This is a genomic window from Actinobacillus succinogenes 130Z (assembly GCF_000017245.1).
Lineage (GTDB): Bacteria > Pseudomonadota > Gammaproteobacteria > Enterobacterales > Pasteurellaceae > Exercitatus > Exercitatus succinogenes.
In genome coordinates this window covers 1,384,119-1,441,789 of the sequence record NC_009655.1, presented here as the reverse complement: position 1 = coordinate 1,441,789, position 57,671 = coordinate 1,384,119, and the positions used below count along the sequence as shown (strand labels likewise).

At 45.0% G+C, this 57,671-nt stretch carries 55 protein-coding genes, 1 other RNA gene, 1 pseudogene, 1 CRISPR repeat array and 1 riboswitch (2 of these 59 cut by a window edge); of the genes and pseudogenes, 15 read left to right on the top strand and 42 right to left on the bottom strand.

The window, feature by feature from the left end:
- A protein-coding gene (asnS, locus tag ASUC_RS06775) for an asparagine--tRNA ligase (protein ID WP_012073031.1) crosses the window boundary here: on the top strand, positions 1-44 show its 3' portion. Its footprint begins 1,360 nt before the window's first position; 44 of the gene's 1,404 nt are visible here — the last part of the coding sequence; its start codon lies beyond the left edge, outside the window; the stop codon is at positions 42-44.
- A 137-nt stretch (positions 45-181) separates the two neighbouring features.
- A CRISPR array of direct repeats spans positions 182-881; the repeat unit is 32 nt; unit sequence GTTTCAACACACAGCCGCCTGAAGGCGGCTGC.
- A gap of 191 nt (positions 882-1,072) precedes the next feature.
- Here asnS and cas2 read toward each other — a convergent pair.
- The 4 genes from cas2 to ASUC_RS06755 all read right to left on the bottom strand — a co-directional run bounded on the left by cas2 (position 1,073) and on the right by ASUC_RS06755 (position 3,910).
- On the bottom strand, positions 1,073-1,366 hold the full coding sequence (gene cas2 / locus ASUC_RS06770; protein WP_012073030.1) for a CRISPR-associated endonuclease Cas2: 294 nt from the start codon (positions 1,364-1,366) through the stop codon (positions 1,073-1,075).
- A 39-nt stretch (positions 1,367-1,405) separates the two neighbouring features.
- Positions 1,406-2,419 (bottom strand): type I-C CRISPR-associated endonuclease Cas1c, encoded by a 1,014-nt coding sequence (cas1c, locus tag ASUC_RS06765; protein WP_012073029.1) that lies wholly within the window; start codon positions 2,417-2,419, stop codon positions 1,406-1,408.
- Positions 2,420-2,432: 13 nt separating this feature from the next.
- A complete protein-coding gene (locus ASUC_RS06760; protein ID WP_012073028.1) occupies positions 2,433-3,335 on the bottom strand; it encodes a hypothetical protein in 903 nt (300 codons plus the stop codon).
- 188 nt (positions 3,336-3,523) lie between these two features.
- Positions 3,524-3,910 carry a winged helix-turn-helix transcriptional regulator gene (locus ASUC_RS06755; protein WP_012073027.1) on the bottom strand — a complete coding sequence of 129 codons (387 nt, stop codon included), beginning with the start codon at positions 3,908-3,910 and terminating at the stop codon, positions 3,524-3,526.
- Positions 3,911-4,051: 141 nt separating this feature from the next.
- Here ASUC_RS06755 and ASUC_RS06750 point away from each other — a divergent pair, with 141 nt between their 5' ends.
- Positions 4,052-4,471, top strand: coding sequence for a carboxymuconolactone decarboxylase family protein (locus tag ASUC_RS06750; RefSeq protein WP_198003507.1), 420 nt, complete (start codon positions 4,052-4,054; stop codon positions 4,469-4,471).
- 40 nt (positions 4,472-4,511) lie between these two features.
- Here the strand turns inward: ASUC_RS06750 and cas4 are convergent, their stop codons facing one another.
- The 16 genes from cas4 to ASUC_RS06670 form a co-directional block, all read right to left on the bottom strand.
- Positions 4,512-5,186 carry a CRISPR-associated protein Cas4 gene (gene cas4 / locus ASUC_RS06745; RefSeq protein WP_012073025.1) on the bottom strand — a complete coding sequence of 225 codons (675 nt, stop codon included), beginning with the start codon at positions 5,184-5,186 and terminating at the stop codon, positions 4,512-4,514.
- Positions 5,187-6,026: a type I-C CRISPR-associated protein Cas7/Csd2 gene (cas7c, locus tag ASUC_RS06740; RefSeq protein WP_012073024.1), complete on the bottom strand. Its 840-nt coding sequence runs from the start codon at positions 6,024-6,026 to the stop codon at positions 5,187-5,189. It lies immediately after the preceding gene.
- A gap of 21 nt (positions 6,027-6,047) precedes the next feature.
- Positions 6,048-8,111, bottom strand: a complete 2,064-nt coding sequence (cas8c, locus tag ASUC_RS06735; RefSeq protein WP_012073023.1) for a type I-C CRISPR-associated protein Cas8c/Csd1 — start codon at positions 8,109-8,111, stop codon at positions 6,048-6,050.
- Positions 8,108-8,851 (bottom strand): type I-C CRISPR-associated protein Cas5c, encoded by a 744-nt coding sequence (cas5c, locus tag ASUC_RS06730; RefSeq protein ID WP_012073022.1) that lies wholly within the window; start codon positions 8,849-8,851, stop codon positions 8,108-8,110. The genes cas8c and cas5c overlap by 4 nt, the downstream gene beginning before the upstream one ends.
- A 14-nt stretch (positions 8,852-8,865) precedes the next feature.
- The gene (locus ASUC_RS06725; RefSeq protein WP_012073021.1) at positions 8,866-11,301 is read right to left on the bottom strand and encodes a CRISPR-associated helicase/endonuclease Cas3; all 2,436 of its coding nucleotides are present in this window, start codon (positions 11,299-11,301) and stop codon (positions 8,866-8,868) included.
- A gap of 201 nt (positions 11,302-11,502) precedes the next feature.
- Positions 11,503-11,775, bottom strand: coding sequence for a hydrogenase maturation factor HybG (hybG, locus tag ASUC_RS06720; RefSeq protein ID WP_012073020.1), 273 nt, complete (start codon positions 11,773-11,775; stop codon positions 11,503-11,505).
- Between the two features lie 25 nt (positions 11,776-11,800).
- Positions 11,801-12,307: a hydrogenase-2 assembly chaperone gene (gene hybE / locus ASUC_RS06715; protein ID WP_012073019.1), complete on the bottom strand. Its 507-nt coding sequence runs from the start codon at positions 12,305-12,307 to the stop codon at positions 11,801-11,803.
- 8 nt (positions 12,308-12,315) lie between these two features.
- A complete protein-coding gene (locus ASUC_RS06710) occupies positions 12,316-12,804 on the bottom strand; it encodes a HyaD/HybD family hydrogenase maturation endopeptidase (RefSeq protein ID WP_012073018.1) in 489 nt (162 codons plus the stop codon).
- Positions 12,804-14,513 carry a hydrogenase 2 large subunit gene (gene hybC, locus ASUC_RS06705; protein ID WP_012073017.1) on the bottom strand — a complete coding sequence of 570 codons (1,710 nt, stop codon included), beginning with the start codon at positions 14,511-14,513 and terminating at the stop codon, positions 12,804-12,806. Before hybC ends, ASUC_RS06710 begins: the two co-directional genes overlap by 1 nt.
- Before the next feature lie 15 nt (positions 14,514-14,528).
- Positions 14,529-15,740: a Ni/Fe-hydrogenase cytochrome b subunit gene (hybB, locus tag ASUC_RS06700; RefSeq protein ID WP_012073016.1), complete on the bottom strand. Its 1,212-nt coding sequence runs from the start codon at positions 15,738-15,740 to the stop codon at positions 14,529-14,531.
- Positions 15,733-16,725: a hydrogenase 2 operon protein HybA gene (gene hybA / locus ASUC_RS06695; RefSeq protein WP_012073015.1), complete on the bottom strand. Its 993-nt coding sequence runs from the start codon at positions 16,723-16,725 to the stop codon at positions 15,733-15,735. Before hybA ends, hybB begins: the two co-directional genes overlap by 8 nt.
- Before the next feature lie 19 nt (positions 16,726-16,744).
- On the bottom strand, positions 16,745-17,890 hold the full coding sequence (hybO, locus tag ASUC_RS06690) for a hydrogenase 2 small subunit (RefSeq protein ID WP_012073014.1): 1,146 nt from the start codon (positions 17,888-17,890) through the stop codon (positions 16,745-16,747).
- 238 nt (positions 17,891-18,128) lie between these two features.
- The gene (locus ASUC_RS06685; RefSeq protein ID WP_012073013.1) at positions 18,129-18,977 is read right to left on the bottom strand and encodes an OmpA family protein; all 849 of its coding nucleotides are present in this window, start codon (positions 18,975-18,977) and stop codon (positions 18,129-18,131) included.
- 131 nt (positions 18,978-19,108) lie between these two features.
- Positions 19,109-20,170 (bottom strand): protease SohB, encoded by a 1,062-nt coding sequence (gene sohB / locus ASUC_RS06680; protein ID WP_012073012.1) that lies wholly within the window; start codon positions 20,168-20,170, stop codon positions 19,109-19,111.
- Between the two features lie 78 nt (positions 20,171-20,248).
- Positions 20,249-21,016 (bottom strand): ABC transporter permease, encoded by a 768-nt coding sequence (locus ASUC_RS06675; RefSeq protein ID WP_012073011.1) that lies wholly within the window; start codon positions 21,014-21,016, stop codon positions 20,249-20,251.
- Positions 21,013-21,939 carry an ABC transporter ATP-binding protein gene (locus tag ASUC_RS06670; RefSeq protein WP_012073010.1) on the bottom strand — a complete coding sequence of 309 codons (927 nt, stop codon included), beginning with the start codon at positions 21,937-21,939 and terminating at the stop codon, positions 21,013-21,015. Before ASUC_RS06670 ends, ASUC_RS06675 begins: the two co-directional genes overlap by 4 nt.
- Positions 21,940-22,236: 297 nt before the next feature.
- Here ASUC_RS06670 and trpE point away from each other — a divergent pair.
- From trpE to trpCF, 4 genes and pseudogenes are all read left to right on the top strand, one after another.
- Positions 22,237-23,712, top strand: a pseudogene (trpE, locus tag ASUC_RS06665) (anthranilate synthase component I); the annotation flags it as partial.
- Between the two features lie 10 nt (positions 23,713-23,722).
- Complete coding sequence (locus ASUC_RS06660) at positions 23,723-24,310, top strand: aminodeoxychorismate/anthranilate synthase component II (protein ID WP_012073008.1); 588 nt, start codon at positions 23,723-23,725, stop codon at positions 24,308-24,310.
- Positions 24,311-24,360: 50 nt separating this feature from the next.
- Positions 24,361-25,362 carry an anthranilate phosphoribosyltransferase gene (gene trpD / locus ASUC_RS06655; protein WP_012073007.1) on the top strand — a complete coding sequence of 334 codons (1,002 nt, stop codon included), beginning with the start codon at positions 24,361-24,363 and terminating at the stop codon, positions 25,360-25,362.
- Between the two features lie 22 nt (positions 25,363-25,384).
- Entirely contained in the window at positions 25,385-26,827 is a 1,443-nt protein-coding gene (gene trpCF, locus ASUC_RS06650) for a bifunctional indole-3-glycerol-phosphate synthase TrpC/phosphoribosylanthranilate isomerase TrpF (protein ID WP_012073006.1), read from the top strand.
- A 69-nt stretch (positions 26,828-26,896) separates the two neighbouring features.
- Here trpCF and uvrD read toward each other — a convergent pair whose 3' ends face one another.
- Positions 26,897-29,092 carry a DNA helicase II gene (gene uvrD / locus ASUC_RS06645; RefSeq protein ID WP_012073005.1) on the bottom strand — a complete coding sequence of 732 codons (2,196 nt, stop codon included), beginning with the start codon at positions 29,090-29,092 and terminating at the stop codon, positions 26,897-26,899.
- 109 nt (positions 29,093-29,201) lie between these two features.
- Positions 29,202-29,295: riboswitch (TPP riboswitch) on the top strand.
- Between the two features lie 55 nt (positions 29,296-29,350).
- Here uvrD and ASUC_RS06640 point away from each other — a divergent pair.
- Positions 29,351-30,400, top strand: coding sequence for an ABC transporter substrate-binding protein (locus ASUC_RS06640; protein ID WP_012073004.1), 1,050 nt, complete (start codon positions 29,351-29,353; stop codon positions 30,398-30,400).
- Positions 30,401-30,500: 100 nt separating this feature from the next.
- Here ASUC_RS06640 and fdhD read toward each other — a convergent pair whose 3' ends face one another.
- Positions 30,501-31,319 (bottom strand): formate dehydrogenase accessory sulfurtransferase FdhD, encoded by an 819-nt coding sequence (gene fdhD, locus ASUC_RS06635; RefSeq protein ID WP_012073003.1) that lies wholly within the window; start codon positions 31,317-31,319, stop codon positions 30,501-30,503.
- A 303-nt stretch (positions 31,320-31,622) separates the two neighbouring features.
- Between fdhD and fdnG the strand changes: the two genes are divergently transcribed.
- The 8 genes from fdnG to ASUC_RS06595 all read left to right on the top strand — a co-directional run bounded on the left by fdnG (position 31,623) and on the right by ASUC_RS06595 (position 40,591).
- A complete protein-coding gene (gene fdnG, locus ASUC_RS06625; RefSeq protein ID WP_083757690.1) occupies positions 31,623-34,685 on the top strand; it encodes a formate dehydrogenase-N subunit alpha in 3,063 nt (1,020 codons plus the stop codon).
- Positions 34,685-35,629: a formate dehydrogenase subunit beta gene (gene fdxH, locus ASUC_RS06620; protein WP_012073000.1), complete on the top strand. Its 945-nt coding sequence runs from the start codon at positions 34,685-34,687 to the stop codon at positions 35,627-35,629. The genes fdnG and fdxH overlap by 1 nt, the downstream gene beginning before the upstream one ends.
- Complete coding sequence (locus ASUC_RS06615) at positions 35,622-36,308, top strand: formate dehydrogenase subunit gamma (RefSeq protein ID WP_012072999.1); 687 nt, start codon at positions 35,622-35,624, stop codon at positions 36,306-36,308. Before fdxH ends, ASUC_RS06615 begins: the two co-directional genes overlap by 8 nt.
- 230 nt (positions 36,309-36,538) lie before the next feature.
- Positions 36,539-37,438, top strand: a complete 900-nt coding sequence (gene fdhE / locus ASUC_RS06610) for a formate dehydrogenase accessory protein FdhE (protein WP_012072998.1) — start codon at positions 36,539-36,541, stop codon at positions 37,436-37,438.
- 114 nt (positions 37,439-37,552) lie between these two features.
- The gene (locus ASUC_RS06605) at positions 37,553-38,368 is read left to right on the top strand and encodes a pyridoxal phosphatase (RefSeq protein WP_012072997.1); all 816 of its coding nucleotides are present in this window, start codon (positions 37,553-37,555) and stop codon (positions 38,366-38,368) included.
- Positions 38,369-38,377: 9 nt separating this feature from the next.
- Positions 38,378-38,701: an HI1450 family dsDNA-mimic protein gene (locus tag ASUC_RS06600; RefSeq protein WP_012072996.1), complete on the top strand. Its 324-nt coding sequence runs from the start codon at positions 38,378-38,380 to the stop codon at positions 38,699-38,701.
- 61 nt (positions 38,702-38,762) lie between these two features.
- Positions 38,763-39,129, top strand: a transfer-messenger RNA (tmRNA) gene (gene ssrA / locus ASUC_RS11140).
- 178 nt (positions 39,130-39,307) lie between these two features.
- Positions 39,308-40,591 carry a tyrosine-type recombinase/integrase gene (locus ASUC_RS06595; protein WP_012072995.1) on the top strand — a complete coding sequence of 428 codons (1,284 nt, stop codon included), beginning with the start codon at positions 39,308-39,310 and terminating at the stop codon, positions 40,589-40,591.
- A 37-nt stretch (positions 40,592-40,628) separates the two neighbouring features.
- On the opposite strand, the gene ASUC_RS06590 is transcribed toward ASUC_RS06595, so the two are convergent.
- The 20 genes from ASUC_RS06590 to ASUC_RS06495 form a co-directional block, all read right to left on the bottom strand.
- A complete protein-coding gene (locus ASUC_RS06590) occupies positions 40,629-40,967 on the bottom strand; it encodes a hypothetical protein (RefSeq protein WP_012072994.1) in 339 nt (112 codons plus the stop codon).
- Positions 40,968-40,979: 12 nt separating this feature from the next.
- Positions 40,980-41,975 (bottom strand): hypothetical protein, encoded by a 996-nt coding sequence (locus ASUC_RS06585; RefSeq protein ID WP_041834639.1) that lies wholly within the window; start codon positions 41,973-41,975, stop codon positions 40,980-40,982.
- Position 41,976: 1 nt separating this feature from the next.
- Entirely contained in the window at positions 41,977-42,258 is a 282-nt protein-coding gene (locus ASUC_RS06580; RefSeq protein WP_012072992.1) for a hypothetical protein, read from the bottom strand.
- A complete protein-coding gene (locus tag ASUC_RS06575; RefSeq protein ID WP_012072991.1) occupies positions 42,255-46,226 on the bottom strand; it encodes a host specificity protein J in 3,972 nt (1,323 codons plus the stop codon). Before ASUC_RS06575 ends, ASUC_RS06580 begins: the two co-directional genes overlap by 4 nt.
- Before the next feature lie 70 nt (positions 46,227-46,296).
- A complete protein-coding gene (locus tag ASUC_RS06570; RefSeq protein WP_012072990.1) occupies positions 46,297-46,905 on the bottom strand; it encodes a tail assembly protein in 609 nt (202 codons plus the stop codon).
- The gene (locus tag ASUC_RS06565; RefSeq protein ID WP_012072989.1) at positions 46,839-47,618 is read right to left on the bottom strand and encodes a C40 family peptidase; all 780 of its coding nucleotides are present in this window, start codon (positions 47,616-47,618) and stop codon (positions 46,839-46,841) included. The genes ASUC_RS06570 and ASUC_RS06565 overlap by 67 nt, the downstream gene beginning before the upstream one ends.
- A 1-nt stretch (position 47,619) precedes the next feature.
- The gene (locus ASUC_RS06560; RefSeq protein ID WP_012072988.1) at positions 47,620-48,357 is read right to left on the bottom strand and encodes a phage minor tail protein L; all 738 of its coding nucleotides are present in this window, start codon (positions 48,355-48,357) and stop codon (positions 47,620-47,622) included.
- Positions 48,357-48,692 (bottom strand): phage tail protein, encoded by a 336-nt coding sequence (locus tag ASUC_RS06555; protein WP_012072987.1) that lies wholly within the window; start codon positions 48,690-48,692, stop codon positions 48,357-48,359. Before ASUC_RS06555 ends, ASUC_RS06560 begins: the two co-directional genes overlap by 1 nt.
- 9 nt (positions 48,693-48,701) lie before the next feature.
- Positions 48,702-51,998 (bottom strand): tape measure protein, encoded by a 3,297-nt coding sequence (locus tag ASUC_RS06550; RefSeq protein WP_012072986.1) that lies wholly within the window; start codon positions 51,996-51,998, stop codon positions 48,702-48,704.
- A 56-nt stretch (positions 51,999-52,054) separates the two neighbouring features.
- Positions 52,055-52,312: a hypothetical protein gene (locus ASUC_RS06545; RefSeq protein WP_012072985.1), complete on the bottom strand. Its 258-nt coding sequence runs from the start codon at positions 52,310-52,312 to the stop codon at positions 52,055-52,057.
- A gap of 44 nt (positions 52,313-52,356) precedes the next feature.
- Complete coding sequence (locus ASUC_RS06540) at positions 52,357-52,623, bottom strand: DUF4035 domain-containing protein (RefSeq protein WP_012072984.1); 267 nt, start codon at positions 52,621-52,623, stop codon at positions 52,357-52,359.
- A gap of 8 nt (positions 52,624-52,631) precedes the next feature.
- Positions 52,632-53,039: a hypothetical protein gene (locus ASUC_RS06535; RefSeq protein WP_012072983.1), complete on the bottom strand. Its 408-nt coding sequence runs from the start codon at positions 53,037-53,039 to the stop codon at positions 52,632-52,634.
- Between the two features lie 60 nt (positions 53,040-53,099).
- Positions 53,100-53,756 (bottom strand): hypothetical protein, encoded by a 657-nt coding sequence (locus ASUC_RS06530; protein WP_012072982.1) that lies wholly within the window; start codon positions 53,754-53,756, stop codon positions 53,100-53,102.
- Positions 53,757-53,759: 3 nt separating this feature from the next.
- Complete coding sequence (locus ASUC_RS06525; RefSeq protein WP_012072981.1) at positions 53,760-54,104, bottom strand: DUF3168 domain-containing protein; 345 nt, start codon at positions 54,102-54,104, stop codon at positions 53,760-53,762.
- 1 nt (position 54,105) lies between these two features.
- Positions 54,106-54,588 (bottom strand): HK97-gp10 family putative phage morphogenesis protein, encoded by a 483-nt coding sequence (locus ASUC_RS06520; protein WP_012072980.1) that lies wholly within the window; start codon positions 54,586-54,588, stop codon positions 54,106-54,108.
- Positions 54,588-54,905 (bottom strand): phage head closure protein, encoded by a 318-nt coding sequence (locus ASUC_RS06515; protein WP_012072979.1) that lies wholly within the window; start codon positions 54,903-54,905, stop codon positions 54,588-54,590. The genes ASUC_RS06520 and ASUC_RS06515 overlap by 1 nt, the downstream gene beginning before the upstream one ends.
- Positions 54,902-55,225: a head-tail connector protein gene (locus ASUC_RS06510; protein WP_318248748.1), complete on the bottom strand. Its 324-nt coding sequence runs from the start codon at positions 55,223-55,225 to the stop codon at positions 54,902-54,904. Before ASUC_RS06510 ends, ASUC_RS06515 begins: the two co-directional genes overlap by 4 nt.
- Before the next feature lie 45 nt (positions 55,226-55,270).
- Positions 55,271-56,497, bottom strand: coding sequence for a phage major capsid protein (locus tag ASUC_RS06505; RefSeq protein WP_012072977.1), 1,227 nt, complete (start codon positions 56,495-56,497; stop codon positions 55,271-55,273).
- Positions 56,498-56,561: 64 nt separating this feature from the next.
- Positions 56,562-57,164 (bottom strand): HK97 family phage prohead protease, encoded by a 603-nt coding sequence (locus tag ASUC_RS06500; RefSeq protein WP_012072976.1) that lies wholly within the window; start codon positions 57,162-57,164, stop codon positions 56,562-56,564.
- On the bottom strand, positions 57,157-57,671 hold the 3' portion of the coding sequence (locus tag ASUC_RS06495) for a phage portal protein (RefSeq protein WP_012072975.1). It continues 706 nt past the right edge of the window; 515 of the gene's 1,221 nt are visible here — the last part of the coding sequence; its start codon lies beyond the right edge, outside the window — the gene reads right to left on this strand; the stop codon is at positions 57,157-57,159. The genes ASUC_RS06500 and ASUC_RS06495 overlap by 8 nt, the downstream gene beginning before the upstream one ends.

The window sequence follows — 57,671 nt, the reverse complement described above, 5'->3', positions numbered from 1 at the left end:
ACGTAATCCCATTCCCTCGTTCACCGCGTAACGCAAATTTCTAAGTCCATAACCCATAAATAGAAACGCCCTGCTGACACAGGGCGTTTTATTTTGACGCTAACCAAAATCATAGTAAGCAACACAGCCGCCCGAAGGCGGCTGCATACCGCTATTAATATCCGCACCTTCAACGCTTGATGTTTCAACACACAGCCGCCTGAAGGCGGCTGCACCTCCTCGTTTTTCCCGGCGTAAACTATACTTGCGTTTCAACACACAGCCGCCCGAAGGCGGCTGCCTAAAAACTAAACAAGCAAATCATGCTAACGCGCTGTTTCAACACACAGCCGCCTGAAGGCGGCTGCTTACCCTTGCTTTGCCGGCGGAAACCGATAACGCGTTTCAACACACAGCCGCCTGAAGGCGGCTGCCAAATACAATTTTTTAAGCATGGTTGATTTCGCGTTTCAACACACAGCCGCCTGAAGGCGGCTGCTTTAATGTTGTTGCAGTGTTAAACTGCGCTTTAACGTTTCAACACACAGCCGCCTGAAGGCGGCTGCCGCCAAAGAGGCCGCCGGCATCACCATCCCGGCGGGTTTCAACACACAGCCGCCTGAAGGCGGCTGCTGCCGAAACCCTCGGATTTCGGTACGATGGTGAATTGGTTTCAACACACAGCCGCCTGAAGGCGGCTGCTTTTCGGCTGCGGTTGGGACTACGCGTGATGCATCAGTTTCAACACACAGCCGCCTGAAGGCGGCTGCTTATTTGCTCAACTGCTTGTTCAACACAACGCTGTTTCAACACACAGCCGCCTGAAGGCGGCTGCGCATAGAGCGCGGCTAATTGATCGCCGAAAACGGCGTTTCAACACACAGCCGCCTGAAGGCGGCTGCTCCCTATGGTTTGAAGCTTTGCAGGGTAAGGCTTGGCGGCCTGTAATTCGCTAAACTTCCGCATAGGGAGTGATTTGCAGTATAGCACAGCATGAATTTTTATACTGCATTTTTATAATATCCTGATTTTTAAAGAACTTTTTACCATCGCTAACCTGCCCGCATTTTGATGAGAACCACAGGTTAGCGAATTATAAAATTAGCGTATCCTTAAATATATCCACCGCCGGTTTGGCGCCGTGATGCTCCACTTTTCTGCGCCATTTACTGCCCAAATGGTAAAACCGCAAACTGTCGCATTCGGGGTCGTAAGTTTCCAGCAGTTTCGCTTTCAGCCTCACCCACTGATCTGGCGTCACATCACATTCAAACACTGAATATTGCGTCCGCACACCGTAATCTAGGCAATGTTTTGCAATCCTGCGCAGACGTTTCTGCCCACCGGGGTCGTCAAACGAAATATCGTAAGTAATCAACATCAGCATGGGTAAAATTTCCTTAAAAAACGACCGCTTGCAAGCCGTCTACCGCATCAGAAACGGCGGATATTCCGCCAAATCGCCACGCAGATGGCGGGCGAGCAGCATCGACTGAATATAGGGCAACAGACCGATTTCCACCTCTTCACCCAAAAATGGATGGGTAATTTTCTCCTGCTTTTTCGCTTGCAGGGTTTGAAAAATCAGCTTTCTCACGTCCGGCTTGATATTCACTGCCCCGCCTGCCTCCTGCGTAAAATCATCGGGCTTGATTTGCCCGCGGTTAATCAGCGAAAGCACCATTCTGTCTACCCACCAAGCACGGAATTCTTCCAAAATATCCTGCGCCAGGCTGTCGCGTCCGGGGCGGTCGGCATGCAAAAAGCCCACCTGAGGATCTAATCCTACGCCCTGCAACGCACCGCTAATGTCTTTACCCAAGATACTGTAGAGAAACGACAGCAAGGCATTCACTCCGTCGCGCGGCGGGCGGCGGTTGCGGCCGTCGAACACAAAACCGCTTTCCGCCTTGAGCAACTGCCCGAACACCCCGAAGTAACGCGATGCCGCGTCCCCTTCAATGCCGCGAATCAGCTCCAGATTTTCCGCCTTTTTCAACTGCATCAGTGATGAATTTAATGCCGAAACCGCCGTCTGAATCTCCGCATTGTCGCCGTGGTTGCGAATCTGCCGCTGCAACACCCGTTTCGACGCCTGAATTTTGGCGGCGATAATATTGCGCGCAATCGATACGGGATTGCTTTCCGACCGCTGATACTGCGCCCGCCTGAGCAGCACATTCCCGCTCTGCCGCCCCTGCAAACGCCCGAGAAACCGCCCGTTTTCGGTAAAAAACGCCAGATTGACGTTATTCTCCCCACAAAACCCCATTAAAAACGGCGACACCAGCACATTGCCGAAACAGAAAATATGCCCGATAGAATGCACCGGCAACTGCGCCACTTTTTTACGATCTTGCTCCACCACCAGCGTTTCCCGTTCTTTGTGAAGGTAAGAGCCTTGCGTGGTGATATAGAGGGTGTTTTGGAGTTTGCGCATATAATAAAATTCCTTATTTCAAATACCGCATCTCTAAATAAGGCAGACCTTCAAGCATAAAATTTATATACTTTTGTGAATGATTTAAAGCAGGAGTATCTGCCAAGATAAAGACAGTTCTAGGCCATTTTTTAGTTACTAACTCATCCATTTTTTCACTGCTGAACTTTTGATAAGCAGAGTTATCAATCCACTGTTTGGGAATGAAAAAAGAAGGGCGAACTTCTCCTTTCTCAAGGGATGAATCATATAATTTATTATTAAATACTATTCGATAGTCACCATTAGCTCCCTTGTTTATCCAAGCCTTTCCATAAAAAATCCGCCAACAATTTTGTTCGAGATCTGATAAATTCTGCTCATCGATTTTAATAAAAACATCTTTCAGAAATATTGTTTCCTGATACGGCTTAGGTAACGTTATTTGAAAATTTTCATTATTTAAGAAAGATGAAATCAATACAGACAATGTTTTCGTATGGTTGATTGAGACCTTTTCTTTTTTGGAATCTGAAGATTGAGTAGTTCTTGAAAAGCTGCCTTTTTTAACCTCAGAAGCACCTAAAATATTTTGTTTTTTAGGTGAAGGCTCTGCCAAATTTACTAAAATCTCACCTGAAGCGACATTTTCATACAAACTTCTTTGATCAGTTCCTTGCAATTTTATGCATCTTTCCTCTTCTGCGAACGGGCAGTTTGGTTTATGGTATTCAACTGATTTAAAATAAGGTTCTACTTTTCTTTTATGTTTAGGACGTTCCAAATTTGCACAAGTAACTGCGATACCGCATAACTGATGGGGACATCGAAAATTTTTTTGACTGCTAATCAAACCAGCCTGATAAGCAATATCCGCCTCTTTCGCATTAACTTTTTTCCCAAGATCTAAAGAATACGCTTGCTGTAAACTCATCATTTTTTCCTTATATTCAATGATAAATTAACTTTATATCAAAACAATAACACATTTCATTTTCGTAAAATTTCAGCTAATTCCCGACTGCCTGTATACCCTAAACGCCTAAAACCTCAACCGCACTTTTCACCTCACTCCACAATTCCTACACCTAAAAAGCTTCACCGTATCCCACCCAAAGCAGATAGCTAATCTACATTTCCCTGCAAAGATAGAGATGACGTATCCTGTTCGTTTTTAGCGAAGCAGATTTCCACTCGGTTACCGTGGCGGCTGTCGTAATCGCGGCTCCAGTCGCACAACATTCTGAGAGCCGGCTCCAACCCCGCACCTTCGTCGGTAAGGCGGTATTCCACCCGTGGCGGAACTTCCGAATAAACCCGCCGTGCAATCAGGCCGTCGCCTTCGAGCTGGCGCAGTTGTTCGGTCAGCACTTTTTGGCTGATGCCCTCCAGCAGTTGCAGTAAGTCGCGGGGGCGTTTGTCGCCGCAATATAAATGGTAAAGAATCAAACATTTCCATTTCCCACCCACCAGTTTCATTGCTAAATCAATCGCTGAAATTTTTTTCATCATCTAAGCCTGTGTTTTTACATAAAAATTACCAGAAAGTAAGTATCGAACCTATAAGTGCCTTATTTTAAAGGTATATTTTCTGCATTATACTGAATCCGCAACTTTAGTTTAAGCACACTTTAATAAATTCTAGGAGATTTTATGAAAAAACTAATGATCGCGTTAACCTTGTTCGGTTGTATTACGGCTGCCCATGCGCAAAGAAACGAACAAAACACTACCGACCGGCTTGCTGCCCAAGCACCGACACAAGTGACTATCGGTCGTGAGCGATTGGGCAAATTCGCCCCCAAGTTCGCCGAGATTAATGACGACCTCGTATACGGTCAGATCTGGTCGCGAACTAATGAGCTACCGCTTCGAGAGCGTGCTATGATTACCATCGCCGCCATGATTGCCGCCGGTGATTTCGACCAATTGGAATTTCAAATGCAGCGCGCCAAAGAATACGGCGTTACTAAGCAGGAAATGTCCGAACTGATTACCCATTTGGCGTTTTACAGCGGTGGCCCGAAAGCATGGTCCGCCTTTCAGAGAGCCATCAAGGTTTATGGTGAGTAAAAGAAAAATCGGGCAGGCGGATAGTCCGCCTGATTTCAAGTTAATATTCCCCAAACAACCCCTTCACATACCTCCCCGACTTGTCTTTTTCCAATAACTTCGGCTGGCAAATTTCCACCAGCGAGCAGGCTTTGCAGTGTTTGCCGTAGCGGGGCGGTGGGGTTCGGCCGCTTTCCAGTAACGCCCGCACTTGTTCGATTACCGCCAGCGTTTGCGCCCTGAGTTCATCAGAAAAAGCGACGGGAATGCGACGGCGGGTTTGCATATACCACAGCGCGCCTTCTTCTATGGTTTGCCCCGTCATTTCTTCCAGACACAGGGCTTGGGCGCAGAGTTGGATTTCGTCCATCGCGGTGGGTTTGGGCTTACCGCGTTTGTACTCGACAGGTTTCAGACGGCCTGTCGCCAAATCACGTTCCACCATATCGGCAATGCCGCTAATGCCCAAACGCTGCGCCGATAAATGCATGCTGCGTTCAAACCGCACGCCCTTGCGGGTTTCAGGCTCGCCGCCGTCCACCCGTTCGTGCAACACCCTGCCTTGTGCGGTGAGAAAATTCTCCGCCCACGCCTGTTCGTTATGGATTAACGCACACTGGCGCGGGCAAAAAGCGTAATGTTGCAGGGCGGAAAGGGGAATCGGGCGGCTTTCCCCCACCCCGTTTCGCCCTGCAAGCGGTGGTTTTTGGGGGAAATTTTGCAAATTTTCTGTCATTTAGAAACCGTCTATTTCTTCAGGTTTTAATCCATCAAGATTATCCAGCTGATAGCTGCCGTCGGTATTGACTTTCAGGCTGCCGTGCACTTTGGCGGACGAATATTGTCCAGATTTGCAGTTGTGTTCCCACCAGATCAGTTTCAAGACTTGCATCGAGCCTTCAGGACGGGCGGAAGAAGCGTCGCCTTCAAACAGTTTGGTAAGCACGGCTTTGATTTTGTCGGCATCTTCGTCGGAAAAGCCGGTGCGTTCGGCAAGTTGCGGCGACATAGCACCGAAGGCAACGTAAATGCCGCTGTCCACGCGGTGTTTCATGCCCATGGTATCCGAGCCTCTTTTCGTGCCGTCGCCTTCGCCGCTGACGCTTTTCGTAATTTGCGTGCTGGTGATATTAACCGGTTCGACGCTAAATGCAGATTGAATAGTTACCGGACCGCGCACGGCGATAGATACGCCCGCACCGTCGTCGCTTTTGCCGAAAGCAAATACCTGCCCGAAACTGCGCACGTCCAGCCATTTTGCACAGGCAGCTTTGGCGGTTTCGTCTTTATTGGCTTTTTTGCCGAACGCTTCCGCCCCCAAGCCGACATCTTTGTCTTTAGCACGATTGGCAAGGCTGGTCATACCGTCGGTTTTCTTTTCGTCAGATTGCACGAAAATGCTTTCACCGTTGCTTTGCAAGCGGTCGCGGATTTTGCGTTTTAAACAAACATCGGTCATTTCACCGATTCCGGCAAAATCGGTACGCGGGCGGTTGCCGTTTAAGGGATCGCCGTTGGGATTCGCGTTGGTTACTTTAAGAATTAGGGCGAAATCGATTTTTTTAGTTAAAGACATTTTATTCATCTCCATAAGGGGTTAATGGGTTTCGGTTGTTTTTGTTTTAGCTGCGACACGTTCGGAAATTTCTCGGGCAATCGCCATTTTTTGGCAGTGATAGCCAAGCAGGAATTCTCCGCTTAATTTACCGTCATCAACAAACTCCTCCCAGGCAAATAATTCCATAATCTCGCTTATTGCTTGGCTACCTGTATCTTTACCATTATTACGCAAACGTTCTTGATAAGGTTTTAAAGCCAACTCAATATTCCGCCAAGTTGAAAACGGACGTTCAGCAAATTGCTGCATATAACGCTCTGCGGTCGGAGCACGTTTTTCACCCGCTAAATATAGGGCGTAAGATTCAATGTTGTCTGCCACTGCCAATAATCTGCCAAACAGATAATCGCGCGAGCGGTTTTCTTTGTCTAAACTCATAAGGTAAGTTCTCCGTTGTGATAAATCGTGATGACGGGCACGCCAGCCTTTATATAAGGCACAGGCGACACCGATATTGCGTTGCCACTCCCAATTTTCGAAGCCGTGCGGGTTGCAGGCCGTCTGAAAGCTTTTCTGTACCAAATCATAAGGGATCGGCACTTGTCTGCCGCCGGCAATCACAGGTAATAATCGGGCGTAAAGCTGTTTTTTCAGGGTATCGCTCAAAGCCTTACCGTAAACGGCGTGACCGATGTCAAAAGGCGAAGGCGGCAGTTCCGGCCAAAGGGTTTGTTTGTCGTTTTTTTTGCCATTTTTCTTTTCGATGCTGCGGCGTTGATACCAGGCAAAATCGTCTACCCATGCGTCCAGATTGTCAAAGTAGTCAGCAGGCAGAAATTCTTGGTAGTAGGTCAATGCCATGCGACCCGGTGTGGCGGAATCCAGCATCAGCAGGGAAATTTGCTCATACTCCTTCAATTCCGCTTGATAGCCCCGCCATTTTTTCTTAATAATAGCGGCAGCCTGTCGCCCGATATTGGCCGACCAATCAATACCGTTATTTTCGTTTTCAGACGGCATTTTGATTTCTTCATTATTTTCAACCGCACTTGTGTCCAGATTATCCCAGTCGATTTCATCAAAGGTATCTTTCATCGGTGAGGGAATTTCTTTACCGCTGATTGCCCAAGCAACGGTCACTTGATCGCCGTTGCGGATACCTTGACGGGCGATCAGCCAGCGTAAAACCGCGTGCGCTTTATGAGAGACTTCTGCTGAAATACTACTAGCCTGGTTAGATGTTTCAAAGCGCCCCCTAAAGGTATATCCATCTTTATCGTTTGCAGAGATTAACTTGGCTTTATCACCTGTATAAGTCAGTTTGGCAGGATGACTTTCGCGTATTTGTCGTTCTTCACCTGTCATCATACAAAATTGGCTATCTAGTGTACTTTGGTAATATATCCCCCAGTTTTGTTGAACTTCTTTATCCTTCCAAGTTGCAGAAGATTCATCTCCCGGAATTTCAACAGCCCAAACCACCAGTGCTTTACGGATTTCAAATTTCCCCTGTTCTTTAGCTAACACAGTGAATAATTCAGGTTTTGAACGTTCTTTATTATCTTTTTCAATCCAGTTATCTAACAAAGTGCCTTGCTCGTTTGTCGGTACAACTTTGACTTTAATTAAATCTGCCAAAACCGTGCCTTTATGGACATATTTTTGTATAGCCAAAATCTTTTTGTTATCGGTCTTGGCGCACCATTTATCTAATTGTTCTACATATAGGTTAAAAATCAAATCTTCTTGCTTGATTTTCGTTTTTTTCTTCTTGTCGTTTTTCCCTTCTATTTCGGTAATAACTTCTTTTTGATAAGTTAGCCCCAAATCCTTGGCAACATATTGCAGACTATCTGCCAGAGCATGAGGAGCCAAACCGCTTGTTCGTCCTTCCGAACTTTCAGTGACAGGCAGCATAATAATCGGCTTATCGACTAACACTTTAGCAGAGATAAAATTTCCAGCACCATCCAATGTGATTTGAATATGTGCAGTTTGCGGACTATGCCACAGCGGAGCTAATGCCTCTTTATCAGTATCTGATAGATCAGAACGCATCTCTACTTCGTTATATGTCCGATACAGTTTCTGCATCCAGCTCATAATCCCAACTCCTTAGCCTCGTCTTCCACAGGTTTCACGTTTTCACCGCGTTTAAACGGTTTTTCGGGTTTCATTTTTCGGATAAAGCGGGTTTTCAGGCTGCCCGAAACGTCATTCACGCTTGGGAACTCAATCTTGCCGCGCTGCATACCGGCATTCCAAAAGCGGCTGATCAGCTCATGTTTGCCCGTTTCTTCCGGATAGCCGAAGCTGTGGAACATCAACCCGAAATCCAGATTGTCGATTTCATCGTAAAAGCCTTTACCTGAACCGAATTCACACGGTTCGACATAGCCCTGACAATCGCGGGTGCCGAGGAAAATATCCTGCCGACCACCACGATGGAGCATTCGTTCGGCAATCGCGGTATGTTTGCCTTCATTACGGTCGCCTTTGAGTTCTTCCCAGTTTTCGTTCCAGGTAAAATGCGCTTCTACCTGATATTCCACGTCTTGCAGAAAGGTGTAAATCGCCAGTGTGTTGCCGCCGTTCCAATCCAGCGGTTTGGTGGATTTGCTTTGGGTGCGGATAGGTTTCATCACCCGCACGCGGTCGATGTGCCAAATCAGGGTCGGTTTCCAGTAAATGCTTTTTAAAATGCCTTTAAGTGCCTCGTAAGTCGGCACTTGATAACTGAATTTTTCACCGCCGATTTTGGTGACGGGGTCGGTAAACAAGGCCTGCCGCCCCCAGACACGGAAGCAGAACGGTTTACTGCGGAATGTATTTTTGTTGTTCATCACATTTCCTTAAATCACAGTTCATAAAAAGTCATCGCACCGACTTCATCGACGGACAAGCCGTATTCGTCGCTGTAATAACGTTCTTTTAAATAATAAATACCCAAACCGGCCTGCACTTCCTGCACGGCTTGTTCTTTTTCCAGCTTTTCCCATACATTCGGAAATACGTTCACGCTGTAACGCTGCACTTTGCTCAAAATGCGGTACATTTCTTTCGGATTCCATACGCCGCACAGTTCGGCGATTAAATCTTTACCTTTACTATAGGGCACGATCACAGCGCGGGTCGGTGCGTCAATCGCCTGAAAGGCTCTCCCCGCACTTTTGAACGACTGCATCAGCAACGGTAATTTAGGGCGGCGTTTGTCGTTTTTAGCAGCATAGACATTCAAACGATTATCAGAAAGCCAGTCTAACAGGCTACCTGAAGTGCTGCCTTTAACCGTATAGCTCATATCGTTGCTGCGGTTATAAAAATAGTATTCAAAATACTGCCGCATAGCGGCAGGCTGTAAAATATCCTGTTCGGCGAATTCGCGCAGTACGCGTTCGGCATTTTGCTGCCCTTGGTCAATATCGGGTAACACCCGTGCCAAATTCGGTTCTTGTAGGTTCAGCACATACACCTGCCCTTTGCCCACTTTCTCGCCATGACGGTTACAACGCCCTGCCGCTTGGGCAATGCTGTCCAGCCCACCTAAAGCTCGAATCACGCAACTCATAGAAATATCCACCCCCGCTTCAATCAGCTGGGTGCTAATGCAGATCACGGGTTGTTTGTTTTTTAGACGGCCTTTGATTTCATCAAAGATGGCTTTGCGGTGTACCGAACATTGATTAGTGCTGAGGTGAAATAAGGCTTCCGGCGGTACATCCTGCCGCTGGCAATATTGATACAGCTCCTGCGCCCATTTTTTGGTATTGACGATAAACAGGCAGCTTGAGGCCGTCTGAAACTGTTCCAGCAAGAACGCACCGGCTTCATCCGCCGACCAGCCGCCCGCCTTTGGCTTATAGTGAATTTCCACGCGCGATAAATCATCAAATAATTGATTCAGTGTTTTATTCTGCCCCATAATTTCCGAATTCTCCGCCAACTTTAATTCGCCAAATTCGGATTTCGGCAAATTATCCAACAACGGTTGAGTTGCCGTGCACAACACCGCACTGGATTTACCGAATTGCGTCAGCCAGTTCAGCACATTGCAAAACAGATGCACACATTTCACTGGCAAGGTTTGGATTTCGTCAAAAATCAGTACGCTTTTTGTCATCGGGTGGATATGCCTTACCCCACGAGTACCACCGCCGAACCAGGCATCTAAAAACTGCACCATCGTCGTGAAAACAATCGGTTTATCCCAATTTTCAGATAACAATTTGTCTTGCCAATTTTGCTGTTCTGGTTCAAGGTTGGAATGGTGTTCCAGCACCCAGTCTTCGCCCAGAATCTCACGCACGGCTGAAGCGTTCTGGTCAATAATAGATGTGTAGGGAATAATGTAGATAATGCGGTCAAGATTGTGCTTATGTGCATGATGAAGGGCATAACGCAGGCTGGCTAATGTTTTACCGCCGCCAGTCGGCACAGTCAGCGTATAAATACCTTGAGGATCATTCGCACGCTTCAGGCAAGTGGAGGAAATCTCACGACGGATTTCGTCAATCGGATAACGGATTTCAAAATTTGCCAAATGTGTTTCCAATTTATCAATAGCTTGCTGCCAATCAGGGGATTGATTCAGGCGGCGTAAGTCTTTCTGCTCCTCTCGTTCAAAATCAGCACTGTTGATGCGGTCGGCATCAATCAGACAACTAAACAGGAAACGGGTTAAACAGCCGAGATAGAATTCTTTGATTTTGTCATTACTGTCAGGGTTCTTAAAAATGGCGGCAAGCAGCTTTAATAGCGATTTCACCAAATTTTCGCCTGCCAGCTCTTCCGCCCGTATTTTTACCGCCTTATCAGCACGTTGTTCACATTCGCTTAAATGGGTCAGTTCGTCTTCTTTATCAAAGCGTTTTTGCCACACCGCTTCGCCGTTCATGTTTAAACAGTCGATCAAGCCTTCGCCGTGATGCGAAGCAATACACAAGCCCAATATCTGCCCGACCAATTCGCCGATACCATTTTGCAAACCGAATTTTTTCAAACGGCGGTAAACCCACTGCGCCCCGGCGGTGGAATGGTCGATTTTCTTACCGTTCGGCAGAACGTAATCATTATCCGCATCCGGATCTTGGCCGGTTACCGCCCTGATATATTCCTGAAACGCCGTAGAATACTTGCCGAAATCGTGCATGAGTCCCAGCAATTCACCCGCTTCGGACAAATCTAATTTAACTGCAAACATGCTAGCTATAACAGCTGTTTCTAATAAATGTACTTGAACAGATTGTCGTTGTTTATCAACTTCTCGGATATGCGCAATGAAAGATTCATTCATCCAGCCGCCTCTATACATAAATAACCGTAAAATTACTTAATTTAATATAATTGTAGTGTAAATTTATGTATATAAAGTAAATAAAATATTTATTAATTTAGATCAATTCCAGTAGTAACCTGACGATTTATTAAACACTCTTTACAAAAAGTGCGGCCGAAAATTAACCAGATTTTCGACCGCACTTGCTTAGTAAGATTATTATTGATTCAGTCCAAGGAAATCACCGACTTCATGTTCTAACCGGCTCATGGCTATTAACGCTTTCTGAGTTTGTTTTGCCTCGTCTTCGTCAATAATGCTCATAGCGAACCCCACATGAACCAGTACCCATTTTCCTAAAAGCTGTTGCGGGTTTTCGTCGCAAATGAGAGAAATATTCACGTCCCGCTTCACACCGCATACATCGACGGTGGCAAGCTGGAAGACGTCATCTCCAATGGCGACGATTTGCCCCGGTACACCTAAACACATAAATTTATCCTTAATTTTAGCGGCATTACTTTACCATCGACCGAAAAATATTTCGGCGTTTTAAATCGGGTTGAGGCTGATTTAACGGGAAAGATAACGCCATTTTCAGGCAATCGTCGGCAAGTTGAACGCCTTGTTCCGCTGTCAGTTTCCGCGCCAACGGTGAAGCCAGCGAATGGCTGAGATAGCAAGGAATCCCTTCCAGTTGGCTGACAGTAAACATTAACGTTTTGTACGGTAATGCGACACCAAGTTTGTCGCCTAACGGTCTGGTTTCCCATTCCTGATTCGGCCCGGGCAAAATCACTAGACTGAGCATCCATGGGGTGAGCACCGTGCCGATCCATTGGTTGTCGAGCAAAATAAACGGCGGGCAATAGCACGGAATATTCTCGCGAAAGAACGGAAGCGAACGCATATTAGGGCGTGTGCGTTCCATTTCCGTTTGCAAAAGCAGCGCCGGATTTTCTGAAAAACCGACTACGCCTGAAAGTGCGGTCGGATTTTCCGATATTTTTTTGTGTCGATACATAATGAATTTTAATTATCCAAAGTCGGCAAACCGTATTCGGTTAAAATACGATTAAGCCGGATAAAAATAGCCGGCATAACCTTTTCCATGGTTTCGGTCAGCCCGATCCGGGGTGCCAGCGAATCCGGCTGAATGCCGATTAAACAAAGATTTTTGGGGTATTCGTCCGTCAATTTGAGGGCGGACAGCACATCGCATAATCCCAGCTGATGCGGAGAAATTTTCCGCGAAAAAAAGACGGGAACCTGTTCGTCTTTCAATACCACGATTTCACCCGGTTCTTTACCGGCCAGTACGGCGTCAATTACGATAATATAATCACGATTCGCCAGCGTATCCAACAGTTCCATGCCGCAGGTACCGCCGTCCACTATATCGAATTGTTCGAAAACGTACGGTGAAATTTCCGCACGTTTTTCCAAAGCCTGAACCACTCGTACGCCAACTCCTTCATCAGACAATAAAATATTACCGATACCTAGAATTAACGGTTTCATTACAATACCTTCACTTCTGTGATTTCACCGTTTTCGGTGTTCACCACATGTACGGCACAGGACATACACGGGTCGAAAGAATGAATGGTACGCACCACTTCCAACGGTTTGGCGGGATCCGCAACCGGTGTACCGATAAGTGATTGTTCGTAAGGTCCCAGTTCGTCGTTATGATTGCGCGGACCGGAATTCCAAGTGGACGGAACAACCGCTTGATAATTTTCGATTTTACCGTCTTTGATCACCACCCAGTGAGACAACATACCGCGCGGCACTTCACCGAAACCGACACCTTTGAATTCACCGCTTTCCGGAATTGCGCATTTTAAATACGCCACAGTGTCGCCTTTGCCGATATTTTCAATCAGCAACTGCCATTGTTGAACTAAAATGTCGTTCAATACGGCACAATGCACGGTACGGCCGATGATTCGCCCCAGAGTCGAATGTAGATGTTCTACGCCTAAATTAGTGCCGGTAACGGTATCATACAAACCTTTTAATTGGTTAAAATGAGCGGTAGTTAACGCATTTTTCGCCGCGAGATTGGTTAATAAATAGGCTAACGGACCGACTTCCACCACTTTGTCATAAAATGACGGCGCTTTCACCCAAGAATACTTACCGTTTTCATCCCAGCCGGTATATTTCGGTCGGGTTAACCCTTCCCAGGGCTCGAGCGGTTCGTCATCTTCATACCAAGCGTGTTTGCCGCTTTCTTTAATCCCTTTTATTACAAAATCGCTCTTTTGCCCGTCGATTTGGCGGAAAGCGCTCATGTCGCCGTTTTCAATATAACCGCCGTTCAATATGAACTTAGAATTATCGGCGTCAATCGGAAATTCCGGCATGGCTAAATAATTACGTGACGTTTTACCGTAACTCAGCCATTCCGGATAGTAACCCGCGATTACCGCCGTATCCACTTTGTATACTTGATTGATGAAATCAGTGAGGCGATCTATGCAGGCTTTTACGTACATTAAACGTTCCATATTCAATACGGCGGCAGAATCCATATTAATCGGATTAGCAACCCCGCCAATCGCCAGGTTTTGAATATGCGGCGTTTTTCCGCCCAATAATGCCACTACGCGGTTTGCATCTCGCTGACATTCCAATGCCTGTAGATAATGCGCAACGGCGATAAGGTTTACTTCCGGCGGCAGTTTCATTGCCGGATGCCCGAAATAACCGTTGGCAAAGATACCTAATTGTCCGCTATCCACCAATTTTTGAATTTTCTTCTGTACGTTGCGGAATTCGTTTTCGCTGTTCAGCGACCAGGTCGAAACGCCTTTCAGCATTTCATTGGCTTTCGCCGGATCCGCCTTCAATGCGGCGGTAATATCCACCCAGTCCATAGCCGAAAGTTGGTAAAAATGTACGATATGATCGTGAATATTGTGCGCCGCTAAAATCATGTTACGGATATATTGGGCATTTACCGGCACTTTAGCGCCGATAGCGTCTTCTACCGCCCGCACGCTTACAATGGCGTGCACCGTGGTACATACCCCGCAGATTCGCTGCATAATCATCCATGCATCACGGGGATCCGCGCCTTTTACGATATTTTCCATCCCGCGCCACATGGTTCCTGTCGACCAGGCATTAGTCACGACTCCGTTTTCAATTTCGCAGCCAATGCGTAAATGCCCTTCAATGCGGGTAATAGGGTCAATAGTAATACGTTTTTTCTCACTCATTTTTATATTCTCTTATTAGCGGCTTAATTGTTCGCTACGTGCGATTTTTTGTGCCATAGCCTGTTGTGATTTTTCTTTTCTTGCTTCTTTTAATACCGGAAGCACCGGGAACAGACGGATAATTAAAATATATGCACAAATTTCAATAGACACGAAACCGATTGAAATTAATAATTCCTGTGCTGACGGGAAGTATTTATAACCGTTACCCGGATCGTACATGATTAATGAATAATCCATACGCCATAAGGCTGCACCCAGCAACATACTCAATGCGGAAACGAATAACCAACGTCCGTCGGAGCGTTTTTCCCCGAGAAACAAGGTCAGTAGCGGTAAAGTCATTAACCAGACTTCCGCCCAAAACATCCAGGCTTCGAATTTAAATAATCCGATGACATATTGCAGTTTGCGGTGATAAATCAGTTCTCCGAAGCGACAAAGTAAAAATACCGCAATTAAAACCGCACTTACACGAGCCAGTTTGGTAAACAGATGACGTTCGTCCGGCGTTTTACCGGCCAAACCTGCGCGAACCAAAGACCCCTCGAAAATCACAATGGAAAATCCCATAATAAATGCCGTCAGCAAAGAGAATATCGGCAACATTTCATAACTTTGCCAAGCGGGATGAACTTTATGTCCGGCAACGATCATCAACGAGCCCATCGAAGACTGGTGCATCATCGGCAATAACGCTCCAAGGGCAATCACGAAAAACATGATTTTATTCAACTTATTAAACAATTTTTTGAAGCCGAAGAAACCTAGCCAAACGGGTGCGAATTCAAGTGTCACGACCAGAATATAAATTGTCATACAGACCGCAGTTTCAAACAAAACGGAATTGGTATTAAATTGTCCCGGCAAATAAAAATACGGTAAGTGCCAGTAACGCCCCATATCGATAGTGATAGAAAAACCGCCCAGACTGTAACCGAATAAGCTGGCAAGTAATGCCGGACGAACGAGCGCATGATATTTCCCTTTATTGAAAATATAAACGGCCCAGGCTAAAGCCCAACCGCCACAAGCAAAACCGGTTCCTACAAGCAGGTCGAAAGCAATCCATAAGCCCCAAGGATACCCGCCATTTAGTGCCGTTACCGAGCCGATACCGAAAAACATCCGTTTTACGATAAGTATCAAACAAATTAATGCCAACGGAGAAAAAAAGAGGATTGATGCCGTAATTAATTTTCCACCGACAGGACGAACATTATTCATGACGCGCCCCCTTGTGTTTTTCTTTATGTTCTCCCCTCATATTGCGATAGGTAACAAATGTCAATCCGGCTAATGCCGCCAACGGCAACACCATACCGCGATAAAGAGTATGCTGTAAATGAGCGGCTCGCGTACCGGTGGCTTCATTATCCAACGCCGGCAGTCCCAAATTTTCCTGCGGAACGCCGCTGATAACCAAAACTTGAGTACCGCCGCCTTCAAATTCGCCATACACATGCCGAACATATTCCGGCACGACCGTTGTGTTTTTATCTTGACTGTGAATATGCTGACGCGGATAACCGTATTTTTCACCCGCTTTCAAAGATAGTCGGCGTTTAGCTTCCGCCAATAAATCCTCTCGGGAACCGAAAATTACCGCACCTGTCGGACAAACATTGCAGCATCCCGGCAGTTTTCCCTGATCAATACGTTCTACGCCTTTTTGGTTGCATAATTCACATTTGCTGATTTCGCCCAACGGATTATTGTAATCATATTGAGGTACGGTAAACGGGCAAGCCACCATACAGTAACGACACCCTGTGCAAATATCCGGATCATACTGTACAATGCCGGTAATCGGATTTTTGGTCAGCGCCTGAACCGGGCAAACGCTGACGCAGTTCGGTTCTACGCAATGCATACATTGCTTTTTAATGTAGGAGTAACCGTTTTCCGCTTTATCTTTCTGCGAACCGTCACCGCCAGACCAAATCTGGATTACATTACGGGTAAACGGTGATAATTTGTCGTTATTAGACCACTGCTGTTCGCCATCGGGATTAACTGCCGTACCGTTAATCTTTTGGCATTCCGCCACGCAAGCCTGGCAACCGATACAAAGCGTAGCGTCGTAAAGCATACCCAACGCATTGGGAATTACCTTGCTTTCAGGTATTTCAGCCGCCTGAACGTTCACAACGGGAATTGAAGCCCCTATTCCGCCAAGCAAGCTGTTTTTTATAAATTTACGTCTATTCATTTTTCTACCTGCTTGGTTTTTATTCATGTTTAGCGTTTTTTCGTTGTTCTTCATGCCCACGGGCTTTAGCTTTACGCTGATTACTCAACTCTTTTAACGTCACCACACTCACGCCGGCTAAAATCGCAGCGGCACCGCCTAATAACGCGACTGCCGTCATAGAAGCCGTATTACCCTCTTGATTGCCCACATCGGGTTTATTTACACGAGGCGTCGGATTTTCAACCGAAGACAGTTCAAAAATACCTTTGGTAAAACCTATACCTTTTTCATTACAACCATAACAAGGATGACCTATTCCCACCGGCCAGTTATTACCGCCTACATCGCAAAAATCCAGGCTTGAGCAGTTACCGTAAGTTTCCGGGCCTTTACAGCCGAGATGATACAGACACCAGCCGTGACGATGACCGTAGTCGCCGTACTCTTTAGCAAAACGCCCTGCGTCAAAGTGCGGACGACGATAACAGTTTTCGTGAATAAGCCGATCATAAGCAAATAAAGGACGATTTAATTTGTCCGTTTCAGGTAATTTTTTATAGGTTATAATATAGGCCACGGTTGCCAGAAAATTATGCGGATTCGGCGGACAGCCCGGAATATTAATCACCGGTACACCCGGTAATACGCCGGATAAACTGGTGGCGCCCGTCGGATTTCCGCCGCTGGAAGGTACACCGCCCCAAGCAGAACAGGAACCGATAGCAATGACTGCCGCCGCATGTTTTGCGGCCTCTTTGATGTGTTCGATGATAGGTTTTCCGGCAACCATACAATAGATTCCACCGTCTTTAACAGGAATGGAACCGTCCACGACCAAAATATATTTTCCTTTATATTGTTCTAGTGCTCGGTGTTTGTTTTCTTCCGCTTGTTCGCCAAATGCGGCGGATAGTACTTCATGGTATTCCAATGAAATAACATCAAGAACCAGATTCTCGATAGTCGGATGAGTGGCTCGAAGAAGGGACTCGGTACAACCCGTACATTCCTGTGCGCCAATCCAAATAACCGGCGGACGTTGCGGATTCGTGAGTGCGTTAGTCATTTCAGCACCCGCTTTTGAACTTAACCCCATTGTCGCCGCAAGTGCGGTACATAATTTCATGAAATCCCGACGGGATACCGAATTTAGCGCAGATACAAATCCGTCATGTCGTTGCATATATCACTCCTATTCACGTATAAAAGACGTGGTTAATGAAATGTATGCTACGCTTTTAGAAGGAAAATACGTTGATTTAAGTCAAAATATAACAACTTTTTTACATAAATATATTACTTTTTATAACCTATAATTATAAATGAGAACTATTTTTATTTAATTAAAGAAAAATAAAAAAAACGCATCTGATAATTTCGGTTATCAGATGCGTGATCATTAAAAACAAGAAAATAGCTAATTATTTGTTATAAAGCGGTTTGGGCCCCATTTTACCACCGTTCGTTTGGCCGCCAATGGCTTGTTTCAGCACCGTACCGGAGGATTTAATTTCAACGCGACGGTTAGGATGAAGACAATTTATTAAAGCTTGTCCGCGCTCACCTTCACAGGCTTTAACTTGATTAGCTTTGCCATAACCTGTAGCTGTGATTTGTGCGCTCACACCTTGTTCAATCAAACGATTCTTAACACGATCCGCACGCCGCTGTGATAAATCCAAGTTGTACGCATCGGATCCTAAACGGTCGGTATAACCCGCAACGGAAACCTCTTTAGCTTCGGAAGACTTCAATTGTGAAGCCACATTATCAACCACTTTTTTACCTTCGGTTGTTAATGTATCTTTATCGAAATCAAATAAGAAATCACCGCTTAAATGAAATGACGAATAACCGTTACAGCCGTTCGGATACCAAAAGAAACTTTGTGCATTCATATTTTTGTCGAATAATACTTTGTATTGACAAATTTTATGTACTCCGTTTTCACGGTAATTAAAGGCATAATCCCATTCACGAACGCCGTATAACCCCTCGGAAAAATGCGGGCGTCCCAATAAATTGGCGATTTGATCTTTATTCATACCGCGTTCAACCATACGGACATTATCCCAGTTAGGCCAAGAACCAAATTGAGAACCGTCATGATTAAAACGGGCGTCATCAATTTTCGGCCATACTAAATTAGCCATTGCCTGTTCCGGCGTATCACCGGCCGGTAAGCCGTCTTCCGTGATATCGCTCAGATTTCCACATGCCGCTAAAACTACTGCTGCAGTTGTTGATAACAATAAACGTGATAGTTTCATTTGTTTTTCCTTAAATTTAAAAAATGATGGAAAATTAATATTGATGTACGGGCAAACAGACTTTTATAAAAAGCCGTTAAGTTAAAATAAATATAGAGTTAATACTAGCCATAACGGCTTATAAAGTAAACTTAAAAATGCTGCTGTTTCGACGCTGTCGTCCATTTTAAGAATAAATTTTCCGTACTATCCTCCGCTTGCTTACCCAGTTTTTGAATTAAAGATTTTTTTTGCTTGAATTGCAGCTCTAATACGGATTTTTCTTTCATTGCTTGCAAGATCACATCGTCACTGGTCGCAATTTTATCGATTAACCCCAATGCCAGTGCCTGTTGACCGAACCAATGTTCACCCGTTGCAATTTTTTCTACCTCTAACTGCGGCCGATTTTCAGCAACGAACCGTTTGAACAACTCATGGGTTTCCTCGAGTTCCTGTTGGAATTTTTGTTTTCCCTTCTCCGTATTTTCACCCAATATCGTCACGGTTCGTTTAAATTCGCCCGCTGTCATGACATCCACATCCACATCATGTTTTTTCAGCAAACGATGAATGTTCGGCACCTGTGCCACCACGCCCACAGAACCGACAATTGCAAACGGCGCCGCTACGATTTTATCTGCTACGCAAGCCATCATGTAACCGCCGCTTGCCGCTACTTTATCCACCGCAACGGTTAATTTGATTCCCGCCTGTTTCAAACGCGCCAATTGAGATGCCGCTAAACCGTAGCCGTGCACCAGACCGCCGGGACTTTCCAGACGCAGTAACACCTCGTCGGCTTCAGGTTTCGCCACGGATAAAAGGGCGGTAATTTCTTCGCGCAAAGCGGTGGTTGCCGAAGCCTGAATATCGCCCTTAAAATTTAAAACGTATAGGGTGGGTTTGTGTTCCTGATTTACCGGTTCGCCTTTTCTACGTTTTGCTTTTTCCGCTTTCGCTTTGGCTTTTTCCGCTTTTTTCTCTTCTTTTTCCAGTTGTTTCAATTCATCTTCGGTTAAATGGAATTGCTGTAATTTTTTCGACATATCGGCATATTCTTCCGATAAATCCGTGATTTTCAGCTCGCCATGCGAAGACGGTTGACGTTGTTTGAATGCAAAAATCATGGCGACAATCCCTGCCACCACCAGCAAAATCGTTAGAATTTCCAAAATAAAAATGCCATATCCCACGGCAATATCAGACCACATAAGCTCTCCTTAAATATGTAAAAAACTTGATAAAAACCGACCGCACTTTAAGGTCGGTTGATTTTTCATAAACCCGCCCTAGCTGCGTAATCCGATGCCACGGCTAATCAGATAATAGGCGAAATAATATAATACCGAAATAAACACCGACAATACGGCAAATGTGTAAACGAGCGACACATCACTGATGCCGAGAAATCCGTAACGGAATCCGTTAATCATATACACGATAGGATTTAATTTCGACACCGTTTGCCAAAACGGCGACAATAACGAAATAGAATAAAACACCCCGCCTAAGTAGGTTAACGGCGTCAAAACAAAGGTCGGCACAATGCTGATATCGTCAAAAGAACGCGCAAAAATCGCATTAATCAAACCGCCTAACGCAAAGGTTGCCGTGGTCAGCAACAACGTTATAAAAATTACGCTCCAAGCGTGAATATCAAAAGAGACGAATAATAACGACACAATCGTGACCAGTACTCCGACGCAAATCCCCCTTGTCATACCGCCCATCATATACCCCAAAATAATCACATGCGGCGATGTAGGCGAAATCAGTAGCTCTTCCACATTACGGGCAAATTTTGTACTGTAAAAAGAAGAAGCCACATTGGTAAAAGAATTTGTGAGGGACGACATCATAATCAACCCCGGTACAATAAACTGCATATAGCTGAATCCGCCCATTTCGCCGATTCGACTGCCAATCAGTTGCCCGAAAATCACAAAATATAAAGTCATGGTAATCACCGGCGGCACAATGGTTTGTACCCAAATCCGCGTAAATCGACGGATTTCTTTATACAAAATAGTATAAAACGCAACCCAAGCCAATCTCATTGTCCGCCCCTGTTCGATTTGTTTAACGCCATACCGATGAACAATTCCTCCAAACGGTTGGATTTATTGCGCATGCTCACCACATGCTTATTTTGCGCCGTTAATTGACTGAATAAGTCGTTTAAGCCCTTTTCCCGGTGAACATCCACTTCAATCGATTTTTCATCCAGCGGACGCACAGGATAGCCATCAATTTGTGACAACGTCGCGTTTTCTGCCAAATCCAGAATAAACGTTTCACTTTCCAGTTCCGCCAATAAATCTTTCATCGGCATATTCACCACTAATCGGCCCTGCTGAATGATACCGATATGACGGCACAACATTTCCGCTTCTTCCAAATAATGGGTGGTGAGGATAATGGTGGTACCCTGCTCGTTCAGTTCGCGCAAAAACCGCCACATGGCACGACGCAATTCAATATCGACGCCGGCGGTCGGTTCGTCCAAAATCAGCAATTTGGGATGATGCATTAAGGCGCGCGCAATCATTAAGCGCCGCTTCATACCGCCGGAAAGGCGCATGGCTTGTTGCTCGCGTTTATCCCATAAATCCAGTTTTTTCAGCCATTTTTCCGCTCGAATCAGCGCGGATTTACGGGAAATACCGTAATATCCCGCCTGATTGATCAGAATATCCTGCACTTTTTCAAACTGATTGAAATTAAACTCCTGCGGCACCAGCCCGATTTGTTGTTTAAGCTGAATCGGATTTTTATCTAAATCGTAACCGAAAACTTTCACTGTTCCGCCGGTTTTATTGACCAGCGAGCTAATAATACCGATAGTCGTGGATTTTCCTGCACCGTTATGGCCAAGCAGCGCATAAAAATCGCCCTCTTCAACGCTGAGATCAATACCGTGCAATGCCTGCACGCCGTTCTTATAACACTTGGTCAACGCTGCAATTTCTAATGCTTTCATTATAAATATTGTTCTTAAAAAAACAGGCACGCATAATACTCTTTTTTACTGACGTACGCAAAAGTTCGTCACTTGGCTGCATTGGTTTATTCAATAGTACCGGCCTGAAAAACACATTAATTTTCGACCGCACTTTTCTGTATTTTAATCACAAAAAACGTTTCCGCCGCTTGACAAATAATTCATGTACTAGTTTAATAGTGCAAAATAATTCAAAAGGATAAATAAGCAATGTTTCAACCTTATATTCAGGTTTTTAGCCAACCGGTGGAATACCATAGTGACTTAGCCTCGGTATTTACCACTCTATGTGCCGGTAACACCAACAGTCTGTTACTCGAAAGCGCCGAAATTTCCAGCAAAAACAGTTTGAAAAGTCTGTTGTTAGTAAACGCCGCCGTGAAAATCTGCTGTACCGGGCAAACTGTCACGTTTAAAGCATTAACCGATAACGGCGCAGCGGTATTAATTCATTTGCGGGATAAATTAAGTCAACTCGCCCAATTAACCCAAATCAACGCACATGAATTAATCGCCACCTTTGCGCCGTTGGAGCAAAATCTGGATGAAGATACTAAATTACAGGCGGCAACTGTATTCGACGGGTTACGGGTTGTGAATAATTTATATGCGCACAGCCAAACGCCGATTTTTCTAGGCGGATTATTTGCTTATGATTTAGTGGCGAATTTCATTCCGATGGACGGTATTGCATTACAGGACGACGGACTAAATTGTCCGGATTACGTATTCTATCTGGCGGAAAATTTACTCTGTTTTAACCATCCGACGCAACAGGCGACCTTACAAACTTTCTGTTTCAGCTCGAAAGAATATGCCGTATTACAACAAAATGCGCTGAAAATTTCCCGTAAAATGCAACATCTGCAACCTGTTCCTGCCGTCGTGCCGGCGGGGACGGAAGTGGAGACCAATATTGAAGACGAAAAGTTCAAAGCGATTATCACCGAACTTAAACAGCATATTTATCTGGGTGATGTGTTCCAAATTGTACCGTCCCGTCGTTTTTCTCTGCCTTGTCCGAACAGTTTGGCGACCTACCGCAATTTGAAACATAACAATCCCAGCCCCTATATGTTTTACATGCAGGATGACGAATTTGTACTGTTCGGTGCATCGCCGGAAAGCGCATTAAAATTCAATGCGGACAACCGAGAGCTGGAAATTTATCCGATTGCAGGTTCCCGTCCGCGAGGTTTTGACGCTCAAGGTAATATCGATCCGGAACTGGATGCCCGTTTAGAACTGGAAATGCGACTGGATCACAAAGAATTGGCGGAACATCTTATGCTGGTGGATCTCGCCCGCAACGATATAGCCCGGGTTTGCCAAAGCGGCACTCGTCAGGTCAAAGATCTGATGCAGGTGGACCGTTATTCCCACATTATGCATTTGGTTTCCCGAGTGGTGGGGACACTCCGTCCCGAACTGGATGCATTGCATGCCTATCAAGCCTGCATGAATATGGGAACCCTCACCGGCGCACCTAAAATTAAAGCCATGCAGCTTATTTATCAGTTAGAAAAACAAAAACGCCACAGTTATGGCGGTGCGGTAGGTTATTTATCCTCCGACGGCAATTTCGACACCTGTATCGTCATTCGTTCCGCCTTTGTGCAAAACGGTATCGCCCACGTACAAGCGGGGTGCGGCGAAGTATTGGATTCCGATCCGCAAATGGAAGCGGATGAAACCCGGCATAAAGCGCGTGCCGTACTGAATACCATTATTCAAACCAATCGTCAGGCATAAGGAGAGGAAAATGGCAACTATCGTATTTTTAGACAACTTCGACTCCTTCACTTACAACTTGGTGGATCAATTCCGTACCCTCGGTCATCAGGTAAAAATTTACCGCAACGATTGCGATTTGGATTTATTGGAAAAAATGTGTCGCGAACCCCAGACTATTCTGGCATTGTCGCCCGGTCCGGGTACGCCTGCCGAAGCCGGTAATATGCTGCCGTTAATTCAACGCGTAAAAAAAGACATACCGCTTATCGGTATTTGTTTGGGACATCAGGCGTTAATCGAGGCTTTTGGAGGCAAAGTGGTGCATGCAGGCGAAATATTGCACGGTAAAGTCTCAAAGATTCAACACGATAACCAAGCTATGTTCGCGAAACTGCAAAATCCGATGCCGGTCGCCCGTTATCATTCTCTAATGGGCAGTGATTTGCCGGAAGAACTGATTGTCAACGCGGACTACAACGGCATCGTTATGGCAATCCGCCACCGCGATTTGCCTATTTGCGCCTTCCAGTTCCACCCGGAAAGCCTGTTGACCGTCCAAGGCTCGAAATTGCTGGAACAAAGCATCGATTGGTTGTTAACCCGAAACCGACATTAAAAAATCATCATTTTTTGACCGCACTTTATGATAAAAACAAGGAAGATATTATGCGACTCGACCAAATTTTTGCGACATTGTTTAACAATCAACCGCTTACACAAGAACAATCCGCCGAATTTTTCCGTGCCGTAGTCAACGGCGAAGTGGCGCCCGAACAATTATCCGCCGCATTGATTGCATTAAAATTACGCGGCGAAACCATCGACGAAATCGCCGGGGCGGTTACCGCCCTGTTAACCGCCGCCCAACCGTTTCCGGCACCGGATTACCCGTTCGCCGATATTGTGGGAACCGGCGGAGACGGCGCCAATACGATTAATATCTCCACCGCATCCGCCATTGTCGGTGCCAGCCTCGGTTTGAAAATCGCCAAACACGGGAATCGTAGCGTCTCCAGCAAAACCGGCGCCAGCGATTTACTTTCCTGTTTAGGGGTAGATATTAATATGAGCGCCGAAAACGCCCGTCAGGCATTGGACGAAATCGGGTTAGCCTTTGTATTCGCACAAAAATATCATACCGGTTTCAAGCATGCCGTTCCCGTACGTCAGGCACTAAAAACCCGTACCATTTTTAATATTTTAGGCCCGCTGATTAACCCCGCTCATGCCAAACGCCAGTTGCTGGGCGTATACAGCCCGGAATTATTGAAACCTTATGCCCAGACCAACGCCCGTTTGAATCGCGAACACAGTATTATTGTGCACGGCAGCGGCTTAGACGAAGTCGCCATTCACGGAAAAACTCAAGTGGCGGAATTACGTGACGGCAAAATCGAATATTATGAATTATCCCCGCAAGATTTCGGTTTCGACGTTAAACCGCTGGAAAATCTGCGTGGCGGCGAACCAAGAGAAAATGCCGAAATTATCACCGCACTTTTACAGGGACGCGGGACGGATGAACAAAATCAAGCGGTCGCCATGAATACCGCTTTATTGATGAAACTGTTCGGCCATGAGAACATTAAGCAAAATGCGGAACAAGTCCTGGCACAGCTTGCAAGCGGCCGAGCCTTCGATACCTTGGTAAAACTCACCGCATACTAATTTTTTAAATACGGGAAAAATAATGACATTAGATACAGCTCCGACAATTTTACAAAAAATTGTGACCGACAAAATCGAATGGGTAAAAAACCAAAAAGCGGCATTGCCGTTGGAAAGTTTTCAGCAAAACATCACAAAATCCGACCGCAGTTTTTACGATGCCTTAAGCCAAGGTTCTCATCAGAAGCCGGCATTTATTCTTGAATGCAAAAAAGCGTCACCCTCTAAAGGATTGATTCGCAACGAATTTAAGCCGAAAGAGATCGCCGATGTGTACAAGCATTATGCCTCAGCCATATCCGTGTTGACGGATGAAAAATATTTTCAGGGCGACTTCCGCTATCTGAAAATCGTGCGTGACATTGTCACGCAACCGGTATTGTGCAAGGATTTTATCATCGACGAATATCAGGTTTATCTTGCCCGTTACAGTCAAGCCGATGCTATTTTGCTGATGCTTTCCGTGCTGGATGACGAAACCTATCTAAAATTGTCCGCACTTGCCCACCGACTCGGTATGGGCGTGTTGACGGAGGCCGGTAATGAAGCGGAATTCGAACGCGCACTGACATTAAACGCCCAAATTATCGGCGTGAATAACCGCAACCTGCACGATTTAACCGTCGATTTAAATCGCGTAAAAAATCTGGTGGAAAAATATGCCGGGCAAATTCCTGAAAATGTGAGAATTATCAGTGAATCCGGTATTTATACCCATCAACAGGTTAACATGTTGGCGACATACGCACATGGGTTTCTGATCGGCAGCAGCTTAATGGGCAGCGATGATTTGAATAACGCGGTACGCGCCGTGGTTTTCGGCGAGAATAAAGTCTGCGGGTTAACCCGCCCGCAGGATGTGCAATCCGCGTATATCAACGGCGCATTATACGGCGGACTGATTTTTGCCGAAGGTTCGCCGCGGCAGGTTTCATTGCGTCAGGCTCAGGAACTGACCGCCGCCGCCCCGTTACGTTTCGTCGCAGTTTTTCAAAATCAATCTATTGATTTTATTGTAAAAATCGCCGCCCAATTACAGGTTTATGCGGTGCAACTGCATGGTTCGGAAACCGACGCTTTTATCGCAGATTTGCGTGTAGCCTTGCCGTCCCGAATTCAAATTTGGAAAGCAATTTCCATTGACGTGGAGCCAGAAAATAATCTGGAAAGTGCGGTCAAAAATACCGACGTTTTTTCTGAGATCCCCTATGTTGATCGCTATGTACTGGACAGTAAAATCGGAAATTGCCGAGGCGGTACGGGAAAATCTTTCGATTGGCGAAAAATACCCGCTCGGCTAAAAGCTAAAGTTATGCTGGCAGGCGGTATATCCCTGGAGAATATCGACGCCGCACTGGATCAGCAATGTCTTGGTTTGGATTTAAATTCCGGCGCGGAAAGCGGTAAGGGCGTGAAAGATCCGCAAAAAATCACACGGCTTTTCCAGCGTATTTTGCAATGTTAATTCATCGACCTATAAACAAAAAGAAGAGGTTCTCCTCTTCTTTTTGTTTTTCGCGAACTTTATCGGATTTTAAACTTTTTCCAGTTTCGCTAAATGGGCTATCAACCACTTAATGCCCTGCCCTTGGAACGCGATTTGCAGACGCGTATTGTTATCCGTTCCTTCCACATTGATAATCGTTCCCTGTCCGAATTTGGCGTGACGTACTTTCTGTCCGGTTTTCCATTCGTTCTCATCGCCCCTCAATACACGTCCGGAATTGACCGCACTTTGTCCGACTGCCAACCGGTTGTAAGCGCGGGTCACCGTACCGCGTAAACGTACCGTCCGAATACATTCTTCCGGTAATTCATTGATGAAACGAGACGGAATATGGCGTTCTTCCTTACCGTATAAACGACGGCTTTCCGCATAGCAAATGGTCAGTTTTTTCTTTGCACGAGTAACGCCCACATAGGCTAGACGACGCTCTTCCTCCAAACGGCCGGGTTCTTCCAAAGACATAAAACTCGGGAAAATCCCTTCTTCCACACCCACCATAAACACGCGCGGAAACTCCAGCCCTTTCGCCGAATGCAAGGTCATCATCTGTACACAGGATTGATGCGGACCGGCCTGTTCCTCGCCGGCTTCCAGCGAAGCATGAGTTAAAAACGCGGTTAAATCGGACATATCATCCGCTTCTTCCGGCTTAATAAATTCACGAGCGGCAGATACCAATTCTTCCAGATTTTCTATCCGCACTTCTCCTTTTTCGCCTTTCTCCTGTTCATACATTTGATACAGCCCGGAATGCTTAATCACAAAATCCGTTTGAGCAAATAGCGGCATTTCTTCCGTTTCTTGCGCTAAGGAATTGATTAATTCCACAAAACGCATTAAGGCGGTCGCGGCACGTCCCGCCAGCTTATTTTCCTGAATGGCGATTTGGGTGGCCTGCCATAAAGTAATCTGCCGTTCTCGGGTAAATTGACGCAAGGTTTCCAGCGTACGTTCGCCGATACCTCGGGTCGGCGTATTCACCACGCGTTCAAATGCAGCGTCGTCATGGCGGTTATTGACCAACCGCAAATATGCCAGCGCATCCTTGATTTCCTGTCGTTCGAAAAATCGCATACCGCCATAAATACGATACGGAATCTGCGCCCGAATCAGCGCTTCTTCCAGCACCCGGGATTGACTGTTACTGCGGTACAACACGGCGCATTCGTCTAGTTTACCGCCGTCTTCCAGCCAGATTTTAATTTGCGAAGACACAAATAAGGCTTCGTCCAGTTCATTAAAGGCCGCATAAATGCCCACCGGTTCGCCTTTATCGTCTTCCGTCCACAAATCCTTACCAAGACGGTTGCTGTTATGAGAAATCAGTTGATTCGCCGCCTGCAGAATATTACCGGTGGAACGGTAATTTTGCTCCAGACGAATAGTTTGCGCCTGCGAAAAATCATCTAAAAATTTTTGAATATTTTCAATTTGAGCGCCGCGCCAACCGTAAATAGATTGGTCGTCATCGCCCACAATCATGACATTACCCGTTTTCCCGGCAAGCAAACGAATCCATTCATACTGAATTTTGTTGGTATCCTGAAATTCATCCACCAGAATCTGTCCGAATCGACGTTGATAATTTTGCAGAATCAACGGTTTATGTAAAAACAGTTCATAAGCGCGCAACAGGATTTCGGCAAAATCCACCAATCCGGCTCTATTGCAGGTGTCCTGATAAATGCGGTAAATTTTGATCCATTCCTGTTCCTGGCGATCGTTCATATCGTCAATCTGCTGAGGTCTTAATCCCTCGTCTTTTTTATTATTGATATACCAACAGGCCTGTTTCGCCGGATACATTTTTTCGTCATAATTGTGTAGTTTTAATAACCGTTTGACTAAACGTAACTGATCTTCACTGTCTAAAATCTGAAAATCCTGCGGTAAACCGGCATCGGCGTAATGAGCGCGCAATAAGCGGTGTGCAATGCTGTGAAAGGTTCCCACCCACATACCGAATAAACGCTGGGAGGAATACCGGGCTAATGCGGATTCAATCCGCTGACGCATTTCCGCTGCGGCTTTATTCGTGAAGGTGACCGCCATAATACTGCCTTCGGAAATACCTTCTACAGCAATCAACCAGGCAATTCGCTGAGTTAATACGCGCGTCTTGCCCGACCCCGCCCCGGCAAGAACTAAATAATTGCCTAAAGGGGCGGCGACGGCTTCGCGCTGTTTGTCGTTCAAGCCGTCAAGTAATTCTGAAATATCCATAAAATTTCATATCTGTTTAAATTTACACTAAATTATAGACAGTACGGATGAATTGTCAATGCGTTCATCCGCCCGTATTTACAAATGCATGCAAACAATTTATAGTGCTTCCCGTTAGTCGGGGTGCCGCGAAAATCGGCTGAGAAAATACCCGGGAACCTGATACAGTTAGCACTGGCGTAGGAAACTAATTTTCTGTTTTGACTCTTTCGTTTAGCTGTTGACTTGTTCTATTTTTATCTGTACGGGAGCAAATCAATGATTCATTCAGTTCTATTAAACCGCAAAAAAACTATTCTAAAATTAACCGCACTTTACCTCTTTTCCGGCTGGCTTCTCCCCATGACGGCTCAGGCAGAAGGCAGATTAAATATTTATTGCAGTGTACAAAATACCGCTTGCGAAAAAATCAGTCGCGCCTTTGGTGAAAAATACAATGTAAAAACTCAATTTGTGCGCAACAGCACCGGCACGGTATTGGGTAAAATCAGAACCGAAAAGGATAATCCGCAGGCGGACGTGTGGTACGGCGGCACTTTGGAACCCCATTTACAGGCGGCGGATCTCGGGTTATTGGAAAAATACCGTTCGCCGAATCAAAAATACATTATGCCGCGCTTCAAAAAATTGATGGACCAGCAAGGCGATTACATCTCGGTGATTTATCTGATGGAATTGGCCATCGGGGTCAATACCAAAAAGTTGCAAGCATTGAACGTCAAACCGCCGAAGTGCTTTAAGGATTTATTAGCCCCCCGCTTTAAAAATCAAATTCAGTATGCGGATCCGCGCGTATCCGGTACGGGATATTCCTTTATCACTACCCTCGCGGCACTGTGGGGAGAAGATAAAGCCTTCGATTACTTAACCGAACTGAATAAAAACGTGGCTCAATTTTCCAAAAGCGGTTTGGCCACCAGTAATCTGGCGACAGGCGAAGTGGCAGTGGATATCAGTTTTATGAACGCTTATTTGCGCGAACGGGAAAAAGGCGCACCGGTCGAAGGCGTACTACCTTGTGAAGGCGTAGGTTATACATTAGGTGCCACCAGCATTATCAAAGGCGCCAGAAATTTGGATAACGCCAAATTATTCACTGATTGGGTATTAACGGCGGAAGCGCAGGAAATCCCTTGGCGGGAAGCGAATTCTTATCAACAGCCGACAAATATTCATGCCAAGGCTTACCCTAAAGCCCGTCTGCCGCAAACCGTCAATTTCATCGATCTCGATGTTATCCGTTTCGGTTCGGATAAAGAAAGCAAACGCCTGATTCAGCGCTGGACGGATACTTCGCTAAACCAATAATATTTGCACATTTAACGGTAACGGCATGTAAGTTCCCACTTCATGCCGTTATGAAAAAATCACTGAAATTTGACCGCACTTCCTGTTTTGCGCGTCTTGCTTACTTACTTTCGAACCCGTTTAGGCTTAAACGTTCCGTTCCCGTATATACTGTCGCACGTCCTGTGCGGGCAAAACCGATCAAGGTTAAAGCCGTGTCTTTCGCGGTCCGTACGGCTAAATCCGTCGCCGCAGAAATAGCAACTAACATTTCAATGCCGCAAATTGCGGTTTTTTGTACCATTTCATAACTGGCGCGGCTGGTACTGACGACGAAACCTTGCGGACGACCGCTTTTAGCATGCCAGCCCAGCAGTTTATCCAATGCCACATGACGCCCTACGTCTTCACGGATTGCCAGTAATTCGCCTTGTGCCGAGAAAAACGCAACGGCATGGGTTGAACCGGTTTGTTTTCCCAGCGACTGCGCCTGTTGTAATTTAGCCAGACAATCATCCAATAAATTCAGCTCAAAATGTAAAGTGCGGTCGGTTTTCGGCAATTTTTTAATGACCTGTTCCAATTGTTCCGTACCGCAAATACCGCAACCGGTACGCCCGGTTAAATTACGGCGTACTTCTTTGAGTCGCACAAAACACCGGGTTGCCAATTCGATTTGCACTTCAATGCCGCCACAGCTTTCCAGCACATCAATTCCGTAAATATCGGCAGGTTTGTCAATAATCCCTTCCGTCAGAGAAAATCCCACGGCAAAATCTTCCAAGTCTTCGGGGCTGCACATCATCACTGCGTGAGATATACCGTTATACACCAATGCCGCCGGCACTTCTAACGCCAAAACATCACTCTTATTCTGTAAAATGGCTTTTTCATCGGATTTTTGAAAGAAAGTGACGGGCGTAATGGTGGTAGAATTCAAAGTGCGGTCCTTTTTAATCGTATTTTTTAAATATTTTAGAATGTATTGTGTGACTCTACAATCTGAAAATCAATAAATTACGGTTAAATAAAAAGCGTTCTTATTTACTGTTTTTTTTGACAATTTTGCTAAAAAATTGACCTAAATCACAGAAAATAACCTATATGCACAAGATTAGTTATAGATTTACCTATAAAAACTCGGTATTCTTAAGCCATTAATCTAGGTATTTTTTACTTTTGATTAACATTTCCATAACGAATTTTTCTTAACCCATCTCCTCATTCGGAGTAAGGACAATCTATGCAGATCACAAGACGTAAGTTCTTTAAGGTCTGTGCAGGAGGCATGGCGGGGACGTCTGTTGCAGCATTAGGTTTAATGCCTACCGCAGCATTTGCCGCACCACGCGAGTATAAACTTTTACGGACAAAAGAAACTCGTCAATCCTGCACATATTGCGCAGTCGGTTGCGGCATGCTGATGTACAGCATGGGTGACGGCTCAATGAATTCCCGCGGTAAATTAATCCATGTGGAAGGCGACCCGGATCATCCGGTCAGCCGTGGGGCGCTATGCCCGAAAGGCGCGGGCGTTTTAGATTTCGTCAACAGTCCGAACCGAATCCAATATCCCGAATACCGTGCACCGGGTTCCGATAAATGGGAACGTATTTCCTGGCACGACGCCATTCACAAAATCGCTAAATTAATGAAAGAAGACCGCGATGCGAACTTTCAGACGACCAACGAATCGGGTACGCCGGTCAATCGTTGGTTAACCACCGGATTTCTCTGCACATCGGCGGCAAGCAACGAAACGGCGCTGATTTCCCAAAAATGGGCACGTTCGCTCGGCTTGTTGTTTATCGATAACGTAGCGAGTACCTGACACGGACCAACGGTAGCAAGTCTTGCTCCATCATTTGGTCGCGGTGCCATGACCAACCATTGGGTTGATATAAAAAATGCGAACGTTGTCGTCGTAATGGGCGGTAATGCCGCTGAAGCTCACCCCGTGGGTTTCCGTTGGGCGATCGAAGCAAAAAAACAAAACGGTGCGAAATTAATGGTGGTCGATCCCCGCTTTAATCGTACGGCTGCGGTTGCCGATTTCTATTCTCCTATTCGTTCCGGTACGGATATCGCCCTGTTGCTGGGTGTCATCAAATACCTTCTGGATAACGATAAAATCCAGCACGAATACGTAAAACACTATACCAACGCTTCTTTCCTGATTAATGAAGGTTTTGATTTCAAAGACGGTTTATTTACGGGATATGATGCGGAAAAACGTCAATACGACAAATCCACTTGGTCATATCAATTGGACGAAAACGGTCAACCGAAACGTGATTTAACGCTTCAGGATCCGCGCTGTGTTATCAACCTGTTGAGAAAACATGTTGAACGTTATACGCCGGAAATGGTTGAACGCATCTGTGGTACCAAACAAAAGGCGTTCCTCGAATTCGCCGAAACCATCGGTTCTACTGCGGTACCGGATCGTACCATGACTATCCTCTATGCCTTAGGCTGGACTCATCATAGCGTCGGTGCGCAAAATATCCGTACCATGGCGATGATTCAGTTATTGTTAGGTAACATCGGTATGGCGGGCGGCGGTATTAACGCATTACGCGGTCATTCCAACGTTCAAGGTACGACGGATATGGGCTTGTTCCCGTCCATGCTTCCGGGCTATATTCCGTTGCCGATTGAGACCGATACTACATTAGAAAGTTATATCAATCGTATCACACCTAAAACGGCGGTAGACGGTCAAACAAACTATTGGCAGAATACGCCTAAATTTGTAGTCAGTATGCTGAAAGCTCTATATGGTGAAAATGCGACTAAAGACAATGAATTCGGTTTCCATAATCTTCCTAAGCAGTACACCAAGAAACTGGATCAACTTCAATATGTCGATTTAATGGCTCAAGGCAAAGTTAACGGTTATCTCTGCCAAGGCTATAATCCGATCGCCTCTTATCCGGATAAACATAAAATTTCATCCGCGCTGCGCAAATTAAAATTTTTAGTGGTAATGGATCCGTTAAAAACCGATACCTCCGAGTTCTGGCAAAATCACGGCGAATATAACGACGTAAATCCGGCGGATATTCAAACCGAGGTATTCCGTTTACCGAGTATCTGTTTTGCGGAAGAAGACGGTTCGATTGCAAATTCCGGCCGTTGGCTGCAATGGCACTGGAAAGCCGCCGAACCGCCGAAAGATGCCAAACCGGATGTGGATATCTTGGCTGAAATTCGCGAAGTCATGCTAGAGATGTATGAAAAAGAAGGCGGTTCTTCTATCGATACCATAAAAGCGATGTCATGGGATTACGCTAATCCGTTAGAACCGAAATCCGATGAAATCGCCAAAGAAAACAATGGTTATGCATTAGAAGATCTGTACGATGTCAACGGCAATCTTATTGCGAAAAAAGGCGAATTGCTCTCGAGTTTCGCACAGTTACGCGATGACGGTACTACCTCATCCGCTTGCTGGATTTATACGGGTCAGTGGACACAAAAAGGTAACCAAATGGAAAAACGCGATAACAGCGATCCTTCCGGTTTAGGTAATACCTTAGGCTGGGCTTTTGCATGGCCTGTCAACCGTCGCGTACTTTATAACCGCGCCTCGGCGGATTTATCCGGCAAACCGTGGGATCCGAAACGCCAGTTAGTAAAATGGAACGGTAAAAACTGGAACTATATCGATATCGCAGACTTTGGTACCGCTCCTCCGAACAGCAACGTTATGCCGTTCATTATGAATAATGAAGGTGTCAGCCGTTTATTCGCACTGGATAAAATGGCGGAAGGGCCGTTCCCGGAACATTACGAACCGGTCGAAACGCCTATCGGCACCAATCCGCTTCACCCGAATGTGATTTACAACCCGGCGGCGCGTATTCTGGATAACGATAAAGCAAGTTTCGGTGATGCCAACGACTTCCCTTATGTCGGAACGACTTACCGTTTAACCGAACACTTCCACTGGTGGACGAAGAACGCTGATCTCAATATGATCGCTCAACCGCAACCATTTGTTGAAATCAGCGAAGAACTGGCCAAGGAGAAAGGTATCGCGCAAGGGGACGTAGTGAAAGTGACATCCAAACGCGGTTATATTAAAGCCAAAGCCGTAGTGACTAAACGTATTAAATCGCTTGAAGTCGACGGTAAAAAAGTCCACACCATCGGTATTCCGCTCCATGGCGGATTCATGGCGAACGGACGTAAATCGTTCTTACCGAATACTTTAACCGGCCGTGTGGGGGATGCCAATACGCAAACCCCTGAATACAAAGCGTTCTTAGTGAACATCGAAAGAACAACGGAGGCACTGTAATGTCAACTGTACAAGAACAAAACATTATCAAGCGCTCTGCTACTTCCGCCGTGACACCGCCGCCACAAGTGCGCAAAGACGTAATCGAAGTTGCCAAACTTATTGATATCACTACCTGTATCGGCTGTAAAGCCTGCCAGGTCGCCTGTTCCGAATGGAATGATTTACGCGCGCCGCAGGAAGAATGCGTGGGGGTTTACGATAATCCCCGCGATATGAACGCCCAACAATGGACGGTAATGAAATTTAATGAGGTGGAAGAAAACGATCGTCTGGAATGGTTAATCCGCAAAGACGGTTGTATGCACTGTGCAGAGCCGGGCTGCTTGAAAGCCTGTCCGGCTCCGGGGGCGATAATCCAATATGCCAACGGCATCGTGGATTTCCAAACCGATAAATGTATCGGCTGCGGTTACTGTATCGCCGGTTGTCCGTTCAACGTACCGAAAATGAACGATGAAGACAACCGTGTGTACAAATGTACCCTGTGTGTGGATCGCGTCAATGTGGGACAAGAACCGGCTTGCGTGAAAACCTGCCCGACCGGCGCTATCCATTTCGGCACGAAAGAAGAAATGCTGCATTATGCTGAACAACGGGTAACCGATTTAAAATCCCGCGGTTATGAAAATGCCGGCATTTACAATCCGGAGGGCGTCGGCGGAACGCACGTAATGTATGTATTACACCATGCGGATAAACCGGAACTTTATTCCGGCTTGCCGAAAGATCCGGAAATCGACATCACCGTCAAACTTTGGAAAGACATCTTAAAACCGGTTGCCGCTGTGGCAATGGGCGGTTTGGCGTTAGCCGAAATTGCCCATTATGTAGGTGTCGGTCCGAATAATGAAGAAGACGTGGACGACCATCATACGGAATTCGAGGCGTTAGAAGAAGCCGAGAAGAAAACAAAAGTTCGTAAAGGGGGACACCATGAGTAAGCAAAAAAAACTTACCGAAATTACGCAGGACACCAAAATCCTACGTCATAAATTCCCTGCACGGGTTTCACACTGGTTCTTGGTAATCGCCTTTTTCCTCACCATGTTTACCGGGGTGGCGTTCTTCTTCCCGGATTTTGCCTGGTTACATGAAATTCTGGGTACGCCGCAACTGGCTCGTGCCATTCATCCGTTTACGGGTATTATTATGTTCATCGCGTTTATTTTTATGGCGTTTGTGTATGCCCATCATAATATTCCCGAAAAAAATGATATTCGTTGGGCGAAAGGCATCGTAGAAGTCCTCAAAGGAAATGAGCACAATGTGGCTTACAACGGCAAATACAACCTTGGTCAGAAAATGTTGTTCTGGACCTTGATTTTGGCGATGGTCACCTTGCTGGTAACCGGCTTAATCATGTGGCGGAAATATTTTTCCGGTTACTTCTCCGTCACCACCCTGCGCATTGCCATTCTGTTGCATGCCGCCAGTGCTTTTGCCTTGTTCACCGGGATTCTGGTGCACATATATATGGCATTCTGGGTGAAAGGTTCTATCCGTGCTATGATTGAAGGTTGGGTGACCGTTCGCTGGGCGAAAAAACACCATCCGAAATGGTATCGCGAAGAAGTATTACCCGAGCTGGAAAAAGAAGTTAAAAAGAATACCCGGGATTAATTCGGGCTATTCATAAACGGCTTCAAGTGCGGTCAAAAATCTTTACGATTTTGACCGCACTTTTCATGTTATCGGCGACCTAATAATAATTGCGTACTGCAGAATCAGGTAAAATACGTTAAAATCATTTTTATAAATAACGAACGCCCTTTAGCGATTCGTCTCAATCGCTCATTCAGCGGCAAAAACAATCGCTTTTTTGACCGCACTTTTATTCATACGGAAACAATATGGCAATTCGAATTCTTCCCGAAAATGAAATCAAGCAGGTTGCAAGTTCATTCCAAAACCCGCCGCTACTCTTCTCTTCTCCCCAAAATCTTTATGCGCGCCGAGCCCAACGTTTACGTCAACTGGCAGAAAATCATCCGTTCAGTGATTATCTGTTATTCGCCGCCGATGTCGTCGAAGCGCAAAATCTGATTTTTGCGGAAAATCCGCTGGAAAAAACGGAATTTACCTTTAACCAGCTCCGTCCTTTAGACATAAAACATTGGCCGCGCAGTGCCAAATGGCGCGAATATTTGAGCGCGCTTTTAGCTGAAATCAAACCGCGTGCCAATGAGCAAATGATCGGCACCATTGACTGTTTGGAAAAAGCGTCGTCAGAAGAACTGGAACGACTGGCCGATAAACTGCTGGTACAGGAATATGCTCAAGTCGCCAGCGATAAAGCGGTATTTATTTGGGCTGCATTATCCCTTTACTGGGTGCAATTGACACAATTTATTCCTCATCACGCCATCATGGAAAACGCCGAAGATCTGCACACCTGTCCCGTTTGTAATTCGGTTCCGGTTGCCAGTGTGGTGCAATTCGGTTCAAATCAGGGATTACGCTATTTACACTGTTCGCTGTGCGAAAGCGAATGGAACGTAGTCCGCGCCAAATGCACGGTCTGCGATCAATCGAAAGAACTGGAATACTGGGGAATCGATACCGATAAAGAAACCGTAAAAGCCGAAACCTGCGGCGATTGCCACAGCTATTTGAAAACGGTTTACCAAGAAAAAGATCCCTATGTCGACCCTGTCGCCGACGATTTAGCCAGCATTTTCCTCGATATTGAAATGGAAGAAAAACAGTTCAGCCGCAGCGGGTTAAACCCCTTCGTTTTTCCCGCCGAATAATCGACAAGCAAGGCATTTCGCCTTGCTTTTTTTTCGAATTTCACCCTATACTACGAGGCAAAATTCATTATTGACGCCGAACGGGCGACAATTCACCATCATTAAGGAAATATTATGGCATATCAAGTCATCGCCTTTGATCTTGACGGTACCCTATTAAACGGTCAGGGGCAAATTCTGGAAAGCAGCCGGAAAGCCATTCGGCAGGCACGAGAAAAAGGTATTAAAATCGTTTTTGTCACCGGACGCCACCACACCGCCGTTAAACCTTATTATCACCAAATGGCGCTGGACACGCCGATTATCTGCTGTAACGGCACCTATATTTATTATCCGCAAACCGACGAGGTAAAATCCGCCAATCCGCTTTCGGCGGCACAATGCCGTAAAGTGCTGGACATTGCCGATAAATATCAAACCCATTTGCTCATGTACAGTCGTAACGCCATGAACTATATGCGTTTAAATCCGCATATGGAGAAATTTCAGCAATGGGTGATGAGTTGTCCCGCAAACGTACGTCCCAATGTCCGAAAAATCGAAGATTTCAATACGTTGATTGATAACCCTGCCGAGAACATCTGGAAATTCGTCATCAGCTCGCCGGATCGCCAAGCTATGGAAAGTGCGGTCGAAGAATTACCGGTTTCCGAATTCAGTTGCGAATGGTCGTGGATTGATCGCGTCGATGTCGCTAATAACGGCAATAGTAAAGGCGGACGCCTGCTCGAATTACTAAAACAATGGAATATCGATCCGCAAAACGTGATTGCTCTCGGCGATAATCATAACGACACCAGCATGCTGAAATCCGTCGGATTAGGCGTTGCTATGGGTAATGCGGACGATACCGTAAAATCTCAGGCAAAACGCGTTATCGGGTCAAATAACGACGACAGTATCGCCCAATTCATCCGGGAAATGATCTAGGAATGACGCATGACAGAGCAAATCAAAAAACTGGATCCCGATACCGCCATTGATATCGCTTACGATATTTTCCTTGAAATGGCGCCTGAAAATTTAGATCCCGCGGATATTCTGCTGTTTAATATGCAGTTTGAAGAGCGCGGTGCCGTGGAATTTGTGGAAACCGCTGATAATTGGGATGAAGAAATCGGCGTTTTGATTGATCCGGAAGAATATGCGGAAGTTTGGATCGGTCTGCTCAACGAAAAAGACGAAATGGATGATGTTTTCGCCAAGTTCCTGATTTCTCACCGTGAAGAAGATCGCGAATATCACATTGTGTGGAAAGAATAGTCAAAACCAATTAATTTACTTGGTTTTCTGTAAAATCTTTGCTAAACTGACCGCACTTTTTGGGGCTGATTCTGGATTCGACGGGATTGGCGAAGCCCAAGGTGCACGTCGAGGTGCGGTAGGCCTCGTAAATAAACCGCAAAAAAATAGTCGCAAACGACGAACAATACGCTTTAGCAGCTTAATAACCTGCATTTAGCCTTCGCTCCCCAGCTTCCGCTCGTAAGACGGGGATCAAGCGGAGTCAAACCTAAACGAGATCGTGTGGACGCTTCGGCTTGGAGATCGAAACACTAAATTGAATCAAGCTAGTTTATTCTTCGCGTGTCTGTCCGCAGGGGATAAATGAAGTTAAAGACCAGACTAAACGTGTAGTGCTGAAGGTAGAGTAATTTCGGACGCGGGTTCAACTCCCGCCAGCTCCACCACTAACAAATCTCAATAAGTATCAAATAGTATCAAAAGCCTTGAAAAATCAAGGCTTTTCTATTTTTTCTAGTCTCAAATAATCTCACTAAGTATCAAATCATATCAAAAAAATAGTAGTAAAAATGGTAGTAAGATTTTACAATGCCGAAATCTTACTACCATTTTCGAGGAAATCCTATGGCATTACTGGTGAAACACCTATCTGCTGCGCAAATTAACGCCGCCAAACCAAAGGATAAAATCTACTACCTATCCGATGGATTAGGGCTTCGTTTGGCCATAAAGCCGAACGGCACTAAAACCTGGCTTTTTAATTATACAAAACCATACATCAAAAAACGTACAGATAAAACAATCGGGCAATATCCATCCGTGAGCCTTGCTGATGCAAGAGCAAAAGCGCATGAATTCCGCGAGCTTTTAGCAAAGAACATTGATCCACATCAAAATGAAATTGAAAAAGAAAAGCAAGAAAGATTGCCCATGTCTAATACTTTCAGTCATGTCGCTAACGAATGGTTGGTCTACCGAGAAAAAATCGGGATGGAACGGAAAGATTATTCGGAAAAAACAAAAACCGACACAATTAGACGAGTAAACGACGCAATAGAAATACTTGGCGATACGTCATTCAAAGAATTGAAGTTGCAACATGGACTGGCATTATTAGATGCGCACAGAACGCGTGGACAATACACGGAAATGAAAAAACGCCTGTTTGTACTGAAAAGTATCGCAGAATACGCAGAACGTTTCGGTTATTGGGATAGAAATGAATGGCGTTATTTGGGTGAAGATCTACCGTCCCCAGATAAAAACAAACATTTTGCAGCAATTCACTACAAAGAGCTGCCGGAATTTTTATTTGAGCTAAGGAAAGCAAATATTCACTACTCTTCACTTCTGGCTATTTTGTGGGGGTTGCTCAATGTTACGAGAGCGAGCGAAACTGTCGGAGCTAAGTTTTCAGATATTTCAGAAAATGAAAATCTACCGGGTGAATTGGTTTTGACTGTTCAAGTCAATAAGGGCGGAAAAGGTGCTCGTGATCACTTAATACCGTTAAGCCGACAAGCCGGGAAATTATTAACTTTCATCCGAAAGAATTCCACCAGTGACTATTTATTCCCCGCTGCATATAAAAGAGGTCGATTAGTACATATAAACCCACAAACGCCAAATGATGTGATTAAATCGATGGGCGCCGGAAAATATAAAGGAATAATGACAAACCACGGCATGCGTACGTTATTTAGCTCATATTGTAATGATAATAGACTTGAATTAGGGCTAGATCCTGAAATTATAGAGATATGTTTGAGCCATCTAAACGGCGATAAAGTGAGAAATGCTTATAATCGTGCCGAATACCTGCCCTACCGTCTCAAAACTTTGCAGGCGTGGGCTGATTATGTTGAGTTGTGCGCCAAAGGCTTGTTTGATGAGATAAGTACAATATAGATAAAGTGCGGTCGATTTTGACCGCACTTTTTGCTCATTAAGCGTCTGTTTCTTTAATTTTGCCACCAGCGAACATATGCGGGTTCACATAACCCGGATATTCTTCAGGTTCAAAATCTGCTGATGGTTCTTGAATTAATTCATTCAGGCACCAATCGTGCGCACTTTCATTGCGAGCCGGTAAAATTGGGCTAAGTGTAAATGAATTAAGCGATAATGCCGATTTGCCAGCCTCTTTCGTTTTTCGCGATACGTATGAAGCAAGAGTGGCAATAACGGTATTATTGACGTAATCCACATTTACTGCGGTTACTTCGTGATAGTTTGCGATTGCGCCGGTTTGGGCGTCTTCGATTTGTTTTTCAATGTATTTCATGATTGTTTCCTTTTAAGTAATATTTTTACAATTTAAGACTAAAAATGTTCCGCCATAAAATGTGTAGATGTCAGACTTATATAGTGTATTTACTGCGGAAGAGCCTTGTACATTTCTATTAGTGTAGGCATAATAATTAGATCGCACTAGTTGATAATCAATCGTACCTCCTTGAATACGCATACTTACTGTATGATAATAAACTGTTTCTGTATCAACATCTGTAAACCAAGGGATTTGCGCCAATACAACCCCCGCTGTGCTTGTATATGACTTTGTACGGCAATCAGCGGCTGAATATGATGCTAATAGTTGCAATGGCGCAATATCATTTGTCACAATAATTGAGTTATTGCCATCATAAACAGCAATACCATAATTATTATTTGGTACTGATGTTACTTTTTTGACATAAAGCACATCAATATAACCCGAATGAACTCTATCCCCTCGAATTGTATTACTATCCATCGGACAAAAATATGATGATGAATAAGTCACAATAGGTATCTCATCCGCTGTTGCCCCTAAACTTACATGGCCAAAAGCTGGAAAATTTATTCTCGCCGTTCGGCTTTTAACAAAGGTTGGCATAGCCCCAAAATCACTTACCCCATATTGTCCAGGTGAAGTCGTCTGATTTGACGCTACATATAGATCATAAGTGGATTCCCAGGTCGAACCGTCACCATAACCATCAGCTATAGGTTTAGGTTTTATGATTAAGTTAGTACCGCTAAAACGATGAGAGGACACACTAATTACAGTATAGTTTCTCACTGCGCCATTTGTTTTGTGTACCGCTCTACCAAGGAGTAACGCTGCGTTTGTCGGAACCGAAACCCCTAGCGGAACGGTAACTTCATTCATGCTCCCTGTATAAGTGCCACTGGGACTTTTGTATGAAAGTTTTACCGATGTTTTTTTTAATATCGTTAACACATTATCACCAGTCTTGAAAACAGGCTGTTGATTATTGTTGTAGATAGTTAATCCATATTCAGCCATATTATTTATGCTCAAAAATAAAGGTTGATCGCTGTCCAGTGCGATTTAGCGAGTTAGACATATAGTCTGGATATGTCAAACAACGCTTATTGATTGCTACTGATACAGGATCTTTAGCATTAAAGGCATGTCTGATTTTGGTATCCTTATATGTGTAAGATTTGGCATAGCAATCCACTGCCACAGTCTTACCATTGCTTAGCGTCATCTCTAATTGTGGCAAAGATGATGTACAAGCAGTTGCTAAGCTAATTAAGGCTGAAATAGCATATTTTTTCATCATGATAGTTTCCCCATTTTTACTCTTAATTTGCCATTAGCGTCATAAACCATAATGGCTTCGTTGTTGATAACCAACCCAACATTCCCCGTCGCAGCACGAATCGAAACTTGACCCGAACTACTGACCTTGAACAGATTGTTGATGTTGAGCGATCCACCTTCGATATAAGGTGATTTTAAGGTTTGATTTGCCTGAATGTGATCGCCGCGGATAGTATTAGCAATAATACTGCCGCCATGAACCGCCGTAACACCAGCATTCGCCCAAGGGCTTGGCTCGGTGGTATGTTCGGTACATTCTTCGAGCATTGGGCGACCAGCAAATAAAATTTTATTTGCTTGATCGCCTTCTCCTTTCAACCACAAAATTACTGAAGCGGACAAAGCATTATCAGGGGCTTTTGCTTTAACTCTTGCTCGATATGCGCCTTTTGCTAAACCGCCTCGCATTGAGTACGCTGTCGTTACATCAGGACTTGAATAATCAATATATGACCCATCGTCCAAAAAGAAGCGAATAGTTAATGCACCTAATCCGCGATGTACACCGAGATAACAGCTTGCCATATACCAAGAATTAGGGTTAACGGGTGCCTTACTGGAACTACACGTAAATCTGGCAGAAATATCACCATCACAAACAAGGGCTAACATGTTTTCGTTCGGCAAGTAAGAGGTCATGCTCCATGTGGATACCGAATCATGAGAACCAGCGTGTGGATTGGTTGCTGATGACGAGTTCCATAAAGTCCAGCCTTCCGGAACTTTTCTACTGTCTAGGTTCGCAAAAATCGGGTTATACAATAAATTTTCTCCTGAACCGGAAGATAATTTATCTTGTGTCACCGTCCCTGCGACAACCAAATCACCACGAATACCTACCTGACCATCTGCCACACTAAAAACTTGTTTAACATTGGTATCATTCGCATTAGCAACAATACCGAATTTGTCCGCCATGACGATCACACTTGATTCGGTCGTTACTCCGTCCGAACTTGCGCCCATCGCAATGCCAGCAATCGCAGTACGTCCACCACTGATAGCCTGTGTTTTAATTGTGTGCGTGGCACTCAATTTGTTATTCACATTAGTCACAGCGTTGCTGACTGCGGTGATTTGAGCTTTAGTATCGCCCATGGCAGCAGTGACGGCTTGTTGCGCAATGCTTGATACTTCATCTTTGCCCGCTTTTGTGGATTGAAGATTGGCAATCGTGCTTTCAGCGGTGCCGACACGTGCGGTAATCGCTGTGATTTTATCGGCATTAGCCTTGTCACCGTCCGCACGTGCTTTTTGTTCTGCAGTAATGCCAGATAAGGCACTTTCCGCTTTCGCGGTAATGGTAGCTATCTGCTGTGCTTGTTGCGCATCAACGGTTTTAAGCTCGTTTATCGCCGTGCCGGTAGTTTGCGCTTGAGCGGTAATTTGTGACAGGGCATTTGCTACCGCAGCTTGACGCACTTTCGCTTCTTCATCAACAGCTGTGTCAATATCGTTTTTTAATGACGCAATGAGATCTTGCCCTAATTGGGTTTTGGTGATTTTACCTTCCAATGCATTCAACAACGTATCGGGATTATGATCCGCTTCACCAAATACACCTTCGGTAAACAGCCCTTTATTTCCGGATTTATCACCGCAACGAGCAAAAAAGTAATAACTTTCGGTTAGACTTACGCCGTTGATTGTGTAGCTATTCTGCGGATAATGCAGCGTAGCGATTTTAATGGCTTGGCTTACGTCATTTTCCGTTGCTCGCCAAATCTCGGTATAGTTTCCGACACTTGCGGTTTGCGGCAACGTCCAATCTAACTGAATGGCAAAAAGCAATGATTTAGTGGTAAAACTTGAAATGTTTAGGTTGATTTCAAATGTGCGAGTAACGGGATCAGATTTTTGACCGTTTTCATTTTTCGCAAAAATCTGTACGGTATAGCTACCGTCTGGCAAATTTTCAAACGTAAATTCCGGGTCATCCAAATCTAAGTGCGTACTGTAAAGTTTACCGTTACGATACAGTTTAATATCGTACTTGATAATCCCTCTCGCTGATGGCACCGACCAAGTTATTTTCACCCCATCATCCGATAAATCAACATTAGCACCGGCAATTACTGGCGCACCGCCAGAATAAGCCGTGCTATTTGCCGGAATAAAACTTGCGCTGCCGTCCACAATCGCTTCTTTCTGCGGTTCATGCTGAAGTGCGGTGATTGTGTAACTGCCGTCGTCATTTTCGGTAACGCCAATCGCACGGTAAAGCTGTGTTGTTACGGCAGGTGTCTTCAAAATCCAATCATCGGTAGCATTTAAGCCTGTGGGTGTGCTTGCCAAGGTTACCATGGCTTTATTTTTGCTATCCACCGATGAGATTTTGATTTTAACGACTTTCATCTCATCGTTAAGATAGCTCAAATAGCTATCACCGCTGACTTCAACCGCCTGATCAAGTGTGACAGTTTTACCGCTTACCGCAACAACACGGCCACCTAACGTTTTGCCAGCATATTCACTGTCGGCAATTTCAATAATATCCCCAGGTAAGTGCATTAATCCTTGGCGACCTACGGCAAAGGTTATCGTACATTGCTCAAGCAATGATGTAGCCAATACCCATTTTCCCCAACGGTGCGCCTGTCCGCGTGTGGTTGTGGCGAAGGCTGTCATTTTTTTGCTGTTATAGCCGTAACGCGCAATCATCAAATCATCGGCGACATATTCGACCGCACTTTGATACATATTGCGTTCATCGGCAAATTCTACTTCAGCAGCCGTGTAGATTGATTTCAGAGCCGCATATTGGCGGTTGAATTTACCGTCAATCACGTTTGATTGGGTGTATAAGCAAATCGGGTCGGAAGTGCGATCTTGAATAGCGGTAAACTGCGTGCCGGTCCATACTGCAATAGCGCGGAATACGGACGCCATGTCAGAGACAACGTCATAAGCATTGCGTTGTTCTGTGATCCACATATTCGCCGTCATACGCGGTTCTTTGCCACCGAAACCATCATCAACCAACTCATCACAGTATTTCGCAATTTGGTAAAGCTGGAATTTATCTAACCCATAATCACCGATACGTTTGCCTAAACCGGCTAATGGATCGGTTACTAAATCGTAAAACACCCAAGCAGGGTTATTTGTCCAGGCTTTTTTCCAATCACCTTTCCAAAGTCCGGCGGCGTAAGTGCGTTTTTCAGGATCGTAAGAACTCGGCACTTTAATAATGCGACCGTAAAGTAGAAAGTTTACATTTGGGAAATTTGGGTTATAGCGTGAATCGGTTTTAATACCAACCAATGCCATATTCGGATATGACAGCTTTGTATCAATAATTTCCGTGTAGCTCACCCAGTTAGTGGCATTTTGTAGGCGCTGGCTTTTTGAATCCGGCGTATTGCGCTCTACAGTGATATTAAACGGACGTTCCGGCAAATTATCAATGATATAGCATTTGTAAAATCTTGATGATGATTTACCGTTAATTTCAAACGAGGAACGGAACCGCCCATTAATTAACACGCTGAAAGAAACACTTGTGCCGTTAGTATCGCCTTGGTCATTCTGTGAGTAAAGCGCGTTGACCCCGAGAGTTAAACGAATGCGAGTGACATCAGGATCGGTTACGGTGCGAGTAATTGGCGTAGTGTTTTTAACTTCGGTATTTACCGTCACTTCACGTTCCGACATTTCAAAGCCTTTTAGTGGCGCTTGATCTTGCGTGCCGAGCGTAAATTGAATTTCTGTGTTTTTGTAGTTAAAACTGTCTTTGTCGTTATCATTAACGCCGTTTTCGTTTTGGATTGGCGTATTGTCAAAATAGGTTGATTTCCACTTGTTTACCGGTCCTTTAATCGGCCCTAACGAAATCAAACCAATCGCACGCAAGCGCTGCGCTGATTTAAGCGTGTCGCGTGCTTCATAAGGCGTATGACCGCCACCACCACTTGATTTACCACCCATAACTATTCCTTAAATAAAAAAAACCGCCTGCGGAATAATCCGTAAGCGGTTTTATCTCTTTATAAACTCACTAAGCCTTTAATGCTTCTGCATCATCAAATGTTTCGATCCCCTGAGAAATCAACACAAGACTAGTCATCATTTTTCCGTACAATAGAGGGATCGGTCTGCCTTGCGGTGTCAGATTCTTGATGTTTGAAAATGACGTGCTTTGTTTTTTCTCGCTGTCACTTGTTCCAGTTGTCATGTCGGGGGTTTTAGTTAAAAGTGAAATAGCACCACCTAATATTAAAGAAGCTCCCATAGCCCCCATCATTACAACTCCTGCATCCCAAGCTGCAATAGACGCACCACCAGTCCAAAAAGCTGCAGCGACAAGCACCACTCCAACAATCGCCTGAAATATGCCACCACCTTTGCCGGCACCCGCCATTACTGGCGTAAAGTGAACTGATGACTTATCGTTAAGGGTAATCATTGGGTTATTTTTCAATTGCTCTTCGTCCAAATATCGATCGCGACCAATCCGCACTTTGTAATAACCATTTCGCAAGTGATTTCGCAAGCCTTGAATTTGCGTTAAAAGTCCGCTCATTAATTCCCGAAAATTGCTTACATCAAGTTCGAACGGTTCATTGCCAAATCGTTTAAGATCGCCGTGAAATGTAATTCTTGCCATTGTGAATGTCTCCAAATTGAATGAGTGGATTTAAGCCAAAAGCCATCGTAGGGTGCTCGTGCTGATAATCGTCCTTCGCTGTGATGAATCATCATCTGTTCGCCAAGGTAAACCCCTGCGTGATTCGCCACATCTGCCCCCACTTGAATTAAAATCACATCGCCAAGTTGTGGCGGTTCATCTTGCGGTAGCTTTTCAAAGCCGCAGCGTTTCATGCCGTCTTCGTACAAATTGGCATGTTCAAACCAATCAAATTGATATTCTGATTTGTCAGGGAGTTCAATTCCCGCCAACATATAACAATCAAGCACAATGTTTCGACAATCTTGCTTGTTATTTTCAAATTGCCGTCCAATAAGCGGGGCGATATGCCGAAATTGCTTGATTTCATCTCCACAAACTAACCAAAAATCGACCGCACTTCTGACCTGACATTCTCGGTCCGCCGTGGATAAATACGGTAAGCCTTTTTCAGTTTCCGAATCAGGGTGAGAATGGACTAACGCCACGATATGCCCCAAATCTTCCGCGTGAATAAATTCATCCAGCGAAATTTCAAAGAAGTTGACTGGGTCATCTGCCACGTTTTCACAAGGGAAGTAAATCAGTTCACCATACATATATTCAGAAACAACAAAACCGCAAGATTCTTGCGGTTCACATTGTTTAGCGTGGGCTAAAATATCTTTTTTTAACCAATCATCAATTTTCATTTTAATTTCCGTATTGTGTGGTACTAGGGAAACCGCCAAAGGGTAATACTGCATTTTCGCCAAAACGTAGCTTACAGCCACGAATGCAATGTGAGCATTTATCTTTTTTACGGTCGGTGGTTGGCTTATCAAACTCATCAGCAACTGGACCGCCTGTGTAACCACATTGGGCGGAACGATATTGCCAAATACAGACATCAGAAGTAATCATCAGTAGCGGAATTTTAGCGTTATCGGTTTCTGCTGGGGAAGCCAGTTCAAAAGTGGCTTGTTCATCATCAAGGCTTTTTAGCTGTTCGATGATGTAATAACTTACCGCTTCTTGTGTTGGATCTGCTTTTGTGTTTTTACCGTCGGTGAAATTTTTCGCGTCAAGAAACTGCGCATAAACTAAACGGCGTGTCACCTTGCCGCCTACGCCTTGACCATAGTTTGCTGCAACCCCCGTAACAATGCCGTACAGGTTAGACACTGTTAACGTAGGGCGCGAGCTTGGACCTTGTCCGCTGATTTCAAAGCCATCGGCTTTAATCGGGTAGGCTTGATATTCGTTACCTTGCCACCAAATGTTGGTTCTGCCTTGGCTTACCCCATTATGGAATCGGAAAAGCTCGCCCTTTTGGTCTGAATTAGCAGTGTGGGAAATTTGACGCAGATCAATTTCCCAAAGCTCAATTAATGCGCCTTGTTCCAACTCAGGTAAAAGTGCGGTCATTTTTTGTGGTAAATCTTTAGGCATTACACCACCTCTTCAAAATCACAGGTAAACGTTGTATGCGTTTTTCCTACCTGACGCGGGAACTTAGAACACACCACTTTCACCAATTCACCGCCAAGGGCAACATCCTTAAAATAAAAGGCACGAACTCCGCCATGCTCTTTCATAAAGTTACGGAATTGTGCCGATTCGTTGTTTTTGATTTTGTAAGTGACGGAATATTTACGTAAAAGCGTATTTATGCCGTCTTCCATTCGTTGCTGATAGCCGTTGCCGTAATTCAGTACTTTTCGCCGTGGTTCTTCTTCCACGCTGTAGCCGGGTTGCGGACACCACGACAATGTTTTTAATGCCATATAAACCACCTATGCGAGTAATCCACCAGGGCGACGTTGTTTTTTCAATACTTCAAGCACATTAGCTTGGATAGCATTAGCAAGTTCCTTACCTTGTGCGGCTTTTTGTTCCGCCGTCATTTCCGTATTGCCGTCGCTGTCGATATTGATTGTGATAGATACTTCATTATTAGTTTCTCCACCGGCACCACCGTTAAACATATCGGCATAACTCGGAGATCTACCACCAACGTGACCGCCATTAGCGAATTTTGGAAATTTGCGTTGGTTTAACGCATTCAAGAAGCCGACACCGTAATGATCTACCGTGCGTGATGTCATCACGAATTCGTTATTGGATAAGCGAGCAAGGATGGAATCACTTGTGCCGGTGCCATCTCCGACTACATGACCGCCTTTAGCAAACGCAACACTGGTAATCTGTGAAATCACATTCGCACCAGCCGCCGCTACAGACGCCATATTCGCAAATTTTTGTGCCGGTGTAAGTGCGGTTGTATCCGCCATTGCTTGCGCTACGGCTTGAGAAAGTTTCACGGTCGCTTCGGCAATCGCAAAGGCTTTTGAAATCGCAAACATTGCTTTGTAAGCCGCGGATTGTTTGCCCGCGGACGCTTCTACCGATGACGCCAACACATCAAAAGCACTACCAAGATCATTAAGCCCCGTTGCATATTGCGCCATATCTTCTTGGAACTGCTGATTACGGTAAGTATCAATGATTTCTTTTTTGCGACGCTGGAACTCTTCTTCATTCATCAATTTTTGTTCGTAGAATGCCTGAAGCTGTGCGAGTTCTTGGGTTTGCTGATTGGCTAATTCTTGCCGAGGGTCGTAAAGTGCGCGCATTTGGTCAAGCGGATTGACCGCACTTTGCGACTTGCTTTGCGCATAGTCAAATTTCAACTGATATTCAGCCGTTTGCGCTTCGCCGTCAGTAAGCTGCCCCGCCTTTCTTAGCTCTTCAATCGCTGACAACTCATCTTTTAAATTCGATGACAGCAATTTTTCAGGCGCATATTTGCCCGCCAATTCTAACCGCTCTTTGGCAAAACGTTCTGAAATAGCTAATTTAGCCGTTTCATACTCAGTATGTGACACCACGCCTTTTTTCATATGTTCTTCAAGACGTTGAAACATGCGCTGTTCTTCTAAATCGATCTCGCCAAGACTGGAGCTGCTTTTTTGACGGATTTCATCGTAAAACGATAGCCAGCTTTCACGGGCGTTTTCTCTGCCTTTAGCTTTTTTACCCTCTGATCGAGCTAATGAATTAGCTAAATATTCGTCTTCTTTTTGTGTTTGGATTTGCGCAATGTCATATTCCGAAAATTTGGATTTATCTAAGCTTAAGACGTAATCTTTCGCTTGTAGTTTTGCCTTCTTTTTCGGATCTTTTTCCCGCTGGATTGCGGCTTGTAGTTTCGACTTATCTATTAACTGTTTGGCGGCATCACTCAAAGTTGGCGCAGTCTCCACCGATGGAATTCGAATTGACATACCGGACAGACGCCGCAAAGCTCCGGATAACCCGTCAACGGACACGGCTAAGCCGTCAAAATCACTAACGGCGGAACTTGCCGCCTGCGCCCACGAATCAATTCGGTTTTCGCTTGTGATTGTTAAATCACGATAGCGTTCTACAAAGCCGATCATTTGTTCCGTTTTCAAGGCCAGCTGGTCGGCAATTTCACTAGACGCTTCCTGCGTGGCATTTAGCTTTTCTTGAGCTGTCTGTAACTCAGCCTTGGTTTTGGCCAAGTCGCGGGTTAATTGGGATATTTTACTGCTATTGTCAATTTCTATCTGGTACCCGGTATCATCAGTGACAATTTTCAATTTAGGCGTATTGAGTATTGTTTTCTCAAGGTCCTTGATTGTATTTTCAAGTTTCTTAATTTCCTTTTGTTGCTCAATAATACTTTCTTCAGCTTTAGCTTTATTCGCCGCTAATTGAACCGCTGTGAGTTTCTCCAATTCACCTGTTAATGTCGGCAAATCATTAGCAAACGCCAAAGCTTTCTTGTGTGCTTCTTCTGTTTTTTGAGAATAATCAAACCACGCAGCCGCACCGATTCCTAATACAGTCGTCACCATACCGACAGGACCGCCCAAATAACCAACTACGCTACTCATTCCGCGGGTTAATAGGCTGTTTTGTTTTTTCGCAACATTTAAAGCATTCAATGCGTTTTTTTCATGTACAATCGCAGACGTCAGCGTGGCTTTTCGTTGGATTAATAAGGCATCTGCAACAGCAATTTCGTTTGCTGTTCTCGCTTGTTCCCGTTGCAATTGTGCTAAATTTATTGCTTGTTGAGCTGCCTCACGATTTGCAACAGCAAGATTTGCTTGTGCGACAGTCGCAGTTATTGTTGCTTCTGCCTTCTCACGCACAACTGAAACATAATCTTTCAGCTTGCCTACACCAAGGCCAGCGACAACACTTGCTGCGGCTCCGGCGAATAATGTTAGATGTCCTGATACACCTTGAATAGCGGATGCAAGCCCTTGAGTAACGCCAGTGGCGTTATCCATATCCCCTATCCACTTCATCGTTGCAGAATTTAAATTTTCAAATGCCGCCGAAACAGTTAAGATGCGAGAGGCAAACTGCGAATCCACGCTTGCCTTGGCTTTTTCCAAAGCTGGAATAAGTACATCTGTCGTGAGTTTGCCATCATTAGCCATTGCGCGCAATTCGCCTGTAGTTACGCCCAACCCTCGCGCGATAGCTTGCGCAAGCCCTGGCGTTTGCTCCATAACCGAATTAAATTCTTGCCCACGAAATACGCCGGAAGCAAGAGACTGTCCAAACTGCATTAATGCCGCTTGCGCAGAAGCAGCACTTGCACCTGAAACGGCAACCGCCTTTGAAACCGTTTCGGTGAGGCTTGCTACCTGCGCCTGAGAAATGCCTAATGCTTGCGCATTTTGAGCGAAACGTTGATAGACATCGGAAGTCGCTTGAACGCTTTGATTAGTTTTAAGCGAAATATCAAAAACTGTTTGTAATCGTGCCGCACTTTCAGTCGAGCTAGAGCTGACTAAATTCATTTTATTGCTGATTTCGGTATAGCCATCCGCCACATTGACTAGGCTTTTTGCACCACTAACGAGATTTCCCCCCCAAAAATCAAAGTTTGCAGTACGATTAATGTTATTCGCGGCCCGCTCAATATTATTGAGATATTGAGTTGTGCGATCGGAAAATTGGCGGGCTTTATACTGCGCACGGGTTAATCCGTTCTGAAATTCAACAGTATCAAGCGCAAGTTGAATATTTAATTCACCCAAAGATGACATAATTATGCCCCATAAAAAAAGCTCGCCAAAGCGAGCTCTATAAATTGACTACTGTGTTATCGACCAAATAACTTATCCCATTTCTGTTTTTTGGATAAAGTCGGATTCCGTACAATCTTTACTATATAAACCAAGAATATTAAAACAATAATCCCCAGCAAACTTTCCAAGACAATTAAATTTGAAAATGACGCTGTAGACCATTGCGCAAAATGAGAGAAACCAAACAAAGCTAAGGCAGCAATTAACAAGATCAGGCTTAATTTTGCCATCATGTTAATACCATAGCTTAACGTTGCAAATAATTCTTTCATATGTTATCCCCTGCTACTGAAATAACCATATCAAATATTAATCATCAAATCAAACGACTTTTAAGATAGGCTTCAGTTCCATCATCTTCATCATTTTTAGTTTTATCATTAAAGAATGGCATAAAATCGCCCAAATTAGGCGGATTCGATTTAGAATCTCGATTGATCATTGCCAATAAATGAGATATTTGCGCTGTGCGATAATCTTCGCGCCATTGTCCGAACGGTTGTTCTTGATAGTACATTTCCCATTCAGCATATTCTTGTTCTGATAGTTGGTCGATTTCTTTTAATGTTTTGCCCAGCGCCAATGCTAAATTCAGTTGGAATCGGCGCCGGTTGTTGAGTTTTTTGGGGCAATATCCGCTAATGCTTTACTGAATTGCTCGAAAGTTGCCTTATCTAATTTAGAAAGCGCATTTAAATCATCTTGGTTTTCAACATCGAAAATATTGTTACCGTTTTCATCGCATAAGCGAGTAGCAAGACTGCGAGCTAATCGGTAAGGATCGTAAACCTGTGAAAGTTGTTTTGTAAGCTCTTCTTCATCATTGAAATTTAATTCAATCCCCTGTTTTTGCGCCAGTTTGATTAATTCTTGTTGCTGACCATATAAAGCATGATTCATTTCGCCGACGGTAAATTCCCGCACAAAATATTTTTCACCGTTGATTTCAATCGCAGTTAATTTGGGGGTGTTCTTTAACAGTTTTTCGCGTAATGTCATTTCAAACTCCTAATTCAGTATAGACCGCACCTAAAAAGTGCGGTCAAATTTAACCTTATTTTATTCCGCAACTGGCAATAAGTAATCACGTTTCGATTTTTTAATCGTTACGCCTGATTCAAATTTGCCTTTTACTTCACCGCTGAAGTTTGGTGATGTTTGAATAAAGCCAGTGCCGTATAACGAGCCCTGATCATTTTTCAAAATCATCATCCAAGGGAAGGTTTCTTTTGCGTAGAATTTTTTACGCAAGTCAGCTTGCATTGCAGTGGCCGGCGCATAGAAGAACGTTAATTTAATTGAGCCATACTCAATTTCGCCCGCTTCGGTTTCTGTGCCTTCTGAACACATGGTCGTAATATCTTCTTCACCCAATGTGTCACCGTCGCCTTCAATCTGTTTAATGGCGCAGAAGTTAGACGACCATTTCACCACCGCCACTTTAGCCGTGCTGAAGTCGGTCGGTTTATCTTGTGTTGACCAATCCACTTCATTGGCGAAGGTCAATGTATCGGCTTGCACCGATTTAACAGGATAATAGCCATCAAGAGCGCCCAGGCCCGTGATTTTGACAAAATCACCGGCTTTAGCGCCGTGTCCGGTTGCGGTGATAGTGGCGGCAGGTGTTACCGTACAAGCCGTAATTGCTTTTTCGGTATTAAGTCCGATGCCTAAATAGAACTTTGTCCCTTGGAAAGGGGTAGTTTGTGTTGCCATGTTTTATTCTCCATAAGCAATTTGATAATTGATTACACGACGATGCAGCTTTGTATCGGCTTCATAGTCGCTAAAATCATTCACGCGCTCCGCAAATTCAAACGCTGCGGAAAGTGCGGTCAAAATTTGTTTGCGCAGGCTGTAAATGTCATCCGGATTCGGGCTGTAAATGTCAATCTGTACCTGATAATCATCAAGATCGCCGTCCTCTAACGCCGAATTCGGCGAGATGTTCGGGAATTGATAAACAATCACTGGAAAAGCCTTGTTTGTTTCCGGAATCAGCCCATAAAAACAACGCCCCGACACCAAAGGCGACAGGGCGCTAAAAAGTTTCTTCTGGATCATGTCATTTGCCAGCCTCCGCAATTATTCCTTGTTGCAGTGTGTTAATGATGGCTTGCGCCGCCTGCTCCTTCGATTGCTGAAAGGCGGGTCGCATAAACGGCCGTGCGGGCATTTTTGATGTGCCGAATTCCAAGAATCGCCAGTAAAACGGATCGCGCGGATTATACGCGCCGGATCTGCCGCTTTTCCCTTTGAATTTCAGCACTTGCTTAGTCGAAAGCCCCTTTACCCAAATATAGGTGTTGGTTCTGCCGTTTCTGCCAACTTTCGTTCGGCTTTGAATGGATTTTCGTAATGTGCCTGCTTTACGGTGCGGCACGCTTTCTTTTAAGACTGGCGCCAAAGTGCGCGCTTTGTCACGCACGATCGCGCCGCCTCTCCGCATTGCTTTCACTGCTATGCGGTTAGAGGTCTTCCGTCCAAGGCTTTGCATTGCTTTCTGCAATTCTTTCAAGCCGTCCACGCGAACCGTTATGCCATCCATTAAACCACCTCTTTACACATTAACTGTAGAGATATATTCCGCTCTTGGGTATTCAGCACCGACAAGATTTCAAGCGTGCGTTCGCTGAATTTAACCCTCATTGTCGGCACAATCCCGGGCAAATGACGAAGCCAAATTTGTGTTGTGACTTCTGACTGCACTTGTTGGGCCGCGAAATACTCACGCCCAGACAGCGGACGCACATCCGCCCAAACGGTAGCAACGTTTTTCCACGTCGTCACCGCCGCGCCGTAGTCATTTACAGTATTGATTTGCTTCTGTAAGGTGATTCGATGCCGTAGTTTTCCAATGTTCATACATGTATAAACCGATAACGTTCAATGATTAGTTTTACAGTCGGCGGTAATCCAAGATTACTTGCCCCCTGCGCTTCATTCCAACCGCCGCGATTTTCATACATATATGCCACCAGCATTAACAATGCGATTTTCAAATCACTTGTGATTTCCTGTGCATTTTCGGGCGGTTCGTCCGGCAACGTTTCATAAAGCTTTCGGTTAGTGTAGTTTTCAACCGTGGCTTTTGCGGCATCAAGATAGATGACCAAAAGGTCGTCTTCTTCGTCACCATCGATTCGGCACTGCAATTTGATTTCGTCGATTGTGATATTCATCATGCCCCCAGAATAAAAGTGCGGTCGATTTTGACCGCACTTTATTGATTATTTGCCGACTAAAGCTTTAATCGCTGAGGTATCTTCCAATACACAATCAAAGCGGTGAAACGCTAAGAATGCTGTTTGGTCAAATTCAGCATAACGCTCTACAAGACGTTTTAATGTCATGTAAGCCACGCGGCGCACAACAAAACGATTAAAATCGCCGAAATAAGCGAATTTATTACCAACGCCAATATCGGCAATACCTTGATCAATAACATATTGCTTACCAAGAATCGTTGAAGGTGCGACGCCGGCAACATCAGGCAACCATAATGGGCGATTTTGACCATCCACCAATTCTTTCAACGCTTTAAACGTGTTGTCGTTAAACGCTAAACGCGAGTTCCCCACATTGCGATAAGCCGGATCAACAGAGTGCAACAGCGCGTTAATATCCAACCAATCAACTTTACCAGTGGTTTTTGATGTGGTTGTGCCGGTTACACTTGCCGCTAAGCCTTTAGGCTGTGCCGGTGTGCCGGCACCAGTACCCTGAATTAAATATTTTGCTTCCGCACGGCCGATACGTTGCGCGATACGATCCGCTAAGTAGGCTTCAATGTTAATCGCCGAATCCTGCAATAATTCGTTAGATACGCGAATAATTTTAGAAGACAGTTTTTTGGCGCCAAGGCTTCCGACACCAAACGCCGTATCCGATTCGGTTGCGGCGGTGTTTTCACCGATTAATTCACCTTCTTCGGTAGTGCCGTCGGCGGTGATCCATTCGATAGTGCGACCGTCGGATGTTGTTAAAATTTGCGCCACCTGAGCAATACCGCCGTAAGCTTTCATTTGCTCAACAATGCGTGCCTGCATTTCTTTCGGTACGGTATAACCGCCCTTATCGTTAACGCCGACACCTTGCGCACGCATTTCAGACAATGCTTGACGTTCTTCTTGGCTTAACTCGCCCAAACCGTTACGCAAAAATGCGTTAAACGCTTGAGCGCGCATTTCATCAACAGTTTTTGTTTTTTCGCCGTCGTGTTTAGCACGCTTTTCGGCTTCGACCGCTTCTTGTTCTTTGATGAATTTTTCATCCATCGCACGAAGTTCTTCTTCACGCGCAATTACGGCATCTACACCGTCTAATTCGGTTTTCATTTTGTTCCATTCGGTGCGCTGTTCTTCAGTCCAAGCGTTATCACCGATTTTGTCATGTAATGTACGCATTTGTGCAGCAATATTGCGACGTTTTTCTTGTAGCTCATGTAATTTAGCCATGTTTTTTTCCTTCTATAGAATGAAAAACCGCACAAAAGTGCGGTCGGTTTTTAATGAAATTTGTTTAATTGCCGGAGATCAACGATAAAAATCGTTCCCGCGCAGCCTTTTGATGTACGGCTTTCTGAATATCACCGTTATTCCGAGCTTCTTTCCAAGCATCGAGCGATCGCGCCGTGCTACTCGCCTCTTGATATGCCGGATAAGTCACCGGGCTAACATCATAGAGCCGTGAAATTTTATGAATTTCACGGATAACGACGCCTTCATCATCTTCATACCACTCATCGCCGTTGCGAGCAATATTAAAGGCAAATGATGATTGCGTAATGTCACCACGCTGCAGTGGCGCGATCACTAAATCACGAATGGTTGGCGTATCCGGGGCAGTGATGTCATAACGCAAGCCTTTATCATCCACGCTTAGGCTTAAGGTTCCGGCCGTCGTTCGTCCAAGAATGAAGTTGGAATCGTGGTTAAACAGGCCGCGTACATCATCATCTAATACATCATCGAATGCACCCGGCATAATGATTTCGCGGAATCCCCACATTAACTGCGAGCGGGTATTAAAAACCGAACCATATCCGATAATATGAGTAGGTTCGGAATCTTTACTCTCTGCCCGAACTTCGCCGGCGTAGGAGCGTTTTTCAATATCAGCCATCAGGTTCGTTCTCCTTCTTCTTGTCTGATTCGATTTGTTTCGCCGCATTAACACTGACAAGATATTCATCTAACCCGTCAACCGGGTTCATATCTTCAAGTGTGCGGGCTTCGTTGCGTGACATCCAGCCATCAGTGATCGCACTATGATAAAACTTTGCTCTTTCGGTCGGAGTGCCGCGCATGATGCCGCCAAGGTTAAACTTCACAAAATAACCAGCTTTGCGTTCGGCTTCCGTGAATACCTTACGGTTAATTTCTTGCTCCCAGTTTACGATCCAAGGCATCAAACTGTAACGAATGAATTGAATCGTCTGTTCCGAGATGTTCGAAAATGTCGCCTTTTCCAAGTCGTTAATCATGTGTGCTGGAACGTTAAAAATTCCCGCAATCTCCGATCGGTTCAACTTCATCATGGATAGTAATTCGGTATCAACCGGAGAAACTGTTAGCGCTTTATAGTCAAGTTCGGCAGGCAAAAGCACTGTTTTGTTTTCTTTGTTTTTCA

Bases quoted from the DNA above. Each gene is read 5' to 3' on its own strand.
- cas2 (WP_012073030.1), bottom strand. From the start codon at position 1,366: ATGCTGATGTTGATTACTTACGATATTTCGTTTGACGACCCCGGTGGG.
- cas1c (WP_012073029.1), bottom strand. From the start codon at position 2,419: ATGCGCAAACTCCAAAACACCCTCTATATCACCACGCAAGGCTCTTAC.
- ASUC_RS06760 (WP_012073028.1), bottom strand. From the start codon at position 3,335: ATGATGAGTTTACAGCAAGCGTATTCTTTAGATCTTGGGAAAAAAGTT.
- ASUC_RS06755 (WP_012073027.1), bottom strand. From the start codon at position 3,910: ATGATGAAAAAAATTTCAGCGATTGATTTAGCAATGAAACTGGTGGGT.
- ASUC_RS06750 (WP_198003507.1), top strand. From the start codon at position 4,052: ATGAAAAAACTAATGATCGCGTTAACCTTGTTCGGTTGTATTACGGCT.
- cas4 (WP_012073025.1), bottom strand. From the start codon at position 5,186: ATGACAGAAAATTTGCAAAATTTCCCCCAAAAACCACCGCTTGCAGGG.
- cas7c (WP_012073024.1), bottom strand. From the start codon at position 6,026: ATGTCTTTAACTAAAAAAATCGATTTCGCCCTAATTCTTAAAGTAACC.
- cas8c (WP_012073023.1), bottom strand. From the start codon at position 8,111: ATGAGCTGGATGCAGAAACTGTATCGGACATATAACGAAGTAGAGATG.
- cas5c (WP_012073022.1), bottom strand. From the start codon at position 8,851: ATGAACAACAAAAATACATTCCGCAGTAAACCGTTCTGCTTCCGTGTC.
- ASUC_RS06725 (WP_012073021.1), bottom strand. From the start codon at position 11,301: ATGAATGAATCTTTCATTGCGCATATCCGAGAAGTTGATAAACAACGA.
- hybG (WP_012073020.1), bottom strand. From the start codon at position 11,775: ATGTGTTTAGGTGTACCGGGGCAAATCGTCGCCATTGGAGATGACGTC.
- hybE (WP_012073019.1), bottom strand. From the start codon at position 12,307: ATGTATCGACACAAAAAAATATCGGAAAATCCGACCGCACTTTCAGGC.
- ASUC_RS06710 (WP_012073018.1), bottom strand. From the start codon at position 12,804: ATGAAACCGTTAATTCTAGGTATCGGTAATATTTTATTGTCTGATGAA.
- hybC (WP_012073017.1), bottom strand. From the start codon at position 14,513: ATGAGTGAGAAAAAACGTATTACTATTGACCCTATTACCCGCATTGAA.
- hybB (WP_012073016.1), bottom strand. From the start codon at position 15,740: ATGAATAATGTTCGTCCTGTCGGTGGAAAATTAATTACGGCATCAATC.
- hybA (WP_012073015.1), bottom strand. From the start codon at position 16,725: ATGAATAGACGTAAATTTATAAAAAACAGCTTGCTTGGCGGAATAGGG.
- hybO (WP_012073014.1), bottom strand. From the start codon at position 17,890: ATGCAACGACATGACGGATTTGTATCTGCGCTAAATTCGGTATCCCGT.
- ASUC_RS06685 (WP_012073013.1), bottom strand. From the start codon at position 18,977: ATGAAACTATCACGTTTATTGTTATCAACAACTGCAGCAGTAGTTTTA.
- sohB (WP_012073012.1), bottom strand. From the start codon at position 20,170: ATGTGGTCTGATATTGCCGTGGGATATGGCATTTTTATTTTGGAAATT.
- ASUC_RS06675 (WP_012073011.1), bottom strand. From the start codon at position 21,016: ATGAGATTGGCTTGGGTTGCGTTTTATACTATTTTGTATAAAGAAATC.
- ASUC_RS06670 (WP_012073010.1), bottom strand. From the start codon at position 21,939: ATGAAAGCATTAGAAATTGCAGCGTTGACCAAGTGTTATAAGAACGGC.
- ASUC_RS06660 (WP_012073008.1), top strand. From the start codon at position 23,723: ATGGCAACTATCGTATTTTTAGACAACTTCGACTCCTTCACTTACAAC.
- trpD (WP_012073007.1), top strand. From the start codon at position 24,361: ATGCGACTCGACCAAATTTTTGCGACATTGTTTAACAATCAACCGCTT.
- trpCF (WP_012073006.1), top strand. From the start codon at position 25,385: ATGACATTAGATACAGCTCCGACAATTTTACAAAAAATTGTGACCGAC.
- uvrD (WP_012073005.1), bottom strand. From the start codon at position 29,092: ATGGATATTTCAGAATTACTTGACGGCTTGAACGACAAACAGCGCGAA.
- ASUC_RS06640 (WP_012073004.1), top strand. From the start codon at position 29,351: ATGATTCATTCAGTTCTATTAAACCGCAAAAAAACTATTCTAAAATTA.
- fdxH (WP_012073000.1), top strand. From the start codon at position 34,685: ATGTCAACTGTACAAGAACAAAACATTATCAAGCGCTCTGCTACTTCC.
- ASUC_RS06615 (WP_012072999.1), top strand. From the start codon at position 35,622: ATGAGTAAGCAAAAAAAACTTACCGAAATTACGCAGGACACCAAAATC.
- fdhE (WP_012072998.1), top strand. From the start codon at position 36,539: ATGGCAATTCGAATTCTTCCCGAAAATGAAATCAAGCAGGTTGCAAGT.
- ASUC_RS06605 (WP_012072997.1), top strand. From the start codon at position 37,553: ATGGCATATCAAGTCATCGCCTTTGATCTTGACGGTACCCTATTAAAC.
- ASUC_RS06600 (WP_012072996.1), top strand. From the start codon at position 38,378: ATGACAGAGCAAATCAAAAAACTGGATCCCGATACCGCCATTGATATC.
- ASUC_RS06595 (WP_012072995.1), top strand. From the start codon at position 39,308: ATGGCATTACTGGTGAAACACCTATCTGCTGCGCAAATTAACGCCGCC.
- ASUC_RS06590 (WP_012072994.1), bottom strand. From the start codon at position 40,967: ATGAAATACATTGAAAAACAAATCGAAGACGCCCAAACCGGCGCAATC.
- ASUC_RS06585 (WP_041834639.1), bottom strand. From the start codon at position 41,975: ATGGCTGAATATGGATTAACTATCTACAACAATAATCAACAGCCTGTT.
- ASUC_RS06580 (WP_012072992.1), bottom strand. From the start codon at position 42,258: ATGATGAAAAAATATGCTATTTCAGCCTTAATTAGCTTAGCAACTGCT.
- ASUC_RS06575 (WP_012072991.1), bottom strand. From the start codon at position 46,226: ATGGGTGGTAAATCAAGTGGTGGTGGCGGTCATACGCCTTATGAAGCA.
- ASUC_RS06570 (WP_012072990.1), bottom strand. From the start codon at position 46,905: ATGGCAAGAATTACATTTCACGGCGATCTTAAACGATTTGGCAATGAA.
- ASUC_RS06565 (WP_012072989.1), bottom strand. From the start codon at position 47,618: ATGAAAATTGATGATTGGTTAAAAAAAGATATTTTAGCCCACGCTAAA.
- ASUC_RS06560 (WP_012072988.1), bottom strand. From the start codon at position 48,357: ATGCCTAAAGATTTACCACAAAAAATGACCGCACTTTTACCTGAGTTG.
- ASUC_RS06555 (WP_012072987.1), bottom strand. From the start codon at position 48,692: ATGGCATTAAAAACATTGTCGTGGTGTCCGCAACCCGGCTACAGCGTG.
- ASUC_RS06550 (WP_012072986.1), bottom strand. From the start codon at position 51,998: ATGTCATCTTTGGGTGAATTAAATATTCAACTTGCGCTTGATACTGTT.
- ASUC_RS06545 (WP_012072985.1), bottom strand. From the start codon at position 52,312: ATGAAAGAATTATTTGCAACGTTAAGCTATGGTATTAACATGATGGCA.
- ASUC_RS06535 (WP_012072983.1), bottom strand. From the start codon at position 53,039: ATGACATTACGCGAAAAACTGTTAAAGAACACCCCCAAATTAACTGCG.
- ASUC_RS06530 (WP_012072982.1), bottom strand. From the start codon at position 53,756: ATGGCAACACAAACTACCCCTTTCCAAGGGACAAAGTTCTATTTAGGC.
- ASUC_RS06525 (WP_012072981.1), bottom strand. From the start codon at position 54,104: ATGATCCAGAAGAAACTTTTTAGCGCCCTGTCGCCTTTGGTGTCGGGG.
- ASUC_RS06520 (WP_012072980.1), bottom strand. From the start codon at position 54,588: ATGGATGGCATAACGGTTCGCGTGGACGGCTTGAAAGAATTGCAGAAA.
- ASUC_RS06515 (WP_012072979.1), bottom strand. From the start codon at position 54,905: ATGAACATTGGAAAACTACGGCATCGAATCACCTTACAGAAGCAAATC.
- ASUC_RS06510 (WP_318248748.1), bottom strand. From the start codon at position 55,225: ATGATGAATATCACAATCGACGAAATCAAATTGCAGTGCCGAATCGAT.
- ASUC_RS06505 (WP_012072977.1), bottom strand. From the start codon at position 56,497: ATGGCTAAATTACATGAGCTACAAGAAAAACGTCGCAATATTGCTGCA.
- ASUC_RS06500 (WP_012072976.1), bottom strand. From the start codon at position 57,164: ATGGCTGATATTGAAAAACGCTCCTACGCCGGCGAAGTTCGGGCAGAG.